This window comes from Pseudomonas sp. GW821-FHT09C10 (genome assembly GCF_059418085.1).
In genome coordinates this window covers 392,707-450,377 of sequence record NZ_JBWKPE010000003.1, presented here as the reverse complement: position 1 = coordinate 450,377, position 57,671 = coordinate 392,707, and the positions used below count along the sequence as shown (strand labels likewise).

Here is a 57,671-nt window from a genome sequence, read left to right as displayed (position 1 = left end):
GTCAGCTCAATGGGCTCCGTTGCGAGGGTGTCGGCTGCTTCGGCGATATCGGGCATGACCCCGTCGGCTTTCAACAGTGCCAGGTTAAACAGCGTATCGATGGCACTGAATACCGCGCCCAGCTCCCCGGCGTGGCGTTCGGCCGGGGTCTTGCCGTTGATGGCCTGGTCGATGTTCAGGCCAAGATTTGCCGCACTGGCCCCCACGACCACCAACGCCACCGGCCAACCGACCACGGCCATCGGGCCGAAGGTTTTGCCAAAGGCGTTGAGGTAGCCAATCCAGAGTTTCTTGCGCAGGTCGCCATTGCTGCGCAGGGAAAAATCCGCGTCGTTGCGCATGCGCGTCTGACTCGATTGCGCCAGCCAGGTAAAGGCATCGTCCTCGATGGTCTGGTCGGCTTGATTGATCAGGCGGTGGTCCCAGGTGCCCCAGTCGACAAACAACTGGTCGAGTTGGTGGGACAGGCCCTTGTCCACCCAGTCCGGCGGCAGGGTACCCGCCAGGGCCTGGGCGGTGCGATAGATCAGCACGGGGGTGAGCAGCATCTGTTTCCACGTCACGGCATCGGTGTCGTCCTGCTGCACCTGGGCCGACAGTGGAAAGTGAGCCATGAAGCGTGCGCGATTATCCGGGTGGCTGGTCTGGTTCAGCAGCCAGAAATGCAGGTCAGCTGCGGTCTCGAAACAGTGGAAGGCCTGGGACTCACCCGGAACGTAGAGAATTTGCCGGCCATCGCCGTCGACGATGCGCAGGATATCCGTGGCGGTATGTCCACCAATATCCAGCGCCGCCACACGCAGTCCGCCGGCTGAAGTGGCCTTGGCTTGCAGGTTGGACAGGGTTGGGGGCCAGCACAGATTGCTGGCCAGGGCTCGAATCACCGTCTGCAACTGCGACTTGCTGAGATGCCCGGCCTGTTGTGCTTGCAGGGCCTCGGCCAGGCAGTTGACTTTGGCCAGGGTGCGAAAATCATCGAAGTGAGCGCTCCAGAATGCATCCATGCGCGTGGTGTAGCGATCGCTGAAATTGATCGCCCAGAAGTCCTTGAGCACCGTACTGGCGGACAGCGGCACTTCGTTATGCTGATCGAATAACCGCGCCTCGGCACCCTCGCGATAAAAGCCACCATCACCGTCGAGCAGGTCGGCATTGTCCTGGTCATGTACCTCGAAGCGGTGAATGACCAACTGCGTCAGCGTCATCGACGCCTGGGGTTTTTCGTTGTGGCTCCAGCCCGTAAACGTCGCCGGGTCACCGACGCCGCCGTTGAAGCGGTGCCAGTACACGTGATCGGGATCCAGGTTCGCCAGATCGTATTTTGCGAGAATCTCGCGGGCGGCCTCGATGGCCATCCTCTGCATGTTCGGGCACGCATCCAGCACGATGGGCGCCAGGGCCCTGAGTTGTTGCTGAGCGGCGGGGGAGGTGTCGGCAAGCGGCATGCTGCTCTCCTTAAGGGGGAAGAGCCGAGCATGCCAAGCCGTTTAGACGGGCGTTGGGTAGATAGTTAGCGCCTGGCGATATCGGAGAAGTAAAACTTATCCAACGTATGCCGCGACTCGGTGTACTCGAACTGCCGCCCGTCCTGCAAAAACGTCTGATTGCTCACCACGATCACATGGCTCTGACCTTCGAGGTCCAGGTGCGTCTGGTCGTCCTTGCTGCGCGGCAGGGCTTCGATGGTGCGCTGGGCGTAGCTGATCTGCAGTTGCAAGGTCTGCTCGATGAAGGCGTAGATCGACTGTTCGGCAATCGCCTGGTCCAGGCCGGGGATCAGGTCGGCGACGAAGTGGTTGATGTCGAGGATCACCCGTTTGCCGCCGATGCGCCGTACCCGTTTGATGCGTGTGATGAGGCTGCCGGGTTCGGCCTCGATGTGTTGCAACAGCGGGCCTTCCAGGGGGAGATGGGTGAATTCGACCACTTCGGTGCGTACGTCATCGCCCAGGTCGGCGTGGGTTTCGTGGAAGCTGACGATGCCGCCGAGTTGGAACTCAATCGGGTTGGGCGAGAGCACGAAGGTGCCCTTGCCGTGGATCTTTTGCGCAAACCCTCGCTCCTGCAACTGCTCGATGGCGCGACGCACGGTGCCTCGGCTGGCCTGGTAGCTGTCCATCAATTCGGTTTCGGAAGGCAGGCGCGTGCCGCGTTGCAGGCGTTCGGTGGTGATGCTGGCAAGCAGATCGGTATAGATCTGGTTGTATTTGCTCATGGGTAGGGCTCTGTGCCGCGTTGGCGTTCAAGGCAGGAACCTTAGAGGCAGAGCGGCGGTTTGTCCATTAGACCCTAGGATTTCTGCGGCTTGCAGCGCAGCGGTGTCCTACGGGGAGTAAACAAAATCAAACTCGTACAGACGAGTTGTTGCTTTAACTCGTCTGTACGAGTACTTTTGCCTTCGGCGTGCTGCCAATGACTGCCCCCCAAATAAAAAAATCAAAGTGGAAACCAAGCATGAGCCACGACTATTCCAACATTGCCCGCGAGATCCTCGAGCACCTCGGGGGCCGCGACAACCTTGAGCAAGCTGCCCACTGCGTGACCCGCCTGCGCCTGGCGCTCAAGGATCCGAGCCTGGTCAACGGCAGCGCGTTGAACCAGGTCGATCTGGTCAAGGGCTCGTTCTTCACCGGCGGTTTGTTCCAGGTGGTGATCGGCCCCGGCGAAGTGGAAAAGGTCTACGCCGCCCTGCGCGAACAGACCGGCCTCGCCGCCGCCACCATCGCCGATGTGAAGAAGAAGGGCGCCGACAAGACCAACGCCATGCAGCGCCTGGTACGGGTGTTCTCCGATGTGTTCATGCCGATCCTGCCTGCGCTGATCATCGCCGGCCTGCTGATGGGCGTGAACAACCTGATGGGCGCCAAGGGCATGTTCATCGAGGGCCAGACGCTGCTGGAGGCGTATCCGAACCTGGATGGCCTGTGGAGCCTGATCAACCTGATGGCCAACACCTCGTTCGTGTTCCTGCCGGCGTTGGTGGGCTGGTCGGCGGCCAAGCGCTTTGGCGGCAGTGAAATCCTCGGCATCGTGCTCGGCCTGATGCTGGTGCATCCCGATCTGCTCAATGCCTGGAACTACGGCAAGGCGGTCGCCGGGCTCGACGGCCAGAGCCTGCCTTACTTCGATATTTTCGGTTGGTTCAAGATCGAGAAAGTCGGCTACCAGGGGCAGATCCTGCCGATCCTGATGGCGGCGTATGTGATGAGCGTCATCGAGAAATGGCTGCGCGCTCGCGTGCCCAACGCCATTCAATTGCTGGTCGTGCCGATCACCACCATCGTCGTCACCGGCGTGCTGGCGTTGGCGATCATCGGCCCGGTCACCCGCCACCTCGGCATCCTGATCACCGAAGGTGTGGTCACCCTGTTTGACCTGGCGCCGATGGTTGGCGGAGCGATTTTCGGCCTGCTGTATGCGCCGCTGGTGATCACCGGCATGCACCACATGTTCCTCGCCGTGGACCTGCAACTGATCTCCACCCAGGGCGGCACCTTTATCTGGCCGATGATCGTGATGTCCAACCTGGCCCAGGGCAGCGCCGCGCTCGCGGTGTTCTACACCACCCGCAATGCGCGGGATAAAAGCATGGCTTCGACCTCGGCGATTTCCGCCTACTTCGGCATCACGGAACCGGCAATGTTCGGGGTGAACCTGCGCTTCAAGTTTCCGTTTTATGCGGCCCTGGTGGGCTCGGCGCTGGGCAGCATTTTCCTGTCGCTGAACAAGGTGCAGGCCTCGGCCATTGGGGTGGGTGGCTTGCCTGGGTTTATTTCGATCGTGCCGAGTGCCATTCCGATGTTTGTGATTGGGATGGTGGTCGCGATGGTGGTGCCGTTTGTTCTGACCTGTGCGTTGAGCATGAAGATTGTTCGGCCGGGTTATCGCGTCGCCTGATCGACCGCTATCGGGGGCAAGCCCCCTCCCACATTTGACCGCGCTCACAATTCTACTGAAGGAACCCACCATGCAAGACTGGCAACACTCGGTGATCTACCAGATCTACCCCAAGAGCTTCCACAGCCACGCGGGTAACGCCACCGGTGACCTGCTGGGTATCGTGGACAAACTCGACTACCTCCAATGGCTGGGCGTGGATTGCTTGTGGATCACCCCGTTCCTGCGCTCGCCGCAACGCGACAACGGCTACGACATCAGCGACTACTACGCCATCGACCCCAGCTACGGGACCATGGCCGACTGCGACCTGTTGATCAGCGAAGCGGCCAAGCGTGGCATCAAGCTGATGCTCGACATTGTGGTCAACCACACCTCCATCGAGCATGAGTGGTTCCAGCAGGCGCGCAGCAGCCTCGACAACCCCTACCGCGACTTCTACATCTGGCGCGACCAGCCGAACAACTGGGAATCCAAGTTCGGCGGGTCGGCCTGGGAATACGAGGCGCAAACCGGCCAGTACTTCCTGCACCTGTTCGACCACACCCAGGCCGACCTCAATTGGGACAACCCCCAGGTGCGTGCCGAGGTGTTCAAGCTGATGCGCTTCTGGCGTGACAAGGGCGTGGGCGGTTTCCGCCTGGACGTGATCAACCTGATCTCCAAGCCCGCCGATTTCCCCGAAGACAACAGCGACGGCCGCCGCTTCTACACCGACGGCCCGAACGTGCATGAATACCTGCAGGAGATGCACCGCGAAGTCTTCGCAGGCCATGACCTGATCAACGTCGGCGAGATGTCGTCCACCAGCCTTGAGCATTGCATTCGCTACTCGCGGCCAGAGTCGAAAGAGCTGTCGATGACCTTCAACTTTCATCACCTGAAAGTCGATTACCCGAACCTGCAGAAGTGGGTGAAGGCTGACTTCGACTTCCTGCAACTCAAGCAGATCCTCTCCGACTGGCAACTGGGCATGCAGGCCGGTGGCGGCTGGAACGCGCTGTTCTGGTGTAACCACGATCAACCCCGGGTGGTCTCGCGGTTTGGTGACGACGGCGAGCATCGCGTGGTCTCGGCCAAGATGCTCGCCACCGCGCTGCACTTCCTCCAGGGCACGCCGTTCGTGTACCAGGGCGAAGAACTGGGCATGACCAATCCGGGCTTCGACAGCATCGACCAGTACCGCGATGTGGAGACCCTGAACATCTTCCGCCTCAAGCGCGATGCCGGTGAATCCGAAGCGGCGAGCATGGCGGCGATCATGCAGAAATCCCGCGACAACGGCCGTACGCCCATGCAGTGGAACGCGCAGCCGAATGCGGGTTTCAGCACCGGCGAGCCCTGGATCGGCCTCCCGGCGAATGCCGCGCAGATCAACGTTGAACACCAGCGCGACGATCCCGACTCCGTGCTGCATCACTACCGCGCGCTAATCGCCCTGCGTCGTCACGAACCGCTGATTCAAGAAGGGGTTTACCGCCAACTGCTGCAAGACCATTTGCAGGTCTGGGCGTACCTGCGCGAAGGCCACGGCGAGCGCCTGCTGGTGCTGAACAACTTCTATGGCCAGCCCTGTGAAATCCAACTGCCTGGCGACGTGATCGGCGCAGCGACCGAGCAACGCCTGCTGATCAGCAACTATCACGACTGCCCGCCACGCACGGCCACGGTGATTTTGCGCCCGTACGAATCCTTTGTGCTGCACCTGAAGGACTGAACCCGGAACTCCCGCAGCTGCTACGGAGAGCGCGGGGTGCTTCAAAAAACATAATAAAAATATCGGAGTGCTTCATGAAAACAACAATAAAGCTGGGCCTCGTTGCATCCTGCCTGAGCCTGCCATTCGGCGCGCAGGCCCTGGAATTTGCCGGTTACTTGCGCAGCGGCGCGGGGACGTCGACAGGCAGTGGCAAGCAGCAGTGTTTCCAGTTGCCGGGGGCGCAAACCAAATACCGGCTGGGCAACGAATGCGAGCAGTACGCCGAGCTGGAACTGCGTCAGGACCTGCTGACCCTCGACGATGGCTCAGTGCTCAGCGTCGACGCCATGGCATCGCTGTACAACCAATACGACCGCGCTCTTAAATTCCAGGGCGAAGACAACGGCTCGGCGCGCATGCCGCAGATGTATGCGCAGTGGTCGAACCTGCCTGCCCTCAATGGCGGTTCGCTGTGGGCCGGTCGGCGTTACTACAAACGCAATGACATTCATATTTCCGACTTCTACTACTGGAACCAGAGCGCCACCGGCGGCGGTATCGAGGACGTGCTGATCGGCGACCTCAAGTACAGCTACGCCATTTCGCGCAAGGACAACCTGTACCAGAAGGAATACGCCACCCGTCACGACTTCAACGTCGCGGGCTTCAAGACCAACCCCGGCGGCGAGCTGGAGCTGGGCTTGAGCCATATCGAAAAGGCCGGCGGGCGCGACACCCACAGCGGCTGGGCGCTCACCGCGCAGCATGTGCAAAAACCCTTCCTGGGCGGCAAGAACAAATTCGCTTTGCAGTACGGCGAAGGCCCCGGCACCGGCCTGGGCTACACCGGCAATACCTTCCTGGATAACAGCAGCAAAAGTTATCGCGCCGTGGAGTTCTTCGACTGGCAAGTGACCCCGCGTTTTGGTGGGCAGATCGAGGCGGTGTACCAGAAGGATATTCGCCCCGGCAGCCAGGACCAGACCTGGATGTCCATCGGCGTGCGCCCTGCGTACGCGATCAGCGAACAATTCAAGTTGGTCACCGAGCTTGGGCATGATCAGGTCGATGCCACCGGCGGCACGCGCAAGCTGAGCAAATTTACCTTCGCCCCGACCTGGTCGCCCAACGGCCCGGATTTCTGGGCGCGGCCGGAAGTGCGGTTGTACTACACCTATGCAACCTGGAACGAAGCGGCCAAGCGTGCAGCGAATGAACTGGCGGCGGGCTCGGCGTTGTCCGACACCGGCGCCTATGGCACCGCGCGGCATGGGTCGAATGTGGGCGTGCAGGTTGAATACTGGTGGAAATAAGTTATCCACGGGATAGGCATCCACCCAAGGATTTTTACAGAACAAAACAGCAGGTGACGTCATGACCGCAACTCAACCCCTGGAACTGCTGGCGCCCTTGTCCGGCGTGCTGCTGGCACTGGACAAGGTGCCTGACCCGGTATTCGCCAGCCGCATGATCGGCGACGGCCTGTGCATCGATCCCACCTCGCAGACCCTGTGCGCGCCCCTGGCCGGGGTGATCAGCAATATTCAGGACAGCGGGCATGCGGTCAGCGTCACCGACGACAACGGCGTGCAGGTGCTGATGCATATCGGCCTGGACACCGTGAGCCTGGCCGGCAAGGGCTTCACCCGCCTGGTCGAGGAAGGCCAGCGGGTGGAGGCCGGGCAAGCCTTGATCGAGTTCGATGCCGACTATGTGGCACTCCACGCACGCAGTTTGCTGACCTTGATGCTGGTGGTCAGCGGCGAGCCGTTCACGCCATTGGCAAGCGGCCTGGTGGAGTTGGGCCAACCGGTGTTGCAGGTAGTGCCTGGCAACCGGGTAGAGGAGGCCGGTGAGGAGGAAGGCGATGCACGCTTCTCCAAGCCGTTGACCTTGCCCAACGCCAACGGTTTGCACGCGCGCCCGGCCGCCGTATTGGCACAAGCGGCGAAAGGTTTTAACGCGAGCATTTACCTGCACAAGCAAACCCAGAGTGCCAACGCCAAGTCGCTGGTGGCGATCATGGCGCTGCAAACCGTACAGGGCGATACCTTGCAAGTGAGTGCGGCCGGTGACGACGCCGAGGCGGCGATCCAGGCGCTGGTCGCGCTGTTGCTTGAAGGTTGCGGCGAGGCCATCGCGGCACCGGCTGCACAGCTTGAAGCGCCGGTGCCGGTATCGTCGGCGACGCTGCTGCGAGGCGTTTGCGCATCGCCAGGGTCGGCGTTTGGCCAAGTGGTCCAGGTTGCTGAGCCCGAGCTGAAGGTGATTGAACAGGGCGCTGGCGAGGCGTTCGAACGCGCCGCTTTGGCGCGTGGCCTGTTGGCTGCAACCGAAGCGCTGCAAGCCCTGCAAACCCAGGCGGCAGGCAGTGCCCAGGCGCAGATTTTCCGCGCCCATCAGGAGTTGCTCGAAGACCCGACGCTGCTGGAACAAGCCGATAGCCTGCTGGCCGAAGGCAAGAGCGCCGCGTTTGCCTGGAACAGCGCCACGGTCGCCACTGCCCAGCTGTTCCAGAACCTGGGCAATGCCCTGTTGGCCGAACGTGCAGCGGACCTGGCGGATGTCGGCCGGCGTGTGCTGAAGCTGATCCTCGGTATTCAAGACCGCGCCTGGGACCTGCCCGACCGCGCGATCCTGGTCGCCGAACAACTGACGCCTTCGCAAACCGCCAGCCTCGATCCCAAAAAGGTGCTGGGGTTTGTCACCGTCGGCGGCGGGGCGACCAGCCATGTCGCGATCCTGGCGCGGGCCCTTGGCCTGCCTGCCCTGTGCGGGGTCGGGCCTGAAGTGCTGGCGCTGGCCAACGGCAAACAGGTCCTGCTCGACGCCGACAAGGGCGAGTTGCACCTGGACCCCAACCTGGCCGAGATCGAACAGCTGGAAGCTGCGCGTAAGCAGCACGTGCTGCGACGTCAGCGTGATGTGGCGCAGGCGTCAGTGCCGGCGATTACCCGCGACGGCCATCACGTCGAGGTGAGCGCCAACGTCGCTTCGTTGCAGGAAGTGGAGCAATCCCTGGCCCTCGGGGGCGAAGGCGTCGGCCTGCTGCGCTCGGAGTTTTTGTACCTGGATCGCAATCGCGCCCCAAGCGTGGATGAGCAGGCCGCCACCTACAGCGCCATCGCCCGTGCCCTGGGCACCGAGCGCAATCTGGTGGTGCGCACCCTGGACGTCGGCGGCGATAAACCCCTGGCTTACGTGCCGATGGACAGTGAAACCAACCCGTTCCTGGGCCTGCGCGGTATACGCCTGTGCCTGGAGCGCCCGGAGCTGTTGCGTGAACAGTTGCGCGCGATCCTCGCCAGTGCCGGGCTGGCACGCCTGCATATCATGTTGCCGATGGTCAGCCTGCTGTCGGAGCTGCACCTGGCCCGCCAGATTATGGAGGAAGAAGCCCAGGCCCTTGGGCTCAGCGCTTTGCCCAAACTGGGCATCATGATCGAGGTGCCGTCGGCGGCCCTGATGGCGGATGTGTTTGCGCCCCATGTGGATTTCTTCTCCATCGGCACCAACGACCTGACCCAATACACCCTCGCCATGGACCGTGATCACCCGCGCCTGGCCAGCCAGGCCGACAGCTTTCACCCGGCGGTATTGCGCCTGATCGCCACCACCGTCACGGCCGCCCATGCCCATGGCAAGTGGGTGGGTGTATGCGGCGCACTGGCGTCCGAAGCCCTGGCGGTGCCGGTGTTGATCGGGCTGGGGGTGGATGAACTGTCGGTCAGTGTGCCGCTGATCCCCACCATCAAGGCCACCGTGCGCGGGCTGGACCTGGCCGGCTGCCAGACCATCGCCCGTCAGGTACTGGGCCTGGAAGAGGCCGCCCAGGTGCGCGAGGCCATGCGCCTGTACCACGCGGCCACCGTTGAAACCTCACCTGTCATGGAGCACTGAGCATGTTCGAGAAATTGCAGCGGGCGTTCTGGAAAGCCCTGACCCCGGATTTGATTGCCGAGACGGTGGCGGTGCCGACACAGGGGCTGTTGTCGGCCGATGTGCTGAGTGCGCTGGGCGGTGCGAATAACCTCAGGTCGCAGCAGCGTGTGGCGCTGACGCGGGTGCGGGTGCAATTGCAGGATGCGGGGCGGTTGGATGAGGCGGCGTTGAAAGCGGCGGGGGTGGCGGGCGTGATGGTGTTGGCGGGAGGAGTGGTCCACCTGATCACCGGCCTCTGATCCATGTAGCGATCAAAAGGTGGTGTCTGAAATGTTGCGGTCAGAGTTGCGGGGTGTCCTCCGGCGGCTTGGTTTTATCCACACCCGGCACATGCAGATTACCTTCCACCACCTGGTTACCCTCCAACTGCGGCTGGGTCACCCAGGTCAGGATGTCGTAGTAGCGCCGGATGTTCGCCACGAAGTGCACCGGCTCGCCGCCCCGGGCGTAGCCGTAGCGGGTCTTGCTGTACCACTGCTTCTGCGACAGGCGCGGCAGCATCTTCTTCACGTCCAGCCACTTGTTCGGGTTCAGGCCTTCCTTCTTCGCCAGGATGCGCGCGTCGTCCAGATGGCCGGTGCCGACGTTATAAGCAGCGAGGGCGAACCAGGTGCGGTCGGGCTCGGCGATCTTGTCGTCCAGCTCGTCCTTGATCTTGGCCAGGTACTTGGCGCCGCCCATGATGCTTTGCCTGGCATCCAGGCGATTGGACACGCCCATCGCCTGGGCAGTGTTCTGGGTCAGCATCATCAGGCCGCGCACGCCGGTCTTTGAGGTGACCGCCGGTTGCCACAGCGATTCCTGATAGCCGATAGCCGCAAGCAGGCGCCAATCGACTTTTTCTTCCTTGGCGTAGGCGCGAAAGTGTTTCTCGTATTTGGGCAGCCGCTGCTGCAAATGCTGGGCGAAGGTGTAGGCGCCGACATAGCCGAGTACATCGACGTGCCCGTAATAGCGGTCTTTAAGGCGTTGCAGGGTGCCGTTCTTTTCCACCTTGTCCAGGTAGCTGTTGATCTCGTTGAGCAGGCTGTTGTCGTCGCCGGCGGCCACGGCCCAGCTCTGGTTGCTGGCATTGCCGAGGTCGAACGCCACCCGTACGTTGGGGAAGTACACCTGGTTCATCGCCACTTCGTTGGAGTCCACCAGGGTCAGGTCGATTTGCCCCTCGTCCACCATGCGCAGCAGGTCGACCACCTCGACGGCATCGGATTCTTCGTATTCGATGGCCGGGTTCTGCTTCTTAAGCGCCGCCAGTTGTTCGGCGTGGGTACTGCCCTTGAGCACCATGATCTTCTTGCCCACCAGGTCCGCCGCGTTCGTCGGGCGTGACTGGCCGTTGCGGTAGATGATCTGCGGGGTGACTTCCAGGTAAGGATGGGAGAAACGCACCTGTTGCTGGCGCTGCTCGCTGCTGACCAGGCCGGCGGCGGCGAGCACCGGGCCGTTGGGTTTGCCCAACTGGCCGAACAGGTCGTCAAGGTTGTCGGCGGTCTCGATTTCCAGCTTCACGCCCAGGTCATCGGCAAAACGCTTGACCAGTTCGTATTCGAAACCGGTTTCACCGTTGCGGTCCTGGAAGTAAGTCGCCGGGCTGTTTCGGGTAATCACCCGCAATACGCCATCCTCCTTGATTCGCTCGAGCGTGCTGGGTTTATCAACACAGGCGCTGAGCATCAGGAAGAGTCCGGTGACGATGAGCCATCTGGCGCATCGCGGGCGCAAAGCAGTTGGGGAGAACATCTGCGCAGTATACGCAAACGGCCCACGGCGCCATATCTCGACAGCGGCGGACTTGTCTGCTAGCGCCGCCAAAACTGTGCTGCAGCCCGCAGAAACGTGGCTTGGCGCCCGATTGTGACGGTTAAAATAACTGCGCGGAATGCCTTGGATAACGCCCCGATAGCGTGCAAACCGTGTTAACTGACGTTCGGCAGCCGCCAGCGGTGCCGTTTCGGGTGCCGTTGGCGATGGTTTACGCTAGAATGCACGGCCTCAAAGCACACCCCTTCCCGAGGCTGTCCCGAAGATGTTGATCCTGCGCGGCGCTCCTGCCCTTTCTGCCTTTCGCCACAGCAAACTCCTTGAACAACTGAGCCAGAAGGTTCCAGCGGTTACAGGCCTGTATGCTGAATTTGCTCACTTCGCCGACGTTACCGGCGTCTTGACCGCCGACGAACAGCAAGTGCTCGCACGCCTTCTGAAGTACGGCCCAAGCGTTCCCGTTCAAGAGCCGACCGGCCGCTTGTTCCTGGTCCTGCCGCGGTTCGGCACCATCTCGCCCTGGTCGAGCAAGGCCAGCGATATCGCCCGCAACTGCGGCCTGGAGAAGATCCAGCGCCTGGAGCGTGGTATCGCGTTCTACGTCGAAGGTGGTTTCAGCGACGCCGAGGCCGAGCTGATCGCCAGCAGCCTGCACGACCGCATGACCCAGATCATCGTCAGCCAGCTGGAACAGGCTGCCGGCCTGTTCAGCCACGCCGAACCCAAGCCGCTGACCGCGATTGACGTGCTGGGCGGTGGCCGCGCTGCGCTGGAGAAGGCCAACACCGAGCTGGGCCTGGCCCTGGCCGAAGACGAGATCGACTACCTGGTCAACGCCTTCAACGGTCTCAAGCGCAACCCCCACGACATCGAACTGATGATGTTCGCCCAGGCCAACTCCGAGCACTGCCGTCACAAGATCTTCAACGCCAGTTGGGACATCGACGGCGAAAGCCAGGAAAAAAGCCTGTTCGGCATGATCAAGAACACCTACGTGATGCACAGCGAAGGTGTTCTGTCGGCTTATAAGGACAACGCCTCGGTGATCGTCGGTTCGGTCGCCGGCCGTTTCTTCCCGGACCCTGAAACCCGCCAGTACGGCGCGGTGCAGGAGCCGGTGCACATCCTGATGAAGGTCGAGACCCACAACCACCCGACCGCGATTGCCCCGTTCCCGGGTGCAGCCACCGGTTCCGGCGGTGAGATCCGCGACGAAGGTGCCACCGGCCGTGGCGCCAAGCCAAAGGCCGGCCTGACCGGTTTCACCGTGTCCAACCTGCAGATCCCGGGCTTCGAACAGCCATGGGAAGTGCCGTACGGCAAGCCTGAGCGCATCGTGACGGCGCTGGACATCATGATCGAAGGCCCGCTGGGCGGCGCCGCGTTCAACAACGAGTTCGGCCGTCCGGCGCTGACCGGTTATTTCCGTACCTTCGAACAGTCCATCACCACCCCCCGTGGCGATGAAGTGCGCGGCTACCACAAGCCAATCATGCTGGCCGGCGGCATGGGCAACATCCGTGAAGAACACGTCAAGAAAGGCGAGATCCTGGTCGGCTCCAAGCTGATCGTGCTCGGCGGCCCGGCGATGCTGATCGGCCTGGGCGGCGGCGCTGCTTCCTCCATGGCCACCGGCACCAGCTCGGCAGACCTCGACTTCGCCTCCGTACAGCGCGAAAACCCTGAGATGGAACGCCGCTGCCAGGAAGTCATCGACCGTTGCTGGCAGTTGGGTGACAAGAACCCCATCAGCTTTATCCACGACGTCGGTGCCGGCGGTTTGTCCAACGCCTTCCCGGAGCTGGTCAACGATGGCGACCGCGGGGGCCGCTTCGAACTGCGCAACATTCCAAACGACGAGCCGGGCATGGCCCCGCACGAAATCTGGAGCAACGAATCCCAGGAACGTTACGTACTGGCGGTCGGCCCTGAAGACTTCGCGCGCTTCCAGGCCATCTGCGAACGCGAGCGTTGCCCGTTTGCCGTGGTCGGCGAAGCCACTGCCGAGCCGCAACTTACGGTCACCGACAGCCACTTCGGCAACAGCCCGGTGGACATGCCCCTCGAAGTGCTGCTGGGCAAGGCCCCGCGCATGCACCGTTCGGCGGTTCGTGAAACCGAGCTGGGCGATGATTTCGACCCAAGCACGCTGGACCTGACTGACAGCATTGAACGCGTGCTGCACCACCCGGCCGTGGCGAGCAAAAGCTTCCTGATCACCATCGGCGACCGCACCATCACCGGCCTGGTGGCCCGTGACCAAATGGTCGGCCCATGGCAGGTGCCGGTGGCCGACGTTGCCGTCACCGCCACCAGCTTCGACGTCTACACCGGCGAAGCCATGGCCATGGGCGAGCGTACGCCGCTGGCCCTGCTGGACGCCCCGGCGTCGGGCCGCATGGCCATTGGTGAAACCCTCACCAACATCGCCGCGTCGCGCATCGGCAAGCTGTCCGACATCAAATTGTCGGCCAACTGGATGTCCGCTGCCGGTCACCCCGGTGAAGATGCGCGTCTGTACGACACCGTGAAAGCGGTCGGCATGGAGCTGTGCCCGGAGCTGGGCATCACCATTCCGGTGGGCAAGGACTCCATGTCCATGGCCACCCGTTGGAACGATGAAGGCGTGGACAAGAGCGTCACCTCGCCGCTGTCGTTGATCGTCACCGGCTTTGCGCCGGTCACCGACATCCGCCAGACCCTGACCCCGCAACTGCGCATGGACAAGGGCACCACCGACCTGATCCTGATCGACCTCGGCCGTGGCCAGAACCGCATGGGCGCCTCGATCCTCGCGCAAACCCACGGCAAGCTTGGCAAACAGGCGCCGGACGTGGATGACGCCGAAGACCTGAAAGCCTTCTTCGCCGTGATCCAGGGCCTCAACGCCGACGGCCACCTGCTGGCCTACCACGACCGTTCCGACGGTGGCCTGCTGACCAGCGTGGTCGAGATGGCCTTTGCCGGTCACTGTGGCCTGAACATCGTGCTCGACAGCGTTGCCGAGGATGCGTCCGAAATCAACGGCATCCTCTTCAACGAAGAGTTGGGTGCGGTGATCCAGGTTCGCCAGGACGCAACCCCGGACGTACTCGCACAGTTCAGCGCCGCTGGCCTGGACGACTGCGTCGCGGTGATCGGCCAGCCGATCAACAACGGTGAAATCAATATCTCCTTCAACGGCGACACCGTGTTTGCCGGCCAGCGCCGCTTGCTGCAACGCCAGTGGGCCGAGACCAGCTACCAGATCCAACGCCTGCGTGACAACGCCGACTGCGCCGAGCAGGAATTCGACGTGATCCTGGAAGAAGACAACCCGGGCCTGAGCACCAAGCTCAGCTTCGACGTCAACCAGGACATCGCCGCGCCGTACATCAAGAAAGGCATCCGCCCACAAGTTGCCGTGCTGCGTGAGCAGGGCGTCAACGGCCAGGTGGAAATGGCGGCCGCGTTCGACCGCGCCGGCTTTAATGCGATCGACGTGCACATGAGCGACATCCTCGCCGGTCGCGTTGACCTCAACGAGTTCAAAGGCCTGGTGGCCTGCGGCGGTTTCTCCTACGGCGACGTACTGGGTGCCGGCGAAGGCTGGGCCAAATCGGCCCTGTTCAACAGCCGTGCCCGCGACGCGTTCCAGGGCTTCTTCGAGCGCAACGACAGCTTCACCCTGGGTGTGTGCAACGGTTGCCAGATGATGTCCAACCTCCACGAGCTGATCCCGGGCAGCGAGTTCTGGCCGCACTTCGTGCGTAACCGCTCGGAGCAGTTCGAAGCCCGTGTCGCCATGGTGCAGGTGCAGGAATCCAACTCGATCTTCCTGCAAGGCATGGCCGGTTCGCGCATGCCGATCGCCATCGCCCACGGTGAAGGCCATGCCGAGTTCGAAAGCGAAGAGGCGTTGCTCGAGGCCGACTTGTCCGGTTGCGTGGCCATGCGTTTCGTCGACAACCACGGCAAGGTCACCGAAAGCTACCCGGCCAACCCGAACGGCTCGCCGCGTGGGATCACCGGCCTCACCAGCCGCGACGGTCGCGTGACCATCATGATGCCGCACCCGGAGCGCGTGTTCCGCGCCGTGCAGAACTCCTGGCGCCCGGAAGAGTGGAACGAAGACGGTGCGTGGATGCGCATGTTCCGCAACGCCCGCGTGTGGGTGAACTAAGGCGGTGTACAAGCTTGCCTTCTTTGTGCCCGACAGCCATGTGGAGACGGTGAAAGCCGCCGTCTTCGCTGCTGGCGGTGGGCGCATCGGCGACTACGACCGCTGCGCCTGGCAAGTGCTGGGCCAGGGCCAGTTTCGCGCGTTGGACGGCAGCCAGCCGTTTATCGGGCAGGTTGGCCAGGTTGAAGTGGTTGAAGAATGGAAGGTCGAGCTGGTGGTGGCCGATGAGTTGATCAACGCGGTGGTCGCCGCGTTGAAACTCAGTCACCCCTATGAGACACCGGCTTATGAAGTGTGGCCGTTGGCGGATTTCTGATCCGCCCGCTGTAGAAACAAGAAACCCGCTGGGCCGGTTTGGCCAGCGGGTTTTTTGTGGGTGGTCATGAACCCGGTGTCAAAGCCTCAATGGCTCAGGGTGCGGGGGTCAACCCGACTTCTGCCTTCAATGCACTGATCAACATGTTTTCGTAGCTGAACCGCTTGCCCTGCATCGGCTCCCAGCGGTCGACATAAAACAGGCCATTGTGGTCGACCTTGATCGGCGTCGACACGATTTCCCCGGTGCGCGAACGATGCAGCAGGATGTTCTGCGAGGGCGACGGGCGTTCGATCAGGAACAGGCCGGGCCGGTTCAGGCGTGTCCTGTCTACCGCTGCGAAAGGCGTCGGGGCTTTGGTGCCGGCAACCCCTGCGTCGAGAATGAAGTCGCTGCGCAAGGCCCTGGTGTAAGGGCTGATGCCTTCGGAGACGGTCTCCCAGGCCCCCGCTCGAATGTTTTGCGCCAGCGCCGGGGCGGTGTCCCGCACATGCAGGCTGACCGCGCCCTGGAGTTCCGCGAGGCCAGGCACGCTCAGGTGGGTGTTGGTGTGCGCGCTGCCCACGAAGGCCACCCACTTGTGGGGCCCGTGTGCGGCCTGGTCGGCGTCGATGACCTTGGAGGCGAAGTAACTGAACAGCTGGTTGCGTGAGACGTCCGCGTCCCCCAACCCCTTGATGTGGTAACTGGCGGTGCAGTCCAGGGCGCGGATGCGCATGCCGTGTCTTGCCGCGATCTGGATCACTTCGGTGTAGGTATCGCTGCCTTTGTAGCCCGGCATATGGCCCCGATCCAGCTGGGAGAGGTAGCGCTTGAGGTTGTCCGGCAGCCGTTGGGTCTGCAGAAAAATATCCAGCTCGTGCTGGTGCAAATCGGTCAGCAGATGCTCCACGTACAGCGTCTTGAACTCCAGTTCCTTGAGCTTTCCCATGTAATCGCGCAGCAGGCGTTTGCTCGATTGCGCATTGTGCCCTTCACCGATCACCAGCCCCGAAAACTCGCTGTGACGGATTTTCTCCAGCAATGCCTCGGGGGTGTTCGGCAGGCCCAGTACGGATGGCTCGGGCCGGGCTGGCGGCACGTGGCTGGCCAGGTACGTGTCGGCATCCGCACTCAGGCGCGCGCGGGTATCCACAAATGCCCTGAAGGCTTCCTGATGCTCCGGGTTCTGCGGGAAGTAGCGCGTGTCCAGGCCATGCCGTGTGCTGGTCTGTCGGACGATGCTCTCCCGGAGCGGGACGGCAATGTCGTACTCGCTGTAATGCGCTGCGGCCACAGGCACAGCGCTGGGCGATGTTGCCGGTTCGGGGGCTTTGTACGGGGTGCGCATGGTCAATTGGTAATCGCCTCTGGCCAGCGCTTCACCCGCCAAGGGGGTGTCGATCCACACGCCCACGGGTTGGTCCGTACCCACATCCACCACGCGCAGCGCGACCGCGTCCTGCAGGTCCGCCAGGCCAGGCGTTTGCTCGAAAGTACGCAGCCGGGAATGATCCACCAGGGCCACCCAGCGTTCATCCTGCTCGTCGAGGGCATCGGTCTGAATGGCTTTGTGGGAGTAATAGTTTCTGATGCTGTTGCCGCGTGGCGTCGTCGGTGGGGTGTCGCCCATTTGCAGGGCGTCGTCCAGCAAGTACGAGGTTGAGGCATCCAGGGCCTTGATCTTCACGCCCTTTTCCTGAGCCTTGCGTACCAGGGCGACGTAGGAGTACTCGGCGTTCTCGGCCAAGCCAAAGGCTTTGTCGACGGTCTTCAGGTGCCGCTCGATGTGCTGCCAGGATTTTCCGCTGTTGAGCTTCTCCAGTTTTGGACGAAATACATCACCGGGCAGGTACTCGATATAAAGGTGTTTGAAACCCTTGCTGATCAACGCGTCCATGTGTGTGACCAGCAGCTGTTTACTGGCAATGGAGCCGGGCACCGCGCCAATGACCAGGTTCTTGTTACCGCTGAAGGCATCGCTGGCGATCAGTTGTGCAAACGACGTGCTGGCGTCCAGGGCCGGAAGCTCGGCGCGGGCCGGCAACGGGTCAAGGGTCTTGAAAAAGTCCTGGGCGTCGGTGGCCAGGCGTTCGGCCTGTTGCAGGTAAGCGGTACGAAGGGATTTGAGTTCAATGGCGGCGCTTCCCAGGATCACGTCTTGCGAGCCGAAATCCCACTCCGACCGCAGCAGTATCCCGGTGCGCACATCCGGGTCGAGCACCAGTTCCAGTTTGTTGGCGTACTTTGCCGGCATCTCATAAGGCTTGAGCGGCTCTGGTGTGTCGGGCAATTTTTCATACTTGGGCGCGCCACCGGTGACGCCGGTGCGGCGCCAGACGCCTTGTGCATCGGGCGCGGCCACGCGAGTCGTGGAGATCAGTTTGCCGGTAGGCGGATCGAGTCGGTACAGCAAATAACGTCCGATCGGGTCCGGGGTGTTTTTTGCCCAAAGCAACTCGCCGTCGAACAGCACCGCCTGCATGTCTGCCGGCGCAAGTACCGGGGGTTGCAGGGGATGCACCAGCTTCAGGGTCTCGCTGGTCGCGGTGGCGCTCTGGGCGGCCTCGCGCAGGGCCGGTCTTGCCAGCTGTTTAAGGGAAACCAATGCCGGACGCAGGTCGGTGAACGCCGCGCCGGCGCTGTTCAGCACATAACCGATCAGGTGTTCCACGGCGGCACTTGTATCGCCTTGTTGATAGGCGTTCAGGGCCAGCATGCCGTCCTTGAACGCCAGCAGCATGCCCAGGCTCAGGCTGACGATGGGAAACGGTGCGGTAGCAATGGCGGTGACCCATTCCACGCAGGTCCAGAGGATGCCCGTGATCACCTGGGTGCGATTGGCCGTGGTGCCTTCAACGTCGTCGATCCTGCGCTGCAGCTTCATATCGTACAGGGCCCGACGCAGATCCAGCAGGGGCGGCTGTGCACGGGTTGCGTCATAGCGTGCCGGGCTGGTGTCGGTTTTGTTCAGGTCCTCGGGCAACTGCGCCTTGGCGGTTTCCAGAAAGGTACGCACTTTAACCTGGGATTGGGCACCGACCCGCAGGGTGAAATAGGCGACCATGCCGGGCACCTTTTTCAGCAGGTAGTTGAACTGCCTGGCCTCGCGAAAGCTGATGCCATCCGGTGCGTTGGGGGTATAGAGCAGCGTCGGAAAATCAGCATGGCTGAAGAGGAAAGTGCCCATCACCCATTCGCCATTGATCAGCAGGCGATGAATGGCGTAGGTGCCGCGTGTCTCGGTGGCCGTTTCACCCATGCTGGCGATACTGCGCTCCAGCCAGTCCCAGTCGACCCCGGCGATGTGGCCCTCGAGCCGACACTCCAGGGCGGCGTTCTGCATCTGGCGCTGGGTGATACTCAGCGTTGCATTGCGCCGCAGGTCATAGTCCGCGCTGCCGACATTCAGCAATCGGCTCCGCACTTCGCTGATATAGCGCGCGCCGACCCAGGTGCCGGTGACCGAGCGGGCGACTTTCTCGGCGGTCAATGCGCTCAGGTCAATCCCCTTGGGGCCTTTGAACTGGGCGGCGCGGGAGAACTTCTCGTCGAGGAACCCCACACCGTCGGCATAACCGTCGCGGTACAGCTGGGTGTAGGTCAGGGGCGGCGGGGTCAATGAACCGAGCAGCGCCGGCGGTGAAAATGCCCAGAGGGTGTCGGGGTCGACATCGTTCTGAGGACGTCCCAGCAGCAGGTTCAGGCGTTTTTTTGCCTGGTCATGCAGGTAGTCAGCGAAGCTGGGAAACTGCGCGTCAGACAGCGGAAAATCCTCGTAGGTGAGCAACGCGCCTTCACTGTCCTCGGCCAGTTTCAACAGCTTGCGGCGGTTGTCGGCGTGGGTGGAGCGGTACCAGTTTGGGGTGCTGAATTCGTAGTCGTCGACGCGGGTCGCCAGCACATGGGCGGACATCGCCTTGAGGCAGTCGGCGTGGCTGCCGACGTTGCCAAAGCTGATCGCTGTGTACTCGCGGTCTTGAAACTTGAAGCTCAAGCCGCTCAGCACCCGCTTCATCGCTGCGCGAAAACGCAGGGCGACCCGCTTGATCAGGTAGTCGGTCAGGCTGCCAGGCGGGTGTTTTGCACCGTTGTCCAGGCTCCAGCCGAGGATGTGCTGCTGGCACGCAAGCTCAGTGTCGAAGGCCTGGAATTGCTGCTCCCGTGGTGCCTCGGGCGTGCACAGCAGCAGGCGGGTGACCGTGCCGCTGGCGTCGGTTTGGCGCAATACCCATATGTCCTGCAACTGGGCCTCGTGCAGCGACAGGGTGGCGGCGCTCAGGCGCGTGTCGGTGCCCTGGCGCAGATTCTGCACCAACTGAAAGTCCTCTTCACTGAGATGACCCTGGAGCATGGCGGTATAGGCCAGCGCGTTGATCCGCTGGTCGAGCATCTGTTCGATCGCGCGGCTGAGCGCAGGCTTGGCATGCATCTGCTGTTGCAGCTCACCGAACTCGATACGCGGCTGCAGGGTGGTCAATACCTGTGCCAGCCAGGCGGGGGTCAGGTCCTGATAGGCCGGCGGCAGCGGTGCCTCGTGGTAGGTCAGCGTGGTTTTGTTCAGGAAGTCCGAACCCGGCTCGGCATCACCGGCCTGCAGCCCGCGCAGGGTCAGGTCAATCAGGTTGCGGTCGTGTTCGTATTCACCGATGGGGTCGACGTAGCGCCGGGTGTTGACCAGCAGGTGTTCCGGCGCCAGGTCGTGGATGTCCAGCTCATCGCTCAAGCGTTCGAGCAGTCGATAGCGGGCCAGGGCCTCAGGGGTAGCGACCGGGCCCAGCACGTCGAGCAGATCCTGGCGGGCCGCGTTATAGCTCGCCAGGTGAGCGGCGAGCGCGGCCCGGCGGGGTTCGCTGGCGCTGCGATACCAGTCCGGTGCGCTGTGGCGCAGGTGGCGCTCCAGCAGGCGTCGGCTGCGCCACTGCAGGCGTGCTTCTAAGTCCGGCAAGGCCGCCGCGATGGCCTGGTCCAGGGCGTCGATCAGCACAGCGGCCTTGTGGGCCGGATTGTCTACCAGGCTCAAGGCGCGCTCGATGTCCTCGGTGCGCTTGTCGAGCAGGGCGTTGTAGGTGTGTTCGAACAGCGGTTTGTCGGTGATCGGCGTCAGTTGCAGCGGCCAGATGGCACCGGGCGTCACATCGCGATAACGCACGGGCAACAGTGCCATGAAGTCGCGTCGTTGCCCGGCATCCTCCAGGCCCTGGAGCACGTGCGTATTGAGTTGCGTCAGCGAGCCGAATGCCTCGATCCCGCGCGAAGGCGTGAACAGCATCACTTCCCCTACCGGCACAGCGCTCAGGTCGGTGACCACGGGGCTGGACGTTTCGGTCAGCACAAAGGCGCCGGCCAGCTCCACCGTCCGGTCCTGATAACGAAAGCTCAGCGCATACAGGCCTGGGCGCAACGTAGCGCCCAGCGGTACACGCGCAAGCATGGCCTGTTGCTGCGGATGCAGCAGGCGGTCCTGGGCACTGACCGTCGTTTCATTGGCCAGGGCGGTGTAGCCGGCTTCAAAGGTCATGAAGGATTTGCGCGGCTTGCCGTCGATTTGCTCGTTGCGATCGAGTGCCAGCAGATAGGTATTCAAGCTGGACTTGAGTGCTTCGACTCGTGCGAGCAGATCGCCCTGGGTGATGTCCTGATAGAGCGCGCGGCTCTTGGCCAGGAACTGCTGGCGGTAACGCTTCAGGATGCCATTGGTTTTTTCCAGGTAGGCCAGTTCGGTAGACGGTGTGTGTTCGGGCACCAGCGGCTTTTCGATCTGGAGCAGGTGGTGCCCGATCTGATTGAGGTGGCCTTTGATACCTTCAAAGGTCTGGGATGTTGTGCTCACGGGTACGCTCTCCATGCGGGGATAAGAACCTTGAGCATGCGCAGGCGGGCCATTGGCAGGGAGGTAGATAAGTAGGTTTTTTGATTGGTGGGAATAAATCTAACCGGCGACAACCTGCATGTTTCCTACAACCCTTTCAGGTTGTCCCTAGGAACCTGCCTCAATAACCTTCGCCGGTCGCTGACAATTCAGTGATCGGGGCGATTGATATGTAGGTTGGTAATAAAGAGCCACCTATATCCATTCTGACCAATATTTTGCACGATTATCTGGACACTGAAGTTGACGAAGCCTTTTGATGGTCCAGTCCTCTCTTGCGCCTTGGGGACTCTGGTCAAAGAACCTTTGAGTCAGGCTGATGACACTGCTCTTGTCAGTGCAGCGAAAGCGGTTTGGTACTCGGAAGCGAACCTTGTGGGCGAGGTGAAAGCTTTTCTGGAGGAACACTCCAGTGAGGTGGAACTTCGTCGCGCAGGCTACTTGCTTGAGCGATTCACGCGTTTTTCGTGTGCGACAGACAGTCGGGTAATGGAAGCGTTGAAAGCGCTTGAGTTGTTTTCTGCTTCCAGACAAAACGTGAAACCACAAGGTACTGTTGCGCTTCGCCGTCGTCGTGATGAGCTGGCAGTGTCTTGGGGGTTGAGTGAAGGGCTGGGTTTGAAGGCCCAGGCGTTGATACCTTTTCAGACCCGCCATTACGAGGCGCAACAACGTGCAGCAGCATCTACCTAAGCGTTGGTCGCGATCAAAGGACCCGGCTTAGGCCGGTTTTTTATTGTCTTCGATATCTTCAGCTCTCGGAGATTTCCCACAAGCTGTTCAGGTTGTCCCTCGGAACTCCCCTCACTAACCTTCGCCAGTCGCTGCTTATTCAGCGACCGGGACTGCAAGCCCGCCGAAACCTCACCAGTTAGTCACAAGCGCCTTTATAATTGCGGCGCTTTTTCATGGTCATCCAATGGTGGCTGTGTGCGGGAGACCTTCGGGTCTACCGAGATTTACTGGTGATTCTCGGTCTTGCAGGCCTGCACACAGCTGCCACCCATCAACTGCAAGTGATGCTGGTAGCTCTTACTTCACACCAGAGGTTTACCATGATCAAAGACAGTCCAAATCCCCCATCCGCCTCTCCACCCACCGACCAACTCTTCACCGTACGTCCCCATCTGAACAGCGAAACCTTGCTTGCCAATGCATCCCAGGACCTGGCGTCCGTGCAGGCGCTGGCGGCCCATCTGGCGTTTGACATCGACGGCTCGCAGCGTGATGCGGTGCTGGGGATTCATCGGATGGTGGAGGGGATCCAGTTGATGGTGGATCGAGTGCTGGATTTATCCGAGGTGCCTGCGCAGCAGTAATTCGGCGCCGATGAGGCCCATTCGCGAGCAAGCCCGCACACATTTTGATCGGTGCCCGACTTGGCAATACGATCAAATGTGGGAGCGGGCTTGCTCGCGATTGGCCAGTACGGTCACCGCCGCTCTATACCCCGGCGCCTACCTCACGACCACCAACCAAGCGCTCCAATGCTTCTCCCAACCCCGATGCCTTGTCACCCATCAACAGGTGCCAGACCCCGCTATCCAACTGGCGCACACCCTGGCAACCCAACGCCGTCAGTTGAGCTTCGGACACCACCGAATCATCGCCCAACTCCACCCTCAGCCGGGTCATCGCCACCGCTTCCAGCTGGCGCACATTGCCTCGACCTCCCAGTGCGGCCAGCCATTGTTCGGCCTCCTGCACATTCACCTCAGCCGGCTTATCCACAGGCGCAGCCGTTACGGGAGCGGAGGCCACAAACCCTGGCATCGCCAACCGAATCTCATCAGCAATGCTGTCCGCCAACGGCCCGACCACCACCTGCAAACTTCCCCCATTGCCAGGCCGCACCACGGCCATGGCGCCCAGGACTTTCAACTCGGCATCCACGGCTTTGTTGCGGTCGACCATGTCCAACCGCAGGCGCGTGGTGCAGGCGCCCACACTGAGCAAATTGGCCGCACCGCCCAAGGCCCGGATATAAGCCGTGGCGCGCTGGTTATCAGTCATCGCTTCAGCCTGTGCCACCTGGATATCCTCACGACCCGGGGTTTTCAGGTTGAAGCGGCGGATGCAGTAGCTGAACACGCTGTAGTAGATCGCCGCGTATGCCAGGCCCACCGGGATCACCAGCCAGCCATTGGTGGATTTGCCCCAGCCCAGCACCATGTCGATAAACCCACCGGAGAAGGTAAAGCCCAGGTGGATGTTCAGCATATTGGTCACCGCCATCGACAGGCCGGTGAGCAGTGCATGGATCAGGTACAGGAACGGCGCGAGGAACATGAAGGCGAATTCAATCGGCTCGGTCACCCCGGTGAGGAACGACGTCAAGGCCATGGACAGGAAGATCCCGCCCATCACCTTGCGCCGCTCCGGCAGGGCGTTGCGGTACATCGCCAGGCAGGCGGCGGGCAGGCCGAACAGCATTACCGGGAACATGCCGGTCATGAACTGGCCACCTTTGGGGTCGCCGGCAAAATAGCGGGTCAGGTCGCCGGTCACCACTGCACCCGTCACCGGGTCGGTGAAGGTACCGAACACAAACCACGCCATATTGTTGAGGATATGGTGCAAACCGGTGACGATCAGCAGGCGGTTGAACACGCCAAATACGAACGCGCCGAAGCTGCCGCTCTCCATCAGCAATACGCCGAAGCTGTTGATACCGTGCTGGATCGGCGGCCAGATCAGGCCAAAGATCACTCCCAATGCAACGGCCGAGAACCCGGTGACAATCGGCACAAACCGCCGCCCGCCGAAGAACGCCAGGTATTCCGGCAGCTTGATGTCCTTGAAGCGGTTATACAGCGCACCGGCCATCAGGCCGCTGGCGATACCGGCGAGCATGCCCATGTTGATGCTGCTGTCCATCACCTTGAGGGTGGAGACCATCACCAGGTAACCAATCGCCCCGGCCAGTCCCGCCGTGCCGTTATTGTCACGGGCAAAGCCCACGGCGATGCCGATGGCGAAGATCAGTGCCAGGTTGGCGAAAATCGCCTGCCCGGCGTCGTGCATCACCGCGATGTTCAACAGGTCGGTGTCACCCAATCGCAGCAGCAGGCCGGCAATCGGCAGGATGGCGATGGGCAGCATCAGCGCGCGGCCCAGGCGTTGCAGGCCTTCGATGAATAATTGGTGCATGGCGGGTCTCCTTTTTCTTGTTGTTGTCAGCTCAGCGGCCAGTGGTGTTGACAGGCTTGGCGAACCGCCTTGGCGCTGCTCAGGTCAAGCAGGCCAAGGCTCAGTTGCCGGCATTGCGCCGCGTCCAGGTGGCGGACGCGATCCTTGATTTCTGCGATTTGCGGCGGGCTGACGGACAGTTCGCTGACCCCCAGGCCGACCAGCACCGGCGTGGCCAGTGGGTCGGACGCCAGGGCGCCGCACACGCCGACCCAACGTTTGTGTTTCGCCGCACCGGCGCAGGTCTGGGCGATCAGCCGCAACAGCGCCGGGTGCAGCGCATCGACACGCGCGGCGAGGCCGGCATGGTCGCGGTCCATGGCCAGGGTGTACTGGGACAGGTCATTGGTGCCGATGGACAGGAAGTCCGCGTGCTCGGCCAATTGTTCGGCCATCAGCGCCGCGGCGGGCACTTCGATCATCACCCCCAGCTGGGGACGTTGGCTCAGTTCCAGCTCTGTACACAACTCATCCAGGCGCTGGCGAATCTGCAGCAGTTCGTCGACTTCGCTGACCATCGGCAACAGGATGCGGCAGCGTTGCAAGGGGCTGACTTGCAGGAGGGCGCGCAATTGCTGATCGAGCAGTTCAGGGCGCACCTGGGCCATGCGAATACCGCGCAGGCCCAGCACCGGGTTGGCTTCGACGGGCAGCGGCAGGTAATCGAGCTGCTTGTCGCCACCGACGTCGATGGTGCGGATGATCACCGACTTGTCGCCCATGGCATCCAGCACGGCTTGATAAGCGTGGCATTGTTCCTGTTCATCCGGCGCGGTGCGGCGGTCGACGAAGAGGAATTCGGTGCGCAGCAGGCCGACGCCGTCAGCGCCGTTTTCAAAGGCCACCTGGGCCTCGGCGCTGGAGGCGACATTGGCGGCCACTTCGATGTTCACGCCATCGCGGGTTTGCGCCGGTTGTTGGGCCTGGGCCTGTTGCTGCCGGCGACGCAGTGTCTGCGCGTCGCGGATCCGGTGGACTTCGGCATGACGCGCCGCGCTGGGGGCCAGTTCCAGGCGGCCGTTGCCGGCGTCGAGCACCACGCGCTGGCCGTGCGGCACATCGAGCACCTCAGCGCCCAACGCGACGACACATGGCAAGCCTTTGCCCCGCGCCAGGATGGCGACATGGGACGTGGCGCCCCCCTCGGCCATGCAGATCCCGGCAGCCTGTTGTGCGCTCAGTTGCAGCAAATCCGAAGGAGTCAGTTCATGGGCGCTGACAATCGCTCCCGCAGGCAATTCGAAATGCCAGGCTTCACCCAACAGTGCGCGCAGGACCCGTTGCTGCAGGTCGCGCAGGTCGTTGGCGCGTTCGGCGAACAGCGGCTTGCCCAGGGCCAGCAATACCGCGCACTGCGCCTGGATAGCATCGCGCCAGGCATGGGTAGCGGCGCTGCCGTGTTCGATAGCTTCGGTGGCGGCGTCCAGCAGGGCGGGGTCTTCGAGCAGGGCCAGGTGGGCGGCGAAGATCTCTTCTTCTTCGACGGCCTTGCGTTGGCGCGCCTGGTCCAGGGTGCTGCGGATTTCACCGCGAACCTGCTCCAGGGCTGCGTCCAGGCGTTGCAGTTGTTCGTCAGTGACGTGATGGCCGGGGTCCGACGGCAACTCGATACCCGCCAGCCGAAACAACGGCCCGCAGACCAGTCCCGGTGCCGCGCACACGCCCTGCAACACATCAACTTCCGTGGTTGCCCGGCGCGGCATGGCGACGACCGGTGCGTGGTGTTCTGCCTTGACGGCGGCGGACAAGGCCGCGACCAGCGCCTGCAGCGCGGCCTCGGCGTCCTTGCCGCGACAGGTCACGCGCACCTCGTCGCCTTCGCCAATGCCCAGCCCCATGAGGCCGATCAGGCTGTCGCAGGCGGCCGACCTGGCGCCGAAGTGCACCAACGCCTGGCTGCTGAAACCCTGGGCGGTCTTGCGAATCAACGCCGCCGGCCGTGCGTGCAGGCCGCCACGGTGAGTCACGCGCACGCTGGCGCTGGCTTCGGCGACGGCGTTATCCACAGCCGTTTGCTGCGCTGCGTTCGCACGCGGCACAACCTGCACCAGGGGGTCGCCCAGCCTGACGGTTTTCGCGGCCAGCGGGCGCAGTTCAAAGTGTTCGCCATTGGTGAGGATGATCAGGCTGACCAGGCTTTTGCACTGGCGGGCGATACGGTCCAGGTCAAAGCGCACCAGCGCCTGGCCATTGCTGACCCGTGCGCCTTCCTTGACCAGCAGGGCAAACCCTTCGCCGTTCAATTCGACCGTGTCGATGCCGATGTGCAGCAGCACTTCGGCGCCGTTGTCAGCGCGTATCGTCAAGGCGTGGCCGGTGCGGGCGACATGGATGACCACACCATCGCACGGCGCATGCAGGCAATCGTTGAGCGGGTCGATAGCCATGCCGTCGCCCAGGGCGCCGCTGGCGAACACGTCGTCAGGCACATTGCCCAGGGCCAGTAACGGCCCGCTGAGGGGGGCGTTGAGGGTCAGTTCATTATTGTTGTTGGGCATGGGCACGGTACTCATCAGGAAAGCGCGACTCAGTGAGTGCGGGTAACTTTGCTCAGGTGGCGCGGCTGGTCCGGGTCCAGGCCTCGGGCGACGGACAGGCCGGCCGCCATGACATAGAAACTCTGGATCGCCAGGATCGGGTCCAGGCTCGGGTGTTCGGCGCGGCTCAGGGTCAGGTCGCGTTCGGCGATATCGTCCGGTGCTGCGAGCAGCACGCGGGCACCGCGTTGGCGCATATCGGCGGCCAGGCTCAACAGGCCGGCTTGTTCGGCACCGCGCGGGGCGAACACCAGCAGTGGGTAGTTTTCATTGATCAAGGCCATCGGCCCGTGACGGACCTCGGCACTGCTGAAGGCTTCGGCCTGGATCGCCGAGGTTTCCTTGAGCTTGAGCGCCGCTTCCTGGGCGATGGCAAACCCGGCGCCACGGCCGATCACCATCAGTTGCTGGCAGCCGCGCAGCGCCTCGATGGCGGGCGTCCAGTCTTGCCCGGCGGCTTCGCGCAGGCCTTCGGGCAGGGCCTGGCAGGCCTGCAGCAAGTCGGGCTCCTGGTTCCAGTGGCCGATCAACAGCGCGCTGGCGCTGAGGGTGGCAATAAAGCTCTTGGTCGCGGCCACGCTGAGTTCCGGCCCGGCGCACAGGGGCACATGGAATTCGCAGGCGGCTTCCAGCGGCGAGTCTTCGGCGTTGACCAGCGAGATGCTCAAGGCGCCGCGCTTGCGCAGCAGGCGCAGGCTGTTGACCAGGTCCGGGCTTTGCCCCGACTGGGAGAAACCGAACGCTACCTGGCCGCTGACTTTCATGGGTGCTTGCAACAAAGTCACCACCGACATCGGCAACGACGCCACCGGAATGCCGACATGCTGCATGGCCAGGTAGGCGAAATAGCTGGCGGCGTGGTCCGAGCTGCCCCGCGCAATGGTCATCGCCACTTGCGGCGGCTGGCGGCGCAGGCGGCCGGCGACTTCTTCCAGCAACGGTTCCAGGCGTTGCAGTTGCGCCGCGACGGCGTCACCGGAGGCCAAGGCCTCTTCAAGCATTTTTGAAGACAATGGTTTCTCCTTCGACCATGACGTCGGTGAGGTGCAGGGAGCGGTCCAGGCGCACGCAATCGGCAAAGCTGCCGGGTTGCAGGCGACCGCGTTGTTCCAGGCCCAGGTAGTCCGCCGGAAATTGCGACAGGCGTTGTGAGGCTTCGCTGATGGGCAGGCCGATTTTCACCAGGTTGCGCAGCGCCTGATCCATGGTCAGGGTGCTGCCGGCCAGGGTGCCGTCGGCCAGGCGCACGCCGCCCAGGCATTTGGTCACGGTGTGGCTGCCCAGTTTGTACTCGCCGTCGGGCATGCCGGCGGCGGCGGTGGAATCGGTGACGCAGTACAGGCACGGGATCGCGCGCAGGGCCACGCGCATGGCGCCGGGGTGCACGTGGAGCAGATCCGGGATCAGCTCGGCGTACTTGGCGTGGGCCAGTGCTGCGCCGACGATGCCCGGTTCGCGGTGATGCAACGGGCTCATGGCGTTGTACAAATGGGTGAAGCTGGTGGCGCCGGCGGCGAGGGCGGCGACGCCTTCTTCATAGCTGCCCAGGGTGTGGCCGATCTGCATGCGCACGCCGCGTTCGCTGAGGGCGCGGATCAGGGCGTCGTGGCCGGCGATTTCCGGGGCGATGGTGATCACCCGGATCGGCGCCAGGCGCAGGTAGGCTTCGACTTCAGCCATCAATGCGGTGTGGGCGAAGTTGGGCTGCGCGCCGAGTTTTCCCGGGTTGATGTAGGGGCCTTCCAGGTGCACGCCGAGTACCCGGGCGCTGCCCGTAGGACGCTGCTCGCAGAAGCGGCCGAGTTGGCCGAGCACGCTGGAGATTTCGTCCACCGGCGCGGTCATGGTGGTGGCCAACAGCGACGTCGTACCAAAACGCACATGGGTGCGGGTGATGGTCTCGAAGGCGTCGGCGCCTTCCATGATGTCTTTACCGCCGCCGCCGTGGACATGCAGGTCGATAAAACCCGGCAGCAGGTACGGCAAATTGTTTTGCGCCGGGTCGCAAGGCTCGCCTTCAATGGCGATGACCTTGCCGTGCTGGTGCACCAGGCGGCCGCGCATCCAGCCGTGGGGCGTGAGGATATTGTCTTCGGACATGGGCAGTTCTCTAAGGCCGCAACTCGGCGGCAAAGTCATACCGGCGAAGCTCTGCGACAAAGTCGTAGTAGTCGTTGCGGCAGTAGGTGTCGGTGATTTCGATCGGCGTGTTGTCGGCGGTGTAGCCGACCCGGGTCATCAGCAGCATGGCGGTGCCGGGGGCGATGCCCACCAGCCGGGCGAATTCGTCCGAGGCGTTGATCGCCTGGATGTGTTGCAGGGCGCGAACGATAGGTTTGCCGATGCCTTCCAGGTATTCGTACAGCGAATGGCCGATGGCTTGCGGCTGCGGCAGTACCGAGGCGGGCATGGCGGTCATCTCGATGGCCATTACCGTGTCATCGGCTTTACGCAGGCGTTTGAGGCGCGCCACCTTGTCGGTCGGCGACAGGCACAGGCGGATCAGTTCTTCGTGGGTCGGCGGGGTGATCTCGCGCTCCAGCCATTGGGAGCTGGGCACAAAGCCCTTGAGGCGCAACATCTCGCTGAACCCCGACAAGCGCGACAGCGGCTGCTCCAGGCGTGGCGTGATAAAGGTGCCGGAGCCCTGGCTACGGCGGATCAGGCCTTGGGCGAACAACACTTCCAACGCTTTGCGGGCGGTCACCCGCGAAATGCTCAGCTGTTCGCTGAGGGCGCGCTCCGAGGGCAGGGCCTGTTCGGATTTCCACTGGCCGGCATGGATCGCCGCTTCCAGGTTGCGGGCCAATTGCAGGTACAGCGGCGTGGATTGTTTGTCGTCGGGACGCAGCGTCAGGATGGGGTTCATCTATGAGGTTTCCGATGCGGTTATTGGAGTGTTGTCGCCCGGTATTGGTCGGAAGCTAATACCACTTAAATACCATGTCAATGCTGCCAAAACGGTGCGAGTACCGGTTTCAGGGCGCCTTAATGGTGCCTGGTATCAAGTGGTATTAGAGAGGTCTTTATCGCGCGCAGAAGTGCGCAGCCCGCGCGATGAATTGGTATTCACCGGCAGGCCTGGGCGGAGGAGGGAAAGATTTTTTAATTAAATTACGAACGGTCGAAGATTTACGGGCGGATCTCGATCAGCGTGCCGTCCTTGACCAGGTTCCAGACTTCGCGCATGTCGACGTTGCGCATGCCGATGCAGCCGTCGGTCCAGTCCAGGGTGTGAAACCACTGCTCCGGGTACTCTTCGGTGTCGGGCGTGCCGTGGATCATGATCATGCTGCCGGGCTTCACCCCTTCGCGGCGAGCGCGGGCGGCATCGCTGATATTCGGGTAGGAGATGTGCATGGACAGGTAGTAGCGGTCGCTGGTCTTGCGCCAGTCGATCCAGTACAGGCCTTCCGGCGTGCGGCGGTCGCCCTCGATCAGCTTGTGGCCCTTGGGGTTCTTGCCCAGGGAAATACGATAGGTCTTGAGGGGCTTGCCGTCGTTGATCAACTGCAATTGGTGGGCGGACTTGAGCACCAGGACTTTTTCGACCGTCTTGCCGCCCAGGGTTTCCACGGTAGAGGCCGGCGAAAGCGTGGCGAACCACAGGCAGATCAGAGCAAGCAACCAACGCATTAAAACGGTATCCCTGTGGCGACGAGCTGCCGAATGGTTATTGGGCGGGCTTGGAAAGAGGTGGCACGGCTTCGCTGCGCACCGGGAACGACTGCTGGCGGCGGTCAGCGAAAAAGTATTCTAGGGTACGCCCGACCGTGCGGAAAGCCAGCTCGGACCAAGGGATGTCCGCCTCGTCGAACAGCTGCACTTCGAGGCTTTCGGGGCCTGCGGCGAAGTCCAGGTCGACCAGTTCGGCACGGTAGAAGATATGCACCTGGCTGATGTGCGGCACATCGATCAGGGTGTAAATGCTCAGGTTGCGCACCCGGGCGCAGGCCTCTTCCAGGGTTTCGCGCATGGCGGCCTGTTCCACGGTCTCGCCGTTTTCCATGAAACCTGCGGGCAGGGTCCAGTAACCCAGGCGCGGCTCGATGGCGCGGCGGCACAGCAGCACTTTATCGCCCCATACCGGCAGGGTGCCGGCGACGATATTGGGGTTTTGATAGTGAATGGTCGAGCAGTGATCACACACGAAACGCAGGCGAGCGTCGCCTTCGGGAATGCGCTGGGTAACCGGTTTACCGCACTGGCTGCAGAAATTCATGCTGGGGTTCCTGGAAAGTGCGTCTATCTTGGCTTGGCTGGCAGGGGCCTGCAAGTTGTCGTTTAGCGACATGCTCCGGGTTTTGGGGTTGGGCGCCCGGCGGCTTTGGTGCATGATGCAAGGTAGCCAACAGACCGAGATGACTCATGCTGGACGAGCTACTTCGCCGGGTAAGCAATCACACCCCCCACACGCTGGAAACCGATGGGCGTTTCCCCGAGGCCGCGGTGCTGGTGCCGATTACCCGCAGTGACGAACCTGAGCTGATCCTGACCCTGCGCGCCAGCGGCCTGTCGACCCATGGTGGCGAAGTGGCCTTTCCCGGCGGGCGCCGCGACCCCGAAGACCCAGACCTTATCTTCACCGCCCTGCGTGAAGCCGAAGAAGAAATCGGCCTGCCCCCCGGCCTGGTGGAAGTCATCGGCCCGCTGAGCCCGCTGATCTCCCTGCACGGCATCCGGGTCACGCCCTATGTGGGGGTGATCCCCGACTACGTCGAGTACCTGGCCAACGATGCCGAGATTGCCGCCGTCTTCAGCGTGCCTTTGGATTTTTTCCGACAGGACCCGCGCGAACATACCCACCGCATCGATTACCAGGGCCGCAGTTGGTACGTGCCCAGTTATCGCTTCGGCGAATACAAGATCTGGGGCCTGACGGCAATCATGATCGTCGAGTTGATCAACCTGCTTTATGACGACGCCCAGATCAGCCTGCACCAGCCGCCCAAGAGCTTCATCAATACCTAAGCCGTCGTTTGAACGGCCAGCCGTGAGGGAAAACCATGAAATACCGCCTGGGCGACGCCCGCGTCGAGACCCATCCACACAGCTGGGTGGCGCCGAATGCCACGCTGGTGGGCAAGGTCAAGCTGGAGGAGGGCGCCAATGTCTGGTTCAACGCAGTGCTGCGTGGCGACAACGAGCTGATCCTGATCGGCAAGAACAGCAACGTCCAGGACGGCAGCGTGATGCACACCGACATGGGCTACCCGCTGACCCTGGGCACCGGCGTGACCATCGGCCATAACGCCATGCTGCACGGCTGCACGGTCGACGATTACAGCCTGATCGGTATCAATGCGGTGATCCTCAACGGCGCCAAGATCGGCAAGCACTGCATCATCGGCGCCAACTCGCTGATCGGCGAAGGCAAGGAAATTCCCGATGGCTCCCTGGTGATGGGCTCGCCGGGCAAAGTGGTGCGTGAATTGACCGACGCACAGAAGCGGATGCTGGAAGCCAGCGCTGCGCACTATGTGCATAACGCCCAGCGTTACGCGCGGGATCTGGCAGAGCAGGAAGAATGAGTGCAGTTGAACGACCTGTTGCCTCGCCCTGCGTGAGTATTTGTGCGCTGGATGATGACGATATCTGCACCGGCTGCCAGCGCACAGTGGATGAGATTACGCGTTGGAGCCGCATGGACAACGCCGAGCGCCGGGTGGTGTTGGGCTTGTGTCATGAGCGGGCTTTGGCGAATGGGTTGGTGTTTATGGCTTCTGGTAAATCCGGCGCCTGATGGATCGCCATCGGGGGCAAGCCCCCTCCCACATTTTGACCGCATTCCTACAGATTAAACGCGGTTAAGTGTGGGAGGGGGCTTGCCCCCGATGAGGTCCACCCAGACGACATATTTCCAAATGTGAAGTACCCTGTGCCCCTTGTTCACAGGTCCTTCGCCTCATGCTCTTCCTGATCGCCTACATCAGCAGCGTCGTGCTGATCAACTTCGCCTTCTCCACCGCCCCGCACCTGGATGTCATCTGGTCAGCCTGGGGTGGCCTAGTGTTTATCCTGCGCGACATGGTGCAAACCCGCTTCGGCCACGGGGCGATCATCGCCATGCTGGCGGCGCTGGTGTTGTCGTATATCACTTCGGACCCGTCCATCGCCCTGGCCAGCGCCACGGCATTCGCGGTGTCGGAATGCATCGACTGGCTGGTGTTCAGCATCACCAAGCGCCCGCTCCACGACCGCCTGTGGATAAGTTCGGCGCTGAGCATTCCCCTTGATACCTTTATCTTCTTCGGCCTGATCGGTGCGCTCACCCCTGCCGTGGTGGGCACCGCCTTGGCGTCGAAGTTCGCCGGGGTCACGGCGGTGTGGCTGATCATGGCCTGGCGCATCCGCAAGCGGGCCGTCGCCAACTGAGGCCAATTTTTACAGTTCATGTAAAATGCCGGCCTTTCTCCCCATGATCCGCTCCCCTGAGGACCTGAGATGACCCGAATCGGAACTCCATTGTCGCCAACCGCGACCCGCGTTTTGCTGTGTGGCTGCGGTGAGCTGGGCAAGGAAGTGGTGATTGAACTGCAACGCCTGGGCGTTGAAGTGATTGCCGTGGATCGCTACGCCAACGCGCCGGCCATGCAGGTTGCCCATCGCAGCCATGTGATCAATATGCTCGACGGCGCCGCCCTGCGTGCGGTGATCGAAGCGGAAAAACCGCACTTCATCGTGCCGGAAATCGAAGCCATCGCCACCGCGACCCTGGTGGAGCTGGAGGCCGAAGGCTTCACCGTGATCCCGACCGCCCGCGCCACGTCGCTGACCATGAACCGTGAGGGCATCCGTCGCCTGGCCGCCGAAGAGCTGGACCTGCCGACCTCGCCGTACCACTTCGCCGACACTTTCGAAGACTACAGCAAGGCCGTCCAGGACCTGGGCTTCCCCTGCGTGGTCAAGCCGGTGATGAGCTCGTCGGGCAAGGGCCAGAGCCTGCTGCGCAGCGTCGACGACGTGCAGAGAGCCTGGGACTACGCCCAGGAAGGCGGGCGTGCCGGTAAAGGCCGGGTGATCATCGAAGGCTTTATCGACTTCGACTACGAAATCACCCTGCTGACCGTCCGTCACATCGGCGGCACCACCTTCTGCGCGCCGGTCGGCCACCGTCAGGAGAAGGGCGACTACCAGGAATCCTGGCAGCCGCAAGCCATGAGCCCGGTTGCCCTGGCCGAGTCCGAGCGCGTGGCCAAGGCGGTGACCGAGGCTTTGGGCGGTCGTGGTTTGTTTGGCGTGGAGCTGTTCATCAAAGGCGATCAGGTGTGGTTCAGCGAAGTGTCGCCGCGCCCCCATGACACCGGCCTGGTGACCCTGATTTCCCAGGACCTGTCACAGTTTGCCCTGCATGCGCGCGCCATCCTCGGCCTGCCGATCCCGTTGATCCGTCAGTTCGGGCCTTCGGCTTCGGCGGTGATTTTGGTGGAAGGGCAGTCGACCCAGACCGCATTCGCCAACCTCGGCGCGGCCTTGAGCGAGCCGGACACGGCGTTGCGTCTGTTTGGCAAGCCAGAAGTGAATGGCCAGCGCCGCATGGGCGTGGCGTTGGCGCGGGATGAGTCGATTGAAGCGGCTCGTGCCAAGGCGACCCGTGCTTCCCAAGCGGTTGTGGTAGAGCTCTAAAAGCATCGGGGACAAGCCCCCTCCCACACTCGAATGTAGGAGGGCGCTTGCCCCGATAGCTGTTTATCAGGCAACCCTGTTCAAATCATTATTCCGCGTCTCTTTCAGGCACAGCACCGCAATCAAGCTGAGCAACGCCGCCGCCGACACATACCCACCGACATAACTCAGCCCACCCATCGCCACCAGCTTGGTCGCGAAGAACGGTGCGGCCGAAGCGCCCACGATCCCACCCAGGTTATACGCCGCCGAAGCCCCGGTATAACGCACGCGGGTCGGGAACAATTCCGGCAACAGCGCGCCCATCGGCGCGAAGGTCACGCCCATCAGGAACAGCTCCAGGGCCAAAAACAGTGCCACGGCCCAGGTAGAGCCGTGGGTCAGCAATGGCTCCATGGTGAAGCCCGACAGAATCGCCAGGATCGCGCCGACGATCAGCACCGGCTTGCGCCCGTAGCGATCACTGGCCAAGGCCGCCAACGGTGTGGCCAGGCCCATGAACAGCACTGCAAAGCACAGCAACCCCAGAAACGTCTCGCGGCTGTAGCCCAGGGTCGAAACGCCGTAGCTCAGGGAAAAGGCCGTGGTGATGTAGAACAGCGCGTAGCACACTACCATCGACGCGGCGCCCAGCAGGACCGGCAACCAATGCTGGCTGAACAGCTCCACCAGCGGCACTTTCACCGGGGCTTCCTTCGCCACGGCATTGGCGAACACCGGGGTTTCATGCAGCTTCAGGCGCGCATACAGGCCGACCATCACCAAGGCTGCGCTGAGGATGAACGGGATGCGCCAGCCCCAACTGCGGAACTGCTCGTCATTCAGGCTCATCGCCAGGATCAGGAACAAACCGTTGGCCGCCAGGAATCCGATCGATGGGCCCAGTTGCGGGAACATGCCGAACCAGGCGCGCTTGCCTTTCGGCGCGTTCTCGGTGGCCAGCAACGCTGCACCGCCCCATTCCCCGCCAAGCCCCAGGCCTTGGCCGAAGCGCAGCACACACAACAGGATAGGTGCCCAGGCACCGATGCTGTCATAACCGGGCAGCAAGCCGATCAGCGTGGTGCACACACCCATCAGCAGCAGCGAGGCCACCAGGGTCGATTTGCGGCCGATGCGGTCGCCGAAGTGGCCGAACAGCGCCGAGCCCAGCGGGCGCGCGATAAAGGCGATACCGAAGGTCAGGAACGACGCCAGCATCTGCGCGGTACCGGAAGTCTGCGGAAAGAACACCGGCCCGATCACCAGCGCGGCAGCCGTGGCATAGATATAGAAGTCGTAGAACTCGATGGCGGTGCCGACGATGCTCGCGGTGGCGACACGTGCGGTCGAGTTGGTCGGGGCGGCGGTCGCGGCCTCGTTATAGGTGGTGCTCATGGCGGTATCCCTGACGGTCATTGCGCGTTTGGACGCGGATTATTATTGGGTCGAACACCCTTGGATCAGGGTTGTGCGCGGGGCGGCTCGGGATGGGAGCGAACACCGGTCGGACATGGTAAAGCGGTGCCTGGACGCGCTGAGTGCGGGTAGCACGCGGTCGGGCGGGGGCTTGGGTAAGCCGCAGGGATTATAGGAAGGGGTTTGGAATTACAACAAGTGACTGGCGTGCCGCAAATCAAAATGTGGGCGGGGCTTGCCCCTTCCCACACGGGATTATCAGAAAGCTATGCGGCCACAGGCATGTGGCTGGTATGCCAGATCAGCACCTTGCTGACGCGGTTGTCCTCGGTCTCGAGGATTTCCAGGCGGTAGCGGCCGATCTTCAGGCACACCGCGCAATCCGGAATGGTTTCCAGGGCTTCGGTGACCAGGCCGTTGAGGGTCTTGGGGCCATCGCTGGGCAGGTGCCAGCCCAGGCTCTTGTTCAATTCGCGGATCGACGCGGCGCCGTCGATGATATAGCGGCCATCGGGCTGCGCTTCGATATGCGGGTTGTCCGCACTTTGCTCGTTTTCGAATTCGCCGACGATTTCTTCGAGAATATCTTCCAAGGTGACGATACCCAGGACTTCGCCGTATTCATCCACCACCATGCCCAGGCGGCGCTGCTGCTTGTGGAAGTTCAGCAATTGCAGTTGCAGGGGCGTGCTTTCCGGGACGAAGTAGGGTTCGTAGGAGGCCGCGAGCAAGGCTTCCTTGGTCAGGCTGGCGTCCGGCAGCAGATGCTGGATCAGCCGGGTGTTCAGTACGGCTTCGACCTGGTTGATGTCACTGTGGAACACCGGCAGGCGAGTGCGCGGGGAGGTGCGCAGTTGCTCGATGATTTCTTCGATCGAGTCATCCAGGTTGATACCGTCCACTTCGCTGCGGGGCACCAGGATGTCATTGACGGTGATGTTGTCCAGGGCGTGGATGCCCGGCATGCCTGGGGTACGGCTGTCGTCGGCCTCGGGCTGCGCTTCATCGTCGTGGTCGGGCAGTGGCTCGTCGCTGTTTTTCACCACGCCGGGCTTTCGGGCAAACGGGCGCAACAGCAACAGGCTGATGCCATTGAGCAGCCAGGCAACGGGGTAGAGGATTTTCAACGGCACGCCCAGCAGCGTGTTGCCGAAGCCCAGCACCGCGTGCGGATGCCGGGTTGCCAGGGCGCGGGGCAGGTAGTCGGCCAGGATCAGCAGGACGGCGCAGGAGATCAGCCAGCCGAGCCACGGGCCGTTCTGTGCCCAGGCATAAATCGCCAGCAGGGTGCAGAGGATGACCACGGCCGCACGGCACAGGCTGTTGCACAGGATCAGGCTGTGGCGCGGGAAGCTCAGGCGGGCGGCAGCCTTGTCGCCCTGGCGTGTACCGGGGCGCAGGGCCAGGAGGTGTTGTTGTGCGGCTTCGATGGCGGTAAACAGCGCCGCCCATAACACCAGCAGGGCGATTACCGCGAGCATCGGCCCCAGGGGCAAGTTGTCCATTTTGGCTGCCCGTCAGATATGCAGGATGTATTCGCGAACCAGCTTGCTGCCGAAATAGGCCAGCATCAGCAGGCAGAAACCGGCCAGGGTCCAGCGAATCGCTTTGTGCCCGCGCCAGCCAAGGCGGTTGCGGCCCCACAGCAATACGCTGAACACTACCCAGGCCAGGCACGCCAGCAGGGTCTTGTGCACCAGGTGCTGGGCAAACAGGTTTTCGACGAACAGCCAACCGGAAATCAGCGACAGCGACAGCAGCGTCCAGCCGGCCCACAGGAAACCGAACAGCAGGCTTTCCATGGTTTGCAGCGGCGGGAAGTTCTTGATCAGTCCGGAAGGGTGCTTGTGCTTGAGCTGGTGGTCCTGCAACAGCAGGAGCAAGGCCTGGAACACCGCGATGGTGAACATGCCGTAGGCCAGGATCGACAGCAGGATATGGGCGAGGATGCCTGGCTCTTCATCGATCACCTGCACCGTGCCGGTGGGGGCGAACTGCGCGAGCAGCACCGTCAGCACGCCCAATGGGAAGAGCAGGACCAGCAGGTTCTCGACAGGAATCCGATAACAGGCCATCAGCGTCAGCGCAATCACCGCCGCGGCGATCAGGCTGGCGGCGCTGAAGAAGTCCAGGCCCAGGCCAACCGGCGTCATCAGGTGGGTGAACAGGCTCGCGGCATGGGCCAGCAGGGCGAGGACGCCCAGGCCGACCAGCAGGCGTTTGTCCGCCTTGGCGCCTTGGGCCAGACGAGAGCCCTGATAGAGGGTCGCAGCGGCATACAAGATGGCGGCGGCGAGGCTGGGTAGCAAACTGGGTGACAAGGGGAGCATAAATCCTGATAGACAAGCCCGAAAGGCGCTGAGTTTGGCATACACCTGCGTTCCACGAAAGACTCCAGGGCCAGACAGCGGGTGTGCATGGGCGCAGTCTTCGCTATAATCCGCGACCTGCCCACGCCGCAGGCTCGCCGAACGCTGTGTTTAATAGCGATTTACCACAGCCTGGGCCGCCATTACCTCGGTCTACCAATGCATTTCGATGAATAGGGCCTGAAAGGATCGCGCATGTTTGAAAACCTGACTGACCGTCTCTCGCAGACGCTGCGCCATGTAACCGGCAAGGCCAAGCTGACCGAGGACAATATTAAAGACACCCTGCGCGAAGTGCGCATGGCGTTGCTGGAAGCCGACGTCGCCTTGCCTGTGGTCAAGGACTTCGTCAACTCGGTCAAGGAGCGCGCGGTCGGCACTGAAGTGTCCCGCAGCCTGACCCCGGGCCAGGCCTTTGTGAAGATCGTCCAGGCCGAGCTCGAAAGCCTGATGGGCGCGGCCAACGAAGATTTGAACCTCAGTGCCGTGCCACCGGCCGTGGTGCTGATGGCCGGTCTGCAAGGTGCGGGCAAGACCACCACCGCCGGCAAGCTGGCGCGCTTCCTTAAAGAGCGCAAGAAGAAGTCCGTGATGGTGGTATCGGCCGACGTGTACCGTCCGGCGGCCATCAAGCAGCTGGAAATGCTCGCGGGCGAAGTGGGCGTGACCTTCTTCCCGTCCGACCTGAGCCAGAAGCCGGTCGACATCGCCAACGCTGCTATTAAAGAAGCAAGGCTCAAGTTCATCGACGTGGTCATCGTCGATACCGCCGGTCGCCTGCACATCGATGAAGAGATGATGGGCGAGATCAAGGCGCTGCATGCCGCGATCAACCCGGTCGAGACGCTGTTCGTGGTCGACGCCATGACCGGCCAGGATGCGGCCAACACCGCCAAGGCCTTCGGCGACGCGCTGCCGCTGACCGGCGTGATCCTCACCAAGGTCGACGGCGACGCCCGTGGCGGTGCCGCGCTGTCGGTGCGTGCCATCACCGGCAAGCCGATCAAGTTCATCGGTATGGGCGAGAAGAGCGAAGCGCTCGAGCCGTTCCACCCTGAGCGTATCGCCTCGCGTATCCTCGGCATGGGTGACGTGCTCAGCCTGATCGAGCAGGCCGAAGCGACGCTCGACAAGGACAAAGCCGATAAGCTTGCGAAAAAGTTGAAGAAGGGCAAGGGCTTCGACCTCGAAGACTTCCGTGACCAGCTGCAACAAATGAAGAACATGGGCGGCCTCGGCGGCCTGATGGACAAGCTGCCGAACATCGGCGGCGTGAACCTGGCGCAAATGGGCAATGCCCAGGGCGCGGCAGAGAAGCAATTCAAGCAGATGGAAGCCATCATCAACTCCATGACCCCGGCCGAGCGCCGCGACCCTGAGCTGATCAGCGGTTCGCGCAAGCGTCGGATCGCCATGGGTTCCGGCACCCAGGTGCAGGACATCGGGCGCTTGATCAAGCAGCACAAGCAGATGCAGAAGATGATGAAGAAATTCTCCGCCAAGGGCGGAATGGCCAAGATGATGCGCGGCATGGGCGGTATGTTGCCCGGCGGCGGCATGCCGAAAATGTAAAGTATTCGAGCGGGAGTTCACTCCTGCTCCGACCCACAGGGATGTGGGATCTCCAGCAAACCCGCCGTTGGCGGGGGCTGACCTGCCGTTTTAACCGACGGCTCTCTAGCAGATCTGAATGGCACGCTGATAGGCGCCAGAAAAAGACATTTGCAAAAGTCCGGATATTCCTTAGAATATGCGGCCTTTCGGGCACCTATGCCCGCTGTGCATTTAGATTTGCAGCACCGACTACAGGAACGATGTTCACATGCTAACAATCCGTCTTGCCCTTGGCGGCTCCAAAAAGCGCCCGTTTTACCACTTGACCGTAACTGACAGCCGCAACCCACGTGACGGCTCTCACAAGGAACAAGTAGGTTTCTTCAACCCGATCGCTCGTGGTCAAGAAGTCCGCCTGTCCGTGAACCAAGAGCGCGTAGCCTACTGGCTGAGCGTTGGTGCACAACCGTCTGAGCGTGTTGCCAAGTTGTTGAAGGACTCGGCTAAGGCCGCAGCCTGAGCAATATGAACGCGACGCCAACTGTTGCTGATGATTTGATCGTTATCGGCAAGATTTATTCTGTTCATGGCGTTCGCGGCGAAGTGAAGGTGTATTCCTTTACTGATCCGACTGAAAACCTGTTGCAGTACAAGACCTGGACGCTCAAGCGCGAAGGTAGTGTGAAACAGGTCGAGCTGGTCAGTGGACGCGGGAGCGATAAGTTCCTGGTCGCAAAGCTCAAGGGTCTTGATGATCGTGAAGAAGCTCGTCTTCTGGCCGGTTATGAGATCTGCGTGCCGCGCAACCTGTTCCCTGAATTGACCGACGGCGAGTACTACTGGTACCAGCTGGAAGGTCTGAAGGTTATTGATCAACTCGGGCAATTGTTCGGGAAAATCGATCATCTTCTGGAAACCGGCGCCAATGATGTAATGGTGGTCAAGCCTTGCGCTGGCAGCCTGGATGATCGCGAACGCCTGTTGCCCTATACCGAGCAATGCGTGTTGGCTGTCGACCTGGCGGCGGGCGAGATGAAGGTGGAATGGGACGCGGACTTCTAAGCGTGGCTAATTTGCGCATTGAAGTGATCAGTTTGTTTCCCGAGATGTTTTCCGCCATCAGCGAGTACGGCATCACCAGTCGGGCGGTGAAACAGGGGCTGTTGCAGCTCACCTGTTGGAACCCGCGAGACTACACGACGGATCGACATCACACTGTGGACGATCGCCCATTTGGCGGTGGCCCGGGCATGGTGATGAAGATCAAGCCCCTGGAAGATGCGTTGGTTCAGGCCAAGGCAGCCGCCGGGGAGAAGGCGAAGGTAATTTACCTGTCCCCTCAAGGCCGTCAGCTGAAGCAGGCTGGGGTCCGCGAACTGGCGAATGAGGAAGCACTGATCCTGATTGCCGGTCGCTATGAAGGCATTGACGAGCGGTTTATTGAAGCTCATGTCGATGAAGAGTGGTCGATTGGGGACTATGTCCTGTCTGGCGGCGAGCTGCCGGCGATGGTCCTGATAGATGCGGTTACACGACTGCTGCCTGGAGCTTTAGGGCATGCGGACTCCGCGGAGGAAGATTCCTTCACGGACGGTTTGCTGGATTGCCCGCACTACACCCGACCGGAGGTGTATGCGGATCAGCGTGTTCCCGACGTATTGCTAAGTGGCAATCACGCACACATCCGGCGTTGGCGTTTACAGCAGTCCCTTGGTCGGACCTATGAACGACGCGCCGATCTTCTGGAAAGCCGCTCGCTTTCTGGAGAAGAGAAGAAGCTGCTCGAGGAATACATCCTCGCGCGGGACGATAGTTAACAACGTATCGATGGTAGGTCCATTGACTTACCTTAGGAGCACAGCATGACTAACAAAATCATCCTTGCACTCGAAGCAGAGCAGATGACCAAAGAGATCCCTACCTTTGCCCCGGGCGACACCATTGTCGTTCAGGTGAAAGTGAAGGAAGGCGACCGTTCGCGTCTGCAAGCGTTCGAAGGCGTGGTAATCGCCAAGCGTAACCGTGGTGTGAACAGTGCTTTCACTGTTCGTAAAATCTCCAACGGTGTTGGCGTAGAGCGTACTTTCCAGACCTACAGCCCGCAAATCGACAGCATGGCCGTTAAGCGTCGCGGTGACGTACGTAAAGCCAAGCTGTACTACCTGCGTGACCTGTCCGGTAAAGCAGCTCGCATCAAGGAAAAACTGGCTTAAGTCCAGCTTCCCGATGCAGAAAAAAGCAGCCTACGGGCTGCTTTTTTGTGCCCGCGATTTGAGGTCCGGGATAGGATCTACCTGATTCCGCCACTTTTCTGTTCGAGTCCCTATGCCTGCCATCGACCACCCTTTGATCGACCGTTTCCTCGATGCCCTATGGCTGGAGAAAGGCCTGTCAGATAACACCCGCCAGGCCTACCGCAGCGACCTGGCGCTGTTCAACGGCTGGCTGCAGGAAAAAAACCTGGAACTGATCAATGCCGGTCGCGAGCTGATCCTAGATCACCTGGCCTGGCGCCTGGAGCAGAACTACAAACCCCGTTCCACTGCACGGTTTCTCTCCGGTGTACGTGGCTTTTATCGTTATTTGCTCAGGGAAAAACTGATCGCCCTCGATCCGACCCTGCAAATCGATATGCCGCAACTGGGCAGGCCGTTGCCCAAATCCCTGTCGGAAGCCGACGTCGATGCCTTGCTCGCTGCGCCCGACCTCAGCGAACCCATCGGCCAGCGTGACCGCGCCATGCTGGAAGTGTTGTATGCCTGTGGCCTGCGGGTCACGGAGCTGATCAGCCTGACCCTGGAGCAGGTCAATCTGCGCCAGGGGGTGCTGCGGGTAATGGGCAAGGGCAGCAAGGAACGGCTGGTGCCGATGGGGGAGGAGGCGATTGTGTGGGTCGAGCGTTATATGCGCGATGCCCGCAGCGAGCTGCTGGGCGGGCGGCCCAGCGATGTGCTGTTTCCCAGCCAGCGTGGCGAACAGATGACCCGCCAGACGTTCTGGCATCGCATCAAACACCAGGCCAAGGTCGCGGGGATCGGCAAGAGCCTGTCGCCCCACACCTTGCGCCATGCATTCGCCACCCATTTGCTTAACCACGGTGCGGATTTGCGCGTGGTGCAAATGCTGCTCGGGCACAGCGACTTATCCACCACCCAGATCTACACCCATGTGGCGCGTGCGCGCTTGCAGGATATGCATGCCAAGCACCACCCGCGAGGCTGAAAAGCGCCAATTTATGCCGCCACGGGCTGCCCTGCGGCCCAACTGTGGTAGGCTTTGCCGGTTAGCAAAGGGGACCGCCCGCACCCGTGTTTCCGTATTGGCGCGCCTGCACCCGTCCCTGCATCTGCCTTCAGGAGTTTCCATGCGCTTGACCCAGATTATTGCCGCCGCAGCCATTGCGTTGGTTTCCACCTTTGCCGTCGCCGATGACGCTGCCGAGCAGACCATCCGCAAGAGCCTGGCCAACCTGCAGCTCGATACCCCAATCGAAAGCATCAGCGCCAGCCCGATGGCCGGCCTGTATGAAGTCAAGCTCAAGGGCAGCCGCGTGCTGTACGCCAGTGCGGACGGTCAGTACATCGTCCAGGGCTACCTGTTCCAGCTCAAGGACGGCAAGCCGGTCAACCTGACCGAGAAAGCCGAGCGCCTGGGCGTGTCCAAGCTGATCAACGGCATCCCGGTGGCTGAAACCGTGGTTTACCCGGCCATCGGCGAGACCAAGACCCATATCACCGTGTTTACCGACACCACGTGCCCGTACTGCCATAAGTTGCATGCCGAAGTGCCTGCGCTGAACAAGCTGGGTGTGGAAGTCCGCTACGTAGCGTTCCCGCGCCAGGGCCTGGGTTCGCCGGGCGACGAGCAGTTGCAGGCCGTATGGTGCTCGGCCGACAAGAAAGCGGCCATGGACAAGATGGTCGATGGCAAGGAAATCAAGGCCGCCAAGTGCGCCAACCCGGTGTCGAAGCAATTTGCCCTGGGCCAGTCCATCGGCGTCAACGGTACACCGGCCATCGTTTTGGCTGACGGCCAGGTGATTCCGGGCTACCAGCCGGCACCACAAGTTGCCAAACTGGCGCTGGGTGCCAAATAAACCAGCATCGTCGAACCTTTGGCGATCATGGCCTGTGGATAAGTCGACGGGTCATTAATTGAAAGCCGCAGTTGTGCGGCTGTTTTCCACGGCCGACCTAGCGTCGGCCGTTTCATGGGGAGTTCTTCAGTGAAACCGGTCAAAGTAGGCATCTGTGGGTTAGGGACCGTCGGTGGCGGCACCTTCAACGTACTTCAGCGTAATGCTGAAGAAATTTCCCGCCGTGCAGGGCGCGGGATTGAAGTGGCGCAAATTGCCACGCGTTCGCCAAAGCCTCAGTTCCAAACGACCGGTATTGCGATTACCAACGATGTCTTCGCCGTGGCCACCAACCCTGAAATCGATATCGTCATCGAGCTGGTGGGCGGTTACACCGTGGCCCGCGAGCTGGTGCTCAAGGCTATCGAAAACGGCAAGCACGTGGTCACCGCCAACAAAGCGCTGATCGCCGTACACGGCAACGAGATCTTCGCCAAGGCCCGCGAGAAAGGCGTGATCGTGGCGTTCGAAGCCGCGGTTGCCGGCGGTATCCCGGTGATCAAGGCGATCCGTGAAGGCCTGTCCGCCAACCGCATCAACTGGGTGGCTGGCATCATCAACGGCACCGGTAACTTCATCCTCACCGAAATGCGCGAGAAGGGCCGTACCTTCGAAGACGTACTGGCCGAAGCCCAGGCCCTGGGGTATGCCGAAGCCGACCCGACATTCGACGTGGAAGGCATCGACGCGGCGCACAAGCTGACCATCCTGGCATCCATCGCCTTTGGTATCCCGCTGCAGTTCGACAAGGCCTACACCGAAGGCATCACCAAGCTGACCACTGCCGACGTGAACTACGCCGAAGCCCTGGGCTACCGCATCAAGCACCTCGGTGTCGCGCGCAGCACCCCGGCGGGTATCGAGTTGCGTGTGCACCCGACGCTGATCCCGGCCGATCGCCTGATCGCTAACGTCAATGGCGTGATGAACGCCGTGATGGTCAACGGTGACGCTGCCGGTTCCACCCTGTTCTACGGCGCCGGTGCCGGCATGGAGCCGACCGCTTCGTCGGTGATCGCCGACCTGGTGGACGTGGTTCGCGCCATGACCAGCGACCCGGAAAACCGCGTGCCGCACCTGGCCTTCCAGCCGGATTCGCTGTCGGCCCACCCGATCCTGCCGATCGAGGCCTGCGAAAGCGCCTACTACCTGCGCATCCAGGCCAAGGATCACCCGGGCGTGTTGGCCCAGGTGGCCAGCATCCTGTCGGAGCGCGGTATCAACATCGAGTCGATCATGCAGAAGGAAGTCGAGGAACAGAACGGCCAGGTGCCGATGATCCTGCTGACCCACCGGGTGCTCGAGCAGCACATCAACGATGCCATCACCGCGCTGGAAGCCTTGCAAGGCGTCGTGGGCCCGGTGGTGCGGATTCGCGTCGAACACCTGAACTAACCGATCTGTTCCAGAGGCCCCGTGTGTGCGGCGGCCTCTGTTCGAGAATGTTTTAGAGGAGCCAGTCATGCGTTACATCAGCACCCGCGGCCAGGCACCGGCCCTGAATTTCGAAGACGTCTTGCTGGCAGGCCTTGCCACCGACGGCGGCCTGTACGTGCCGGAAAACCTGCCACGCTTTACCCAGGAAGAAATCGCTTCGTGGGCCGGCCTGCCGTACCACGAGCTGGCGTTCCGGGTGATGCGCCCATTCGTCACCGGCAGCATCCCCGATGCGGATTTCAAAAAGATTCTGGAAGAGACCTACGGCGTGTTTTCCCACAGCGCCATCGCGCCTCTGCGCCAGCTCAACGGCAACGAATGGGTGCTCGAGCTGTTCCATGGCCCGACCCTGGCGTTCAAGGACTTCGCCCTGCAACTGCTGGGTCGCCTGCTGGACTACGTGCTGGAGAAGCGCGGCGAGCGCGTGGTGATCATCGGCGCCACCTCCGGTGATACCGGTTCGGCCGCCATCGAAGGCTGCAAGCACTGCGAAAACGTCGACATCTTCATCCTGCACCCGCACAAGCGTGTGTCGGAAGTGCAGCGCCGCCAGATGACCACCATCTTCGGCGAGAACATCCATAACATCGCCATCGAAGGCAACTTCGACGACTGCCAGGAAATGGTCAAGAACAGCTTCGCCGACCAGGGCTTCCTCAAAGGCACACGCCTGGTGGCGGTGAACTCGATCAACTGGGCGCGGATCATGGCCCAGATCGTCTACTACTTCCACGCCTCGCTGCAGTTGGGTGGCCCGGCGCGCTCGGTGTCGTTCTCGGTGCCGACCGGCAATTTCGGCGACATCTTCGCCGGCTACCTGGCCCGTAACATGGGCCTGCCGATCAACCAGTTGATCGTCGCCACCAACCGTAACGACATCCTGCACCGCTTCATGAGCGGCAACCAATACGTCAAGGAAACCCTGCACGCCACCTTGTCGCCGTCCATGGATATCATGGTGTCGTCGAACTTCGAACGCCTGCTGTTCGACATGCACGGTCGCAACGGCGCAGCCATCGCCGGCTTGATGGACACCTTCAAGAGCGGCGGCGGTTTCAGCGTTGATGAAGAGCGCTGGACCGAAACCCGCAAGCTGTTCGACTCCCTGGCCGTGGACGACGCGCAGACCTGCGAAACCATCGCCGAGGTCTACGCCCAGACCGGCGAGTTGCTCGACCCGCACACCGCCATTGGGGTGAAGGCCGCCCGCGAATGCCGTCGCAGCCTGGATATCCCGATGGTGATCCTCGGCACCGCCCATCCAGTGAAATTCCCGGAAGCGGTGGAGAAGGCGGGTGTCGGCAAGGCGCTGGAACTGCCGGTGCATCTGACCGACCTGTTCGAGCGTGAAGAACGTTGCACGGTGCTGCCGAATGACTTGAAGGCGATGCAGGCGTTTGTCAGCCAGCATGGCAATCGTGGCAAGCCTTTGTAAGGCAGGTCACGAAGACAAAAACGCCGCTTTCCCTTCCTTGGGGCAGCGGCGTTTTTTGTTTCTGGCAGGCCCGATAGCGTGCCGGTTACAAGAGCAACTTAATCGCTACTCCAGTAATCGAAGCAATCGTTGCGACCACGGCCATTGCTACGCCCATGGGGTACCAGAAAGTTTCACAGTTTATTTTCAGGGATTCCGATCTGAGCTTGTCTTGCTCAGCCTGCATGCGTGATATTTCTGCGTAGATGCGCCTTACATCGGCATGCATTCTCTCCATCGTCGCCATTCGCTCATCGTTTTCCACCATCGCATTCCTCCTTCGCAATAAGGGCCTTTGGCATACGCTTTCCCCACGTGGCACTGTGATCAGCGCTCATCGAGTATAGGATTCACCGATGGCCTGCGCGGCAGGGGAAGCCCAGAACAGCCGCCCATTGCGTAAGCATTTATGTGCCGCCGTTTTTTGCCTGTCATGTTGCAAGCGCATGCTGGAAACGTCATCCCCCGACAACCCCGCATAAACGAAAAAGCGAACTTTCCTACGTCACAACCAGTCACTTAGGATAGATGCAGCTCCCGTTTACAAGAATGTTTGCGAACTATTGAGTGGTGATCGAGATGGAAAGTATCAGCCTATTGCTCGAAGAAGCACTGAGCCCTTATCAGGTGACGTTGACCACCGCAGGTGTGCAGGAAGAGTGCCTGGTAACCGTGAAGAACCCAGCCGGTGCGATCGTGGTCGAGCGTGAAGTCGACCGGGCGCAATTGCTCGATAAGCGCGTATTGGTGGATGTGGTGGATTGCCTTTTGCGCGACCTCAAGATCGCTGAAGGACGCCTGGAACCCTCGGTCATCGCGGCCTTGCGCAACGCCGCGCAGACCCGCGGCGCTGCCGTTGCATGAAGAATTGTTTATAGATGGAAACTTCCCACGTCATGGCCGGTCAGATTTTGTAACAGCAAGAGCAAACATTGTGCTCCGGTGTTTGTGCCTTGCTGTACTGGTCTTTGTAGGCCACGTTTAACCCCGAAGTGTCTCCCCACTCTTCGGGGTTTCTTTTTGCCTGGGATTTGTCACGGCGCTGGCGAGTCCTGGAAAAAGCTCGGGTTGTCTCGCAGGTAGTGTTCACGCATGGCAGGGTCCAGCCAGGCGGCATAGGACTGCTGTACGTGTTCCAGCGGGAGGCTGAGCAGAACCTGGTTGATCCGTTCCATGGCCTCGCGCCCCTCAGGTGTATCCGAGCAGCCGATATGCGTGCGCTGGTAAGGCGCTGTGCCCTTGATGGGGTAGAAACTCAGGTCTTCGGCCGCGATCCCCTGTTGCATCGCGTGGTAGCGGATTTCCGGCCAATAGCCCAGCACTGCCTCCAGCCGGCCCAGGCGCTGCATCTGCAGCAAGCTGCCAAGGGCATCGTTGCCGTAGTGCAGTGCCAGTTTGTGTGTGTCGGCCTGTTTCAGTCGCTCATCGATAACGGCGCCGTAGCTGCGTTCCGCGATCGCGCCGACCCTTGCCTCATGGGCGTCGAAGAAGGCCTGCAGGTCGAACTGGCCGTCTACGATAAACGCCGCCAGGGCGCCCTGCTGGCTGCGTCGGATCGTGACGCCATTACTGGCGACCACAAACGCCTGCCTGGAAAATACGATGTACCTGGCCCGCTCGGCCGTCCACAGCAAGGATGGATCGCAGGTGAGCGTGGGCTCGCGCAGCATCTGCATGCCGCGCGCGCGATTGACGTGCATTACCTGGTGGCGATATTCCGGCAAGTGCTCGATCAGTATCGGCAGCAACTGGTCCAGGGCGCCCTGGCCTTTGCCTGGCCCTTCGAAGATGGTCAGCGGCGGCAAGTCGCGCAGCAACCAGATCAACGTGCCCTCGGCACTCGCCGGCACGGGCCAGCCGCCGGCCAGCATGACGGCCAGGGACAGCGCACTGAACCAGTGCCTGCAACCGTGGGACATCAGATGGCGCCTTGCTCACGCAGGCGGACAATGGCGGCGGCGTCGTATCCCAACTCGCCCAGCACCACGCCGTTGTGTTCACCCAGCTGCGGCCCCACCCATTCGCAACTGCCCGGTGTGTCCGACAGCTTGGGCACGATGCCCGGCATCTTGAAGTCCTTGCCGCCGGGAAGCCGGGCCTCGAGGAACATCTCGCGCGCGAGGAATTGCGGGTCGCCCAGCATGTCTTCGGCACTGTAGATCCGGCTGGCGGGTACCTCGGCCTTGTTGAGTTGCTCCACCACCTGCTCCAGCGGCAGCGAGTTCACCCAGCGATCAATCACGCCATAGAGTTCATCGCGACGGCTGTCGCGCCCGTCATTGCTGGCCAATTGTGGATCGTTCGCCAGGTCGTCACGGCCGATGGCGCTCATGAAACGTTTGAAGATGGCATCACCGTTGGCACCGATCTGTACGTGCTTGCCGTCCGCGCTGGTGTGGATCGACGATGGCGTGATGCCGGGCATGATGTTGCCGGTACGTTCGCGAATAAACCCGAATACGTCGAACTCGGGGATCATGCTTTCCATCATGGCGAAGATGGCTTCATACAGCGCTACATCCACCACCTGGCCCACACCGCCGTTGACCTCGCGATGACGCAGCGCCATCAAGGCACCGATGACCGCCCACAGCGCGGCGATGGAGTCGCCAATGGAGATTCCCGTGCGCACCGGCGGGCGATCTTCGAAACCGGTGATATAGCGCAGCCCGCCCATGGACTCGCCCACTGCGCCAAATCCGGGCTGGTCTTTCATCGGTCCGGTCTGGCCAAAACCCGAGAGGCGCACCATCACCAGTTTCGGGTTCAGCCCATGCAGGGTTTCCCAGCTCAGGCCAAGCTTCTCCAACACGCCGGGGCGGAAGTTTTCGATCAGGATGTCGGCGTCTGCCAGCAGTTGCTTGAGAATCGCCAGCCCGTCCGGGTGCTTGAGGTTCAACGTCAGGGACTTTTTGTTGCGCGCCTGCACAAACCACCACAACGAGGTGCCTTCGTACAGCTTGCGCCATTTACGCAGCGGATCGCCGCCGTCCGGGGACTCGACCTTGACCACCTCGGCACCGAATTCAGCACAAATGCGTGAGGCGAAGGGGCCGGCGATCAGGGTGCCGAGTTCGATGACTTTCAGGCCGGCAAGCGGTTTGGCATTAAACGACATGGGGATCCTTGTCTGCGCGGAACGGTGGTGTGAAGCCTTTTAACATAGGCGAGCAGCCCAGGGATAAGGATGATGCAGTGCAGGATTCGTTGAATGACCTCGCCATCGGTTAGACTGGCCGCCTTTCCCTGTCTCTAGAAGCCCGTTCATGGCCCAGCCGTCCACGACCTACAAATTCGAACTCAACCTCACCGACCTCGACCGTTCGGTGTACGAGAGCGTCAAGCAGACTATCGCTCGCCACCCCTCGGAAACTGAAGAACGCATGACCGTGCGCCTGCTGGCCTACGCCCTTTTTTACAACGAACAGTTGGCGTTCGGTCGTGGCCTGTCAGATGTAGACGAGCCAGCCCTGTGGGAAAAAAGCCTGGATGATCGGGTTTTGCATTGGATCGAAGTCGGCCAGCCGGATGCCGACCGCCTGACCTGGTGCTCGCGTCGCACTGAGCGTACCAGCCTGCTGGCATACGGCAGCTTGCGCGTTTGGGAAGGCAAAGTGGTGCCGGTGGCGAACACCCTGAAGAATGTCCACATCGCAGCAGTGCCCCAGGAGATTCTGGAGGTCCTGGCCAAGGACATGCCCCGCGTGATCAAGTGGGACTTGATGATCAGTGAAGGCACGATCTTCGTCACCGACGACCGTGGCCAGCACGAAGTGCAACTGCAATGGCTGGTCGGCGAACGCGGTTGAAAATGTGGGAGGGGGCTTGCCCCCTCCCACATTTGATCTGTGTTCCCTTCAGAGTTGTCGTTTAACCGTTGTATTCAAGAGAAGCTCCCGTCACCCATGCGTATCGATCCCCGCCCGTTGCCCGCCGTCCTGCCCTTCCTGGGGGAATTGCCACCGCTGTTGACCCGTCTCTACGCCGCACGTGGCGTGCAGTCCGAGGCCGAGCTGGACAAGAGCCTGGCGCGGTTGATTCCCTATCAGCAGCTCAAGGGCATCGACGCGGCGGTGGACTTGCTGGTGACGGCATTGGAGCAACGCCAGCGCATCCTCATCGTCGGTGACTTCGACGCCGATGGTGCCACCGCCAGCACCGTAGGCACCCTGGGCCTGCGTTTGCTCGGTGCGGCCCATGTCGATTACCTGGTGCCCAACCGCTTCGAATACGGCTATGGCCTGACCCCGGAAATCGTCGCGGTGGCCCTGCAGCGCGAGCCGCAGTTGCTGATCACCGTGGACAATGGCATTTCCAGTGTCGAAGGCGTGGCGGCGGCGAAAGCGGCGGGGTTGCAGGTATTGGTGACCGATCACCACTTGCCCGGGGATGAGCTGCCGGCGGCGGATGCCATCGTCAACCCGAACCAGCCGGGCTGTGAGTTCCCGAGCAAGGCCCTGGCCGGCGTGGGCGTGATCTTCTACGTGCTGATGGCCCTGCGCGCGCGTTTGCGCAGTTTGGGCTGGTATGAAAACAAGCCTCAACCCAACATCGGCGAGCTGCTCGACCTGGTCGCCCTGGGCAGCGTCGCCGACGTGGTACCCCTGGACGCCAATAACCGCATACTCGTACATCAGGGCCTGGAGCGTATTCGTGCCGGTCGCGCACGGCCGGGGATCAAGGCGATCCTCGAAGTGGCCAAGCGGGATGCAGCGCGCATCACCTCCACCGACCTCGGCTTTATCCTCGGGCCACGCTTGAACGCCGCCGGGCGCCTGGACGATATGAGCCTGGGCATCGAATGCCTGCTCACCACGGATTTCGCCGCGGCACGGGAAATGGCTGCGCAACTGGATGGCATGAACCAGGACCGCAAATCCATCGAACAAGGCATGCAGCGCGAGGCCCTGGCTCAGCTCAAGGACTTGCCGGTGGACTCAATGCCCTACGGCTTGTGCCTGTTTGATCCGGACTGGCACCAAGGTGTGATCGGCATTCTTGCGTCGCGCATGAAGGAGCGGTACTTCCGCCCCACCATTGCCTTCGCCGATGCCGGCGATGGCCTGCTCAAGGGCTCAGGGCGCTCTGTGCAAGGCTTTCACATCCGCGATGCCCTGGCGGTGGTTGCGAGCCAGCATCCCAACCTGATCAGCAAATATGGCGGCCACGCCATGGCGGCGGGGTTGACCTTGCCCGAGGAAAATTTCCCACTGTTTGCCGAGGCCTTTGACGCCGAAGTGCGTCGGCAGCTGCGCGAAGAAGACCTCACCGGGCGCCTGCTGTCCGACGGAACCCTGGCGGTGGAAGAGTTTCACCTGGAACTGGCGCGCGCATTGCGGCATGCCGGGCCGTGGGGCCAGCACTTTCCCGAGCCGTTGTTCCATGGCGTGTTCCAGCTGGTCGAGCAGCGGGTGGTGGGGGAGCGGCACCTGAAAGTGGTGCTCAAGAGCGAATGCGGGTCGGTGAAGCTCGATGGCATTGCCTTCGGCGTCGACCGGGAAGTCTGGCCGAACCCGACCGTACGTTGGGTGGAATTGGCCTACAAGCTGGATGTGAACGAGTTTCGTGGCAATGAAACTGTGCAACTGATGATTGCCCACATCGAACCGCGCTAGATCTTACCCACGCCGCAAAAAACTGTGGGAGGGGGCTTGCTCCCGATAGCGTTGGGTCAGTCACAGCATTGTTGACTGATGCTCAGCTATCGGGGGCAAGCCCCCTCCCACAGTTTGATTTGTGTAAGGCTCGGGTTTATTCGGTTTTGGCCTGGTGCTTCACGATGATATCCACCAACCGCTTGGCCAGTGCCGGATAGTTCTCATCGAAGTGATGCCCGCCCGGCAGTTTCACCGCCTCGCCCACGGCGGTCTTGTCGGTGCAGCCACTCTCGTCGACTTCTTCGGCACCGTAGATGCACACCACCTTGTCAGCCGGCAGCTTGGCCATTTCCGGGCCGGTCGCGGCTTCTTTGCCGGCGTTGCCCAGCCAACCTTCCACTTCGATTTCAAAGCTGCCGGTGCGGGCGAAGGCCAGCAGGATGATGACGTCCACACGCTGCTGTTCGTTTTCCGGCAGGCGGTTGTAGATCGCCGGCAGGACGTCCGCGCCGAAGGAGTAACCGGTCAGCACGAAGCGCTTGGTGCCCCATTTCTGCCGGTAGTGCTGCATCAGCTCGGTGAGGTCCTTGGCGCTTTGTTCCGGGGTCTTGTGCTGCCAGTAGTAGCGCAGGGTGTCGATGCCGACCACCGGGTAGCCTATCTTGGCCATTTCGCCGGCCACGTCGCGATCGAGGTCACGCCAGCCGCCATCACCGGAAAGGAACAGCGTCACGGTGTCCTTGGCCTGGCCAGCCGGCACTTCCACCACGGGAATCGCCAGGCCGCCGTTGTCCGAACCCACCAGTTGCTTGCGCAGTTCGTTGTTCAGCACTTGCGGATAGTGAATGTCGTAGTCGCTGATGCTGGTGGTGGCGCGCGGGGTGTCACGTACGAAACTGGCGCTTTCATCGTCAGGGTTGTCGTTCCAGGCCACCAGCCAATTACCGTGTGCTGCGGTTTTCGGCAGTGGGTCCTTGCACCCTTCCTGCACCAACGCGAAGCCGACGGAGATGGCGTTGGCCTTGTCGTCGCTCTGAGTGGCCAGCCAGCGCCAGGCGAGGGCGGCGCCAGGGCCGATGCCGCTGACCAGGGTCGCGGGGCCCTTGAGCTGGCCCAGGGCGCTTTGCAGCGCTTGTTCCTGCAGCTTGCAGTCATCCTTTGGCAGGATCACCTGGACGATCTGCGCCTTGCCGCCCTGGCTCAGGGTAATCAACTGGCTATCCGTCAGCGTTTCGTCAGCCATCACCGCCACTGCGACGCGGGCTTTCGGGGTGCCGGCCGGGGTCACGCGGGTCATCACCGAGCCGTCGGCCTGGGGCAGTTGCTCCAGGGTCGGCTGTGGGGCAGGGCGGTTCCAGAACCAAAAGCCGCCACCCAGGACCAGGGCGAGCAGCACTACAAAGGCCAATACATACCGCCAGGAGCGTCGAATCATCAGCGTTTCACCAATCCAGTCAAGCCGCCCGCGATCAGGGCGGCGGTATCGGCCAGTGCCACCAGCGGGTCAAGTCCCGCGGGCACAGCCATGTAACGGGGTTCCCAGTCAGGCTGGAACTTGTCTTTGAAGCGGCGCAAGCCTTGGAAGTTATACAGTTGCTCGCCGCGACGGAACACCATCGAGCCCAGGCGCTGGGTCAGTGGTGCGCCGCGTCGCGGTTGCAGGCCCGACAACGGCACCATGCCGAGGCTGAAGCGGGCGTAGCCGTGATTCTTATAGTGTTGAATCAGGCCGACCATCATGAATTCCATGGTCAGCTTGGGCGCATCCGGGTGGGCGCGCATCAGGTCGAGGCTGGCCAGGTCATGGTTGTAGGTCTCGAGCAGGTTGGCGAAGGCCACCGGGCGGCCTTCGAAGCGAATGATCGCGATACGAAAGTGCTTGAGGTAGTCGTCGCTGAAGCGTCCGAGGGAAAAGCCTTTTTCCCGCACATTCTTACCGGTAAGCCAGGCGTCCGAGATGACTTTTAATTCATCCATCGGTGCCGTGCCGGGTTCAAAGATCTCCAGGGACAGGCCATCCCGGGTGCCACGGTTCCAGGTGTAGCGCAGGTCCTTCATCTCTTTGCCCTTGGCTTCCAGGTCAAAGCGTTTCAGGTCGACGCGGGCTTCCTCGCCCAGCTTGATCGCGGTGAGGCCGATGTCCATGTAATAGGGCAGGTTCTCGGCGCGTACCTGATAGAACACCGGGCGCGCATGATGGATGTCGCACAGGTCGCGGAACTGCCAGATCATTTCGGCACGGGGCTGGGTCGGACCGATCGGGTCATACAAGGCCACCAGGCTGCGGCCGCGACGGGCATACATCAGGAACGCTTCGTCATTCGGGTGGAACAGCAATGCTTTGTCGCCGGTCAGCGCCAGGCCGCCGTCGGGTTGCGACGACGCCATCAGGATCTTGCTGGCGCGTTCCAGTTCATCGGGTGTCGGCAGGTGGATCACCGGGCGTGCGGTGCGCAGCAGCCAGGTCAGCGAGACGATGACCAGCAGCACGGCGGCACCCAGCAGCGAACGCAGGCCGCGCGGGGCGTTGGCATCAAGGGTGAACTGCCACCACAGTTGATGGCTGTACGGTACATCTTGATACGCGAACAGCAGCAGCCAGATAGAAGCCCCCAGCACACAGACGCTGGCTACCAGGTATAGCGGTGAAAAAGGCAGCTCGGTCAGGCGGCTGGCGCGATAGAACGAGCGGCGGAAGATCGCCAGCAGTATCGCCGTCATGGTCATCAGGCTGGCTTCTTCCCAATCGAACCCCTTGAGCAGCGAGAGCAGGGCGCCCACCAGCAGCAGCACCATGGTCAGCATCCACGCAGCCGACAGGCGACGACGCAGGCCCTGGGCCAGCAACAGGCACAGCACGCCGATCAGGCTGGCACCGAAGTGCGAGGCGTCAATCAGGCGGTGGGGGATCAGGAAGCCGATGTTTTCCAGGCGTGAGTCGATTTCTGGCGTGGCGCCGGAAAACAGCAGGACCACGCCGGACAAAAAAACCAGTACGGCCAGCACCGGCGCCGCCAAACCCGAGGCTACCCGCAGGCTTTGCTGAGTCTGGAACAGGCGCTGGGCCTCGTTGACCAGCAGGAACACACAGGCGATCAGCAGCGGCAGGACCACGTAGATCATGCGGTACAGCAGCAGGGCGGCGGCCAAGGGCGCGGCGCCGAGCTTGTCGGCGAATGCGGCGAGCAGTATGGCTTCGAATACGCCTACGCCCCCTGGCACATGGCTGAGCACACCCGCGGCCAGCGCCAGCAGGTACACCAGCAGGAACGGGCCGAAAGGCGGTGCTTCCGGCAGCAGCAGATAAAGGACGGTAGCGGCGGCGGCCACGTCCAGTGCGGTGATGATCAGTTGAAGGAATGTCAGGCGGCGACCGGGCAGACGCAGGGTCCGACGCCCGGCTTTTACCAGCAGGTTGTCCGGGTAGGGCTGTTCCGGCAGGCGGCGGCGGTAGATGCCGATGCACAACATGGCCGACAGCAACAGCACTGCGCCGGCAACGCCGCCGAGCACCGTTTGTGGCAAATGCAGGTAGGTCGACGCTGCTGGCAAGTTGCTCAGCGTGGCCAATGCAGCCAGCGGGGGCAGGGCGCAGCCCAGTGCCAGGCTGGCGAACACGGTCATGTGGGCGACTTCCGAAGCCCCGATGCCATGGCGTGCATATAAACGGTAGCGTACCGAGCCGCCCGAGAGCATCGACAGGCCAATGGCATTGCCGATCGCAAAGGCAGTAAAGCCGCCAAGGGCCAAGGTCTTGGCCGGCAGGCTCACCCCGGCATAACGTGCGCCGGAAAACTCATAGCCCAACAGAATGACGAACCCCGCGACGGCGGCGGCGAACGCACCGAGCAATGCAGGTTTGGGCACTTCCAGGATCGAGTCGTGGAGGGCGTAGAGGTCCAGCTCCAATAGCAGGTGCCGACAGGCGATCAGGGCGATTGCGAACAGCAACAAGGTCACGGCCAGCCCGATGGGTTGCCGGTATTTGCTCAACAGATCCAGCCAGCGCAAGCGGGTGGGGGCGATAGGTTGTTCTGCTGTGACGGTGTCTTGTGGTTCAGACGAGTTGGCGCGCATCAATCACCTCGTGGATTGTGCGCGACAGGATGGAGGTATCCAGCCAAGTTACCAATCCCTATGGACAAAATAATTACAAATATTAACGCGGATCACCGGGTGCGGCGACTGCGGCCATTGGTCGTAGAGGCGTAAGCATAGCGTGCAATGAGATGGACTCAACAAACCGCGTACGGTTTCATGAAAGATGCCATACCATTGTTTCAGAAGAACTTTTTCATCGGATACAAAAAAGGCCACTCTTTCGAGTAGCCTTTTTTGATGTTTGGTTGCGGGAGCCGGATTTGAACCGACGACCTTCGGGTTATGAGCCCGACGAGCTACCAGACTGCTCCATCCCGCGTCTGTGGGCGGCATTCTACAGCCAGATGGCGAGGTGTCAACCGTTAATGAGCCGATGGGTCAAATAAGTGTGAAATAGCTGACATGCAACCTAAGTTCGCGATTGAAAACGCTTTTTGTAGTGAGCGGGCTTGCCCCGCGCCGGGCTGCGGAGCAGTCCGTGGTGAAGTGCACACTATCTTGTGTGGGGCTGCTTCACAGCTCAGCGCGGGGCAAGCCCGCTCGCTAAAACAAAAAAGGCCACTCTTTCGAGTAGCCTTTTTTGATGTTTGGTTGCGGGAGCCGGATTTGAACCGACGACCTTCGGG

45 protein-coding genes and 1 tRNA gene (1 of these 46 running past the window's edge) are annotated in these 57,671 nt (G+C 61.8%); 26 read left to right on the top strand and 20 right to left on the bottom strand.

Translation table 11 applies throughout. The annotated features are described in order from the left end of the window. Positions 1-1,445: the beginning of a dermonecrotic toxin domain-containing protein gene (locus AC07OT_RS09075; protein WP_495107916.1), read on the bottom strand. The gene continues 1,615 nt to the left of window position 1, outside the view; only the first 1,445 of its 3,060 coding nucleotides appear in the window; its start codon is at positions 1,443-1,445; its stop codon lies off the left edge, out of view. Between the two features lie 65 nt (positions 1,446-1,510). Next, positions 1,511-2,215 carry a trehalose operon repressor gene (gene treR / locus AC07OT_RS09070; protein ID WP_495107915.1) on the bottom strand — a complete coding sequence of 235 codons (705 nt, stop codon included), beginning with the start codon at positions 2,213-2,215 and terminating at the stop codon, positions 1,511-1,513. 239 nt (positions 2,216-2,454) lie between these two features. Here treR and treP point away from each other — a divergent pair, with 239 nt between their 5' ends. The 5 genes from treP to AC07OT_RS09045 all read left to right on the top strand — a co-directional run bounded on the left by treP (position 2,455) and on the right by AC07OT_RS09045 (position 9,777). After that, the gene (gene treP / locus AC07OT_RS09065) at positions 2,455-3,897 is read left to right on the top strand and encodes a PTS system trehalose-specific EIIBC component (protein ID WP_495107914.1); all 1,443 of its coding nucleotides are present in this window, start codon (positions 2,455-2,457) and stop codon (positions 3,895-3,897) included. A gap of 70 nt (positions 3,898-3,967) precedes the next feature. Then, on the top strand, positions 3,968-5,614 hold the full coding sequence (treC, locus tag AC07OT_RS09060) for an alpha,alpha-phosphotrehalase (protein ID WP_495107913.1): 1,647 nt from the start codon (positions 3,968-3,970) through the stop codon (positions 5,612-5,614). A 74-nt stretch (positions 5,615-5,688) separates the two neighbouring features. After that, a complete protein-coding gene (locus AC07OT_RS09055; RefSeq protein WP_027605435.1) occupies positions 5,689-6,909 on the top strand; it encodes a maltoporin in 1,221 nt (406 codons plus the stop codon). Between the two features lie 61 nt (positions 6,910-6,970). Continuing rightward, positions 6,971-9,496, top strand: a complete 2,526-nt coding sequence (gene ptsP / locus AC07OT_RS09050; protein ID WP_495107912.1) for a phosphoenolpyruvate--protein phosphotransferase — start codon at positions 6,971-6,973, stop codon at positions 9,494-9,496. Between the two features lie 2 nt (positions 9,497-9,498). Beyond that, positions 9,499-9,777 (top strand): PTS sugar transporter subunit IIB, encoded by a 279-nt coding sequence (locus AC07OT_RS09045; protein WP_495107911.1) that lies wholly within the window; start codon positions 9,499-9,501, stop codon positions 9,775-9,777. Between the two features lie 40 nt (positions 9,778-9,817). Here the strand turns inward: AC07OT_RS09045 and mltF are convergent, their stop codons facing one another. Continuing rightward, positions 9,818-11,278: a membrane-bound lytic murein transglycosylase MltF gene (mltF, locus tag AC07OT_RS09040; RefSeq protein ID WP_027605438.1), complete on the bottom strand. Its 1,461-nt coding sequence runs from the start codon at positions 11,276-11,278 to the stop codon at positions 9,818-9,820. 286 nt (positions 11,279-11,564) lie between these two features. Between mltF and purL the strand changes: the two genes are divergently transcribed. Then, entirely contained in the window at positions 11,565-15,461 is a 3,897-nt protein-coding gene (gene purL / locus AC07OT_RS09035; RefSeq protein WP_253491935.1) for a phosphoribosylformylglycinamidine synthase, read from the top strand. A gap of 4 nt (positions 15,462-15,465) precedes the next feature. Then, entirely contained in the window at positions 15,466-15,777 is a 312-nt protein-coding gene (locus tag AC07OT_RS09030) for a YqfO family protein (RefSeq protein WP_141155938.1), read from the top strand. A 94-nt stretch (positions 15,778-15,871) separates the two neighbouring features. Here the strand turns inward: AC07OT_RS09030 and AC07OT_RS09025 are convergent, their stop codons facing one another. Continuing rightward, positions 15,872-21,589: a membrane-targeted effector domain-containing toxin gene (locus AC07OT_RS09025; RefSeq protein WP_495107910.1), complete on the bottom strand. Its 5,718-nt coding sequence runs from the start codon at positions 21,587-21,589 to the stop codon at positions 15,872-15,874. 282 nt (positions 21,590-21,871) lie between these two features. Here AC07OT_RS09025 and AC07OT_RS09020 point away from each other — a divergent pair, with 282 nt between their 5' ends. Together AC07OT_RS09020 and AC07OT_RS09015 are read left to right on the top strand one after the other, a co-directional pair. Then, positions 21,872-22,321 (top strand): hypothetical protein, encoded by a 450-nt coding sequence (locus AC07OT_RS09020; protein ID WP_065939231.1) that lies wholly within the window; start codon positions 21,872-21,874, stop codon positions 22,319-22,321. A gap of 362 nt (positions 22,322-22,683) precedes the next feature. After that, entirely contained in the window at positions 22,684-22,947 is a 264-nt protein-coding gene (locus AC07OT_RS09015; RefSeq protein ID WP_495100480.1) for a DUF6124 family protein, read from the top strand. Positions 22,948-23,071: 124 nt separating this feature from the next. Here the strand turns inward: AC07OT_RS09015 and nagE are convergent, their stop codons facing one another. The 7 genes from nagE to AC07OT_RS08980 all read right to left on the bottom strand — a co-directional run bounded on the left by nagE (position 23,072) and on the right by AC07OT_RS08980 (position 31,576). Further along, a complete protein-coding gene (nagE, locus tag AC07OT_RS09010; protein WP_495107909.1) occupies positions 23,072-24,778 on the bottom strand; it encodes an N-acetylglucosamine-specific PTS transporter subunit IIBC in 1,707 nt (568 codons plus the stop codon). Between the two features lie 26 nt (positions 24,779-24,804). Next, on the bottom strand, positions 24,805-27,315 hold the full coding sequence (gene ptsP / locus AC07OT_RS09005; protein WP_495107908.1) for a phosphoenolpyruvate--protein phosphotransferase: 2,511 nt from the start codon (positions 27,313-27,315) through the stop codon (positions 24,805-24,807). A 29-nt stretch (positions 27,316-27,344) separates the two neighbouring features. Next, positions 27,345-28,355, bottom strand: a complete 1,011-nt coding sequence (locus AC07OT_RS09000) for an SIS domain-containing protein (RefSeq protein ID WP_495107935.1) — start codon at positions 28,353-28,355, stop codon at positions 27,345-27,347. Then, positions 28,348-29,454 carry an N-acetylglucosamine-6-phosphate deacetylase gene (gene nagA / locus AC07OT_RS08995; RefSeq protein WP_065939226.1) on the bottom strand — a complete coding sequence of 369 codons (1,107 nt, stop codon included), beginning with the start codon at positions 29,452-29,454 and terminating at the stop codon, positions 28,348-28,350. The genes AC07OT_RS09000 and nagA overlap by 8 nt, the downstream gene beginning before the upstream one ends. A gap of 10 nt (positions 29,455-29,464) precedes the next feature. Next, the gene (locus AC07OT_RS08990; protein ID WP_027605447.1) at positions 29,465-30,223 is read right to left on the bottom strand and encodes a GntR family transcriptional regulator; all 759 of its coding nucleotides are present in this window, start codon (positions 30,221-30,223) and stop codon (positions 29,465-29,467) included. 263 nt (positions 30,224-30,486) lie between these two features. Further along, complete coding sequence (locus AC07OT_RS08985) at positions 30,487-30,990, bottom strand: L,D-transpeptidase family protein (RefSeq protein ID WP_495107907.1); 504 nt, start codon at positions 30,988-30,990, stop codon at positions 30,487-30,489. A 37-nt stretch (positions 30,991-31,027) separates the two neighbouring features. After that, a complete protein-coding gene (locus AC07OT_RS08980) occupies positions 31,028-31,576 on the bottom strand; it encodes an NUDIX hydrolase (protein WP_092489929.1) in 549 nt (182 codons plus the stop codon). A gap of 146 nt (positions 31,577-31,722) precedes the next feature. Between AC07OT_RS08980 and AC07OT_RS08975 the strand changes: the two genes are divergently transcribed. The 5 genes from AC07OT_RS08975 to purT all read left to right on the top strand — a co-directional run bounded on the left by AC07OT_RS08975 (position 31,723) and on the right by purT (position 34,980). Continuing rightward, positions 31,723-32,325, top strand: coding sequence for a CoA pyrophosphatase (locus AC07OT_RS08975; protein WP_015885706.1), 603 nt, complete (start codon positions 31,723-31,725; stop codon positions 32,323-32,325). A gap of 35 nt (positions 32,326-32,360) precedes the next feature. Next, positions 32,361-32,885, top strand: a complete 525-nt coding sequence (locus AC07OT_RS08970) for a gamma carbonic anhydrase family protein (protein ID WP_027605450.1) — start codon at positions 32,361-32,363, stop codon at positions 32,883-32,885. Next, positions 32,882-33,097 (top strand): DUF1289 domain-containing protein, encoded by a 216-nt coding sequence (locus tag AC07OT_RS08965; RefSeq protein WP_034115014.1) that lies wholly within the window; start codon positions 32,882-32,884, stop codon positions 33,095-33,097. The genes AC07OT_RS08970 and AC07OT_RS08965 overlap by 4 nt, the downstream gene beginning before the upstream one ends. A 164-nt stretch (positions 33,098-33,261) precedes the next feature. Further along, positions 33,262-33,729: a VUT family protein gene (locus AC07OT_RS08960; RefSeq protein WP_065924836.1), complete on the top strand. Its 468-nt coding sequence runs from the start codon at positions 33,262-33,264 to the stop codon at positions 33,727-33,729. A 69-nt stretch (positions 33,730-33,798) separates the two neighbouring features. Further along, positions 33,799-34,980 carry a formate-dependent phosphoribosylglycinamide formyltransferase gene (purT, locus tag AC07OT_RS08955; RefSeq protein ID WP_495107906.1) on the top strand — a complete coding sequence of 394 codons (1,182 nt, stop codon included), beginning with the start codon at positions 33,799-33,801 and terminating at the stop codon, positions 34,978-34,980. Between the two features lie 66 nt (positions 34,981-35,046). Here the strand turns inward: purT and AC07OT_RS08950 are convergent, their stop codons facing one another. The 3 genes from AC07OT_RS08950 to AC07OT_RS08940 all read right to left on the bottom strand — a co-directional run bounded on the left by AC07OT_RS08950 (position 35,047) and on the right by AC07OT_RS08940 (position 38,708). Next, complete coding sequence (locus tag AC07OT_RS08950; protein ID WP_495100484.1) at positions 35,047-36,357, bottom strand: MFS transporter; 1,311 nt, start codon at positions 36,355-36,357, stop codon at positions 35,047-35,049. A 287-nt stretch (positions 36,358-36,644) separates the two neighbouring features. Beyond that, positions 36,645-37,883 (bottom strand): transporter associated domain-containing protein, encoded by a 1,239-nt coding sequence (locus AC07OT_RS08945; RefSeq protein ID WP_115487220.1) that lies wholly within the window; start codon positions 37,881-37,883, stop codon positions 36,645-36,647. 12 nt (positions 37,884-37,895) lie between these two features. Continuing rightward, entirely contained in the window at positions 37,896-38,708 is an 813-nt protein-coding gene (locus AC07OT_RS08940) for a cytochrome C assembly family protein (RefSeq protein ID WP_065939219.1), read from the bottom strand. Positions 38,709-38,942: 234 nt separating this feature from the next. On the opposite strand from AC07OT_RS08940, the gene ffh reads away from it, so the two are divergent. The 9 genes from ffh to thrC all read left to right on the top strand — a co-directional run bounded on the left by ffh (position 38,943) and on the right by thrC (position 47,308). Continuing rightward, positions 38,943-40,319 carry a signal recognition particle protein gene (ffh, locus tag AC07OT_RS08935; RefSeq protein WP_003175900.1) on the top strand — a complete coding sequence of 459 codons (1,377 nt, stop codon included), beginning with the start codon at positions 38,943-38,945 and terminating at the stop codon, positions 40,317-40,319. A 250-nt stretch (positions 40,320-40,569) separates the two neighbouring features. Then, the gene (gene rpsP, locus AC07OT_RS08930) at positions 40,570-40,821 is read left to right on the top strand and encodes a 30S ribosomal protein S16 (RefSeq protein WP_003238923.1); all 252 of its coding nucleotides are present in this window, start codon (positions 40,570-40,572) and stop codon (positions 40,819-40,821) included. Positions 40,822-40,826: 5 nt separating this feature from the next. Next, a complete protein-coding gene (gene rimM / locus AC07OT_RS08925) occupies positions 40,827-41,363 on the top strand; it encodes a ribosome maturation factor RimM (RefSeq protein ID WP_027605457.1) in 537 nt (178 codons plus the stop codon). Beyond that, positions 41,345-42,118: a tRNA (guanosine(37)-N1)-methyltransferase TrmD gene (gene trmD, locus AC07OT_RS08920; protein ID WP_016977714.1), complete on the top strand. Its 774-nt coding sequence runs from the start codon at positions 41,345-41,347 to the stop codon at positions 42,116-42,118. Before rimM ends, trmD begins: the two co-directional genes overlap by 19 nt. 45 nt (positions 42,119-42,163) lie before the next feature. Continuing rightward, positions 42,164-42,514 (top strand): 50S ribosomal protein L19, encoded by a 351-nt coding sequence (gene rplS, locus AC07OT_RS08915; RefSeq protein WP_003175895.1) that lies wholly within the window; start codon positions 42,164-42,166, stop codon positions 42,512-42,514. 112 nt (positions 42,515-42,626) lie between these two features. Then, entirely contained in the window at positions 42,627-43,523 is an 897-nt protein-coding gene (gene xerD, locus AC07OT_RS08910) for a site-specific tyrosine recombinase XerD (RefSeq protein WP_495107905.1), read from the top strand. Between the two features lie 142 nt (positions 43,524-43,665). Beyond that, on the top strand, positions 43,666-44,397 hold the full coding sequence (locus AC07OT_RS08905; protein ID WP_027605460.1) for a thioredoxin fold domain-containing protein: 732 nt from the start codon (positions 43,666-43,668) through the stop codon (positions 44,395-44,397). A gap of 129 nt (positions 44,398-44,526) precedes the next feature. Further along, positions 44,527-45,831, top strand: coding sequence for a homoserine dehydrogenase (locus tag AC07OT_RS08900; RefSeq protein ID WP_027605461.1), 1,305 nt, complete (start codon positions 44,527-44,529; stop codon positions 45,829-45,831). 67 nt (positions 45,832-45,898) lie between these two features. Further along, complete coding sequence (gene thrC, locus AC07OT_RS08895; RefSeq protein ID WP_027605462.1) at positions 45,899-47,308, top strand: threonine synthase; 1,410 nt, start codon at positions 45,899-45,901, stop codon at positions 47,306-47,308. 85 nt (positions 47,309-47,393) lie between these two features. Here the strand turns inward: thrC and AC07OT_RS08890 are convergent, their stop codons facing one another. Further along, complete coding sequence (locus tag AC07OT_RS08890) at positions 47,394-47,615, bottom strand: hypothetical protein (RefSeq protein WP_495100487.1); 222 nt, start codon at positions 47,613-47,615, stop codon at positions 47,394-47,396. Positions 47,616-47,926: 311 nt separating this feature from the next. Here AC07OT_RS08890 and AC07OT_RS08885 point away from each other — a divergent pair, with 311 nt between their 5' ends. Continuing rightward, complete coding sequence (locus AC07OT_RS08885) at positions 47,927-48,211, top strand: DUF3509 domain-containing protein (protein ID WP_495107904.1); 285 nt, start codon at positions 47,927-47,929, stop codon at positions 48,209-48,211. A gap of 170 nt (positions 48,212-48,381) precedes the next feature. Here AC07OT_RS08885 and AC07OT_RS08880 read toward each other — a convergent pair whose 3' ends face one another. Next, on the bottom strand, positions 48,382-49,266 hold the full coding sequence (locus AC07OT_RS08880) for a TIGR02285 family protein (protein ID WP_115487216.1): 885 nt from the start codon (positions 49,264-49,266) through the stop codon (positions 48,382-48,384). Further along, positions 49,266-50,465: a CaiB/BaiF CoA transferase family protein gene (locus AC07OT_RS08875; protein WP_253491917.1), complete on the bottom strand. Its 1,200-nt coding sequence runs from the start codon at positions 50,463-50,465 to the stop codon at positions 49,266-49,268. The genes AC07OT_RS08880 and AC07OT_RS08875 overlap by 1 nt, the downstream gene beginning before the upstream one ends. A 148-nt stretch (positions 50,466-50,613) precedes the next feature. On the opposite strand from AC07OT_RS08875, the gene AC07OT_RS08870 reads away from it, so the two are divergent. After that, positions 50,614-51,156 carry a YaeQ family protein gene (locus tag AC07OT_RS08870; RefSeq protein ID WP_495107903.1) on the top strand — a complete coding sequence of 181 codons (543 nt, stop codon included), beginning with the start codon at positions 50,614-50,616 and terminating at the stop codon, positions 51,154-51,156. Positions 51,157-51,252: 96 nt separating this feature from the next. Continuing rightward, positions 51,253-52,962: a single-stranded-DNA-specific exonuclease RecJ gene (gene recJ, locus AC07OT_RS08865; protein WP_065924825.1), complete on the top strand. Its 1,710-nt coding sequence runs from the start codon at positions 51,253-51,255 to the stop codon at positions 52,960-52,962. A gap of 136 nt (positions 52,963-53,098) precedes the next feature. Here recJ and AC07OT_RS08860 read toward each other — a convergent pair whose 3' ends face one another. The 3 genes from AC07OT_RS08860 to AC07OT_RS08850 all read right to left on the bottom strand — a co-directional run bounded on the left by AC07OT_RS08860 (position 53,099) and on the right by AC07OT_RS08850 (position 57,364). Continuing rightward, positions 53,099-54,379, bottom strand: a complete 1,281-nt coding sequence (locus AC07OT_RS08860; protein WP_065939214.1) for a virulence factor family protein — start codon at positions 54,377-54,379, stop codon at positions 53,099-53,101. Further along, positions 54,379-57,021, bottom strand: coding sequence for a bifunctional lysylphosphatidylglycerol flippase/synthetase MprF (gene mprF, locus AC07OT_RS08855; protein WP_495107902.1), 2,643 nt, complete (start codon positions 57,019-57,021; stop codon positions 54,379-54,381). The genes AC07OT_RS08860 and mprF overlap by 1 nt, the downstream gene beginning before the upstream one ends. Before the next feature lie 266 nt (positions 57,022-57,287). Next, a tRNA-Met gene (locus tag AC07OT_RS08850) sits at positions 57,288-57,364 on the bottom strand. Positions 57,365-57,671: the final 307 nt, after the last annotated feature.

Excerpts from the sequence above, each read along its gene's own strand:
- ptsP (WP_495107908.1), bottom strand. The coding sequence starts at position 27,315 with ATGCCCAACAACAATAATGAACTGACCCTCAACGCCCCCCTCAGCGGG.
- AC07OT_RS08990 (WP_027605447.1), bottom strand. The coding sequence starts at position 30,223 with ATGAACCCCATCCTGACGCTGCGTCCCGACGACAAACAATCCACGCCG.
- AC07OT_RS09000 (WP_495107935.1), bottom strand. The coding sequence starts at position 28,355 with ATGCTTGAAGAGGCCTTGGCCTCCGGTGACGCCGTCGCGGCGCAACTG.
- AC07OT_RS08975 (WP_015885706.1), top strand. The coding sequence starts at position 31,723 with ATGCTGGACGAGCTACTTCGCCGGGTAAGCAATCACACCCCCCACACG.
- ffh (WP_003175900.1), top strand. The coding sequence starts at position 38,943 with ATGTTTGAAAACCTGACTGACCGTCTCTCGCAGACGCTGCGCCATGTA.
- xerD (WP_495107905.1), top strand. The coding sequence starts at position 42,627 with ATGCCTGCCATCGACCACCCTTTGATCGACCGTTTCCTCGATGCCCTA.
- ptsP (WP_495107912.1), top strand. The coding sequence starts at position 6,971 with ATGACCGCAACTCAACCCCTGGAACTGCTGGCGCCCTTGTCCGGCGTG.
- AC07OT_RS08960 (WP_065924836.1), top strand. The coding sequence starts at position 33,262 with ATGCTCTTCCTGATCGCCTACATCAGCAGCGTCGTGCTGATCAACTTC.
- purL (WP_253491935.1), top strand. The coding sequence starts at position 11,565 with ATGTTGATCCTGCGCGGCGCTCCTGCCCTTTCTGCCTTTCGCCACAGC.
- AC07OT_RS08905 (WP_027605460.1), top strand. The coding sequence starts at position 43,666 with ATGCGCTTGACCCAGATTATTGCCGCCGCAGCCATTGCGTTGGTTTCC.
- nagA (WP_065939226.1), bottom strand. The coding sequence starts at position 29,454 with ATGTCCGAAGACAATATCCTCACGCCCCACGGCTGGATGCGCGGCCGC.
- AC07OT_RS08860 (WP_065939214.1), bottom strand. The coding sequence starts at position 54,379 with ATGATTCGACGCTCCTGGCGGTATGTATTGGCCTTTGTAGTGCTGCTC.
- AC07OT_RS09045 (WP_495107911.1), top strand. The coding sequence starts at position 9,499 with ATGTTCGAGAAATTGCAGCGGGCGTTCTGGAAAGCCCTGACCCCGGAT.
- AC07OT_RS08875 (WP_253491917.1), bottom strand. The coding sequence starts at position 50,465 with ATGTCGTTTAATGCCAAACCGCTTGCCGGCCTGAAAGTCATCGAACTC.
- AC07OT_RS09015 (WP_495100480.1), top strand. The coding sequence starts at position 22,684 with ATGATCAAAGACAGTCCAAATCCCCCATCCGCCTCTCCACCCACCGAC.
- thrC (WP_027605462.1), top strand. The coding sequence starts at position 45,899 with ATGCGTTACATCAGCACCCGCGGCCAGGCACCGGCCCTGAATTTCGAA.
- AC07OT_RS08945 (WP_115487220.1), bottom strand. The coding sequence starts at position 37,883 with ATGGACAACTTGCCCCTGGGGCCGATGCTCGCGGTAATCGCCCTGCTG.
- AC07OT_RS08950 (WP_495100484.1), bottom strand. The coding sequence starts at position 36,357 with ATGAGCACCACCTATAACGAGGCCGCGACCGCCGCCCCGACCAACTCG.
- AC07OT_RS08970 (WP_027605450.1), top strand. The coding sequence starts at position 32,361 with ATGAAATACCGCCTGGGCGACGCCCGCGTCGAGACCCATCCACACAGC.
- rimM (WP_027605457.1), top strand. The coding sequence starts at position 40,827 with ATGAACGCGACGCCAACTGTTGCTGATGATTTGATCGTTATCGGCAAG.
- mprF (WP_495107902.1), bottom strand. The coding sequence starts at position 57,021 with ATGCGCGCCAACTCGTCTGAACCACAAGACACCGTCACAGCAGAACAA.
- treP (WP_495107914.1), top strand. The coding sequence starts at position 2,455 with ATGAGCCACGACTATTCCAACATTGCCCGCGAGATCCTCGAGCACCTC.
- AC07OT_RS08885 (WP_495107904.1), top strand. The coding sequence starts at position 47,927 with ATGGAAAGTATCAGCCTATTGCTCGAAGAAGCACTGAGCCCTTATCAG.
- AC07OT_RS08965 (WP_034115014.1), top strand. The coding sequence starts at position 32,882 with ATGAGTGCAGTTGAACGACCTGTTGCCTCGCCCTGCGTGAGTATTTGT.
- mltF (WP_027605438.1), bottom strand. The coding sequence starts at position 11,278 with ATGTTCTCCCCAACTGCTTTGCGCCCGCGATGCGCCAGATGGCTCATC.
- AC07OT_RS08890 (WP_495100487.1), bottom strand. The coding sequence starts at position 47,615 with ATGGTGGAAAACGATGAGCGAATGGCGACGATGGAGAGAATGCATGCC.
- rpsP (WP_003238923.1), top strand. The coding sequence starts at position 40,570 with ATGCTAACAATCCGTCTTGCCCTTGGCGGCTCCAAAAAGCGCCCGTTT.
- rplS (WP_003175895.1), top strand. The coding sequence starts at position 42,164 with ATGACTAACAAAATCATCCTTGCACTCGAAGCAGAGCAGATGACCAAA.
- recJ (WP_065924825.1), top strand. The coding sequence starts at position 51,253 with ATGCGTATCGATCCCCGCCCGTTGCCCGCCGTCCTGCCCTTCCTGGGG.
- AC07OT_RS08980 (WP_092489929.1), bottom strand. The coding sequence starts at position 31,576 with ATGAATTTCTGCAGCCAGTGCGGTAAACCGGTTACCCAGCGCATTCCC.
- treC (WP_495107913.1), top strand. The coding sequence starts at position 3,968 with ATGCAAGACTGGCAACACTCGGTGATCTACCAGATCTACCCCAAGAGC.
- trmD (WP_016977714.1), top strand. The coding sequence starts at position 41,345 with ATGGGACGCGGACTTCTAAGCGTGGCTAATTTGCGCATTGAAGTGATC.
- AC07OT_RS08985 (WP_495107907.1), bottom strand. The coding sequence starts at position 30,990 with ATGCGTTGGTTGCTTGCTCTGATCTGCCTGTGGTTCGCCACGCTTTCG.
- AC07OT_RS08870 (WP_495107903.1), top strand. The coding sequence starts at position 50,614 with ATGGCCCAGCCGTCCACGACCTACAAATTCGAACTCAACCTCACCGAC.
- AC07OT_RS09055 (WP_027605435.1), top strand. The coding sequence starts at position 5,689 with ATGAAAACAACAATAAAGCTGGGCCTCGTTGCATCCTGCCTGAGCCTG.
- purT (WP_495107906.1), top strand. The coding sequence starts at position 33,799 with ATGACCCGAATCGGAACTCCATTGTCGCCAACCGCGACCCGCGTTTTG.
- AC07OT_RS08940 (WP_065939219.1), bottom strand. The coding sequence starts at position 38,708 with ATGCTCCCCTTGTCACCCAGTTTGCTACCCAGCCTCGCCGCCGCCATC.
- treR (WP_495107915.1), bottom strand. The coding sequence starts at position 2,215 with ATGAGCAAATACAACCAGATCTATACCGATCTGCTTGCCAGCATCACC.
- AC07OT_RS08880 (WP_115487216.1), bottom strand. The coding sequence starts at position 49,266 with ATGTCCCACGGTTGCAGGCACTGGTTCAGTGCGCTGTCCCTGGCCGTC.
- nagE (WP_495107909.1), bottom strand. The coding sequence starts at position 24,778 with ATGCACCAATTATTCATCGAAGGCCTGCAACGCCTGGGCCGCGCGCTG.